Annotated in this window: 49 protein-coding genes and 2 pseudogenes; 23 read left to right on the top strand and 28 right to left on the bottom strand. The window is 72.2% G+C overall.

The genetic code is table 11. From position 1 onward, the window contains the following. Positions 1–247 precede the first annotated feature (247 nt). Positions 248–583 (top strand): hypothetical protein, encoded by a 336-nt coding sequence (locus SLP03_RS20755; protein ID WP_319462276.1) that lies wholly within the window; start codon positions 248–250, stop codon positions 581–583. 57 nt (positions 584–640) lie between these two features. After that, positions 641–1,057 carry a DUF6896 domain-containing protein gene (locus tag SLP03_RS20750; protein WP_319462275.1) on the top strand — a complete coding sequence of 139 codons (417 nt, stop codon included), beginning with the start codon at positions 641–643 and terminating at the stop codon, positions 1,055–1,057. A 121-nt stretch (positions 1,058–1,178) separates the two neighbouring features. Here SLP03_RS20750 and SLP03_RS20745 read toward each other — a convergent pair whose 3' ends face one another. Then, positions 1,179–1,640, bottom strand: coding sequence for a hypothetical protein (locus SLP03_RS20745; RefSeq protein WP_319462274.1), 462 nt, complete (start codon positions 1,638–1,640; stop codon positions 1,179–1,181). Between the two features lie 406 nt (positions 1,641–2,046). On the opposite strand from SLP03_RS20745, the gene SLP03_RS20740 reads away from it, so the two are divergent. After that, entirely contained in the window at positions 2,047–2,910 is an 864-nt protein-coding gene (locus SLP03_RS20740; protein ID WP_319462273.1) for an IS5 family transposase, read from the top strand. Between the two features lie 74 nt (positions 2,911–2,984). On the opposite strand, the gene SLP03_RS20735 is transcribed toward SLP03_RS20740, so the two are convergent. Further along, complete coding sequence (locus SLP03_RS20735) at positions 2,985–3,677, bottom strand: hypothetical protein (protein ID WP_319462272.1); 693 nt, start codon at positions 3,675–3,677, stop codon at positions 2,985–2,987. Positions 3,678–3,979: 302 nt separating this feature from the next. Between SLP03_RS20735 and SLP03_RS20730 the strand changes: the two genes are divergently transcribed. From SLP03_RS20730 to SLP03_RS20720, 3 genes are all read left to right on the top strand, one after another. Next, positions 3,980–4,363 carry a hypothetical protein gene (locus tag SLP03_RS20730; protein ID WP_319462271.1) on the top strand — a complete coding sequence of 128 codons (384 nt, stop codon included), beginning with the start codon at positions 3,980–3,982 and terminating at the stop codon, positions 4,361–4,363. A 256-nt stretch (positions 4,364–4,619) separates the two neighbouring features. Then, positions 4,620–5,897 (top strand): IS701 family transposase, encoded by a 1,278-nt coding sequence (locus SLP03_RS20725; RefSeq protein ID WP_319462280.1) that lies wholly within the window; start codon positions 4,620–4,622, stop codon positions 5,895–5,897. 136 nt (positions 5,898–6,033) lie between these two features. Further along, positions 6,034–6,573 (top strand): GNAT family N-acetyltransferase, encoded by a 540-nt coding sequence (locus tag SLP03_RS20720; RefSeq protein ID WP_319462270.1) that lies wholly within the window; start codon positions 6,034–6,036, stop codon positions 6,571–6,573. 153 nt (positions 6,574–6,726) lie between these two features. Here SLP03_RS20720 and SLP03_RS20715 read toward each other — a convergent pair. Together SLP03_RS20715 and SLP03_RS20710 are read right to left on the bottom strand one after the other, a co-directional pair. Then, a pseudogene (locus SLP03_RS20715) lies at positions 6,727–7,126 on the bottom strand (transposase); the annotation flags it as partial. Between the two features lie 112 nt (positions 7,127–7,238). After that, positions 7,239–8,171: a hypothetical protein gene (locus SLP03_RS20710; protein WP_319462269.1), complete on the bottom strand. Its 933-nt coding sequence runs from the start codon at positions 8,169–8,171 to the stop codon at positions 7,239–7,241. 206 nt (positions 8,172–8,377) lie between these two features. Between SLP03_RS20710 and SLP03_RS20705 the strand changes: the two genes are divergently transcribed. After that, a complete protein-coding gene (locus SLP03_RS20705; RefSeq protein WP_319462268.1) occupies positions 8,378–8,893 on the top strand; it encodes an SRPBCC family protein in 516 nt (171 codons plus the stop codon). A 19-nt stretch (positions 8,894–8,912) separates the two neighbouring features. Here SLP03_RS20705 and SLP03_RS20700 read toward each other — a convergent pair whose 3' ends face one another. Beyond that, entirely contained in the window at positions 8,913–9,629 is a 717-nt protein-coding gene (locus tag SLP03_RS20700; protein WP_319462267.1) for a DUF2786 domain-containing protein, read from the bottom strand. A gap of 135 nt (positions 9,630–9,764) precedes the next feature. Beyond that, entirely contained in the window at positions 9,765–10,157 is a 393-nt protein-coding gene (locus tag SLP03_RS20695; protein ID WP_319462266.1) for a hypothetical protein, read from the bottom strand. A gap of 166 nt (positions 10,158–10,323) precedes the next feature. Here SLP03_RS20695 and SLP03_RS20690 point away from each other — a divergent pair, with 166 nt between their 5' ends. Further along, a complete protein-coding gene (locus SLP03_RS20690; protein WP_319462265.1) occupies positions 10,324–11,676 on the top strand; it encodes an ABC transporter substrate-binding protein in 1,353 nt (450 codons plus the stop codon). Positions 11,677–11,729: 53 nt separating this feature from the next. Here SLP03_RS20690 and SLP03_RS20685 read toward each other — a convergent pair whose 3' ends face one another. Both SLP03_RS20685 and SLP03_RS20680 read right to left on the bottom strand, forming a co-directional pair. Continuing rightward, a complete protein-coding gene (locus SLP03_RS20685; RefSeq protein WP_319462264.1) occupies positions 11,730–12,473 on the bottom strand; it encodes an enoyl-CoA hydratase/isomerase family protein in 744 nt (247 codons plus the stop codon). A gap of 52 nt (positions 12,474–12,525) precedes the next feature. Further along, on the bottom strand, positions 12,526–13,383 hold the full coding sequence (locus SLP03_RS20680) for a 3-hydroxyacyl-CoA dehydrogenase family protein (RefSeq protein ID WP_319462263.1): 858 nt from the start codon (positions 13,381–13,383) through the stop codon (positions 12,526–12,528). A gap of 167 nt (positions 13,384–13,550) precedes the next feature. Between SLP03_RS20680 and SLP03_RS20675 the strand changes: the two genes are divergently transcribed. Continuing rightward, complete coding sequence (locus tag SLP03_RS20675; RefSeq protein ID WP_319462262.1) at positions 13,551–13,856, top strand: hypothetical protein; 306 nt, start codon at positions 13,551–13,553, stop codon at positions 13,854–13,856. Between the two features lie 39 nt (positions 13,857–13,895). Here the strand turns inward: SLP03_RS20675 and SLP03_RS20670 are convergent, their stop codons facing one another. After that, positions 13,896–14,678: a class I SAM-dependent methyltransferase gene (locus SLP03_RS20670; protein ID WP_319462261.1), complete on the bottom strand. Its 783-nt coding sequence runs from the start codon at positions 14,676–14,678 to the stop codon at positions 13,896–13,898. 54 nt (positions 14,679–14,732) lie between these two features. Between SLP03_RS20670 and SLP03_RS20665 the strand changes: the two genes are divergently transcribed. After that, positions 14,733–15,113, top strand: coding sequence for a PPOX class F420-dependent oxidoreductase (locus tag SLP03_RS20665; protein ID WP_319462260.1), 381 nt, complete (start codon positions 14,733–14,735; stop codon positions 15,111–15,113). 90 nt (positions 15,114–15,203) lie between these two features. Here SLP03_RS20665 and SLP03_RS20660 read toward each other — a convergent pair whose 3' ends face one another. Both SLP03_RS20660 and SLP03_RS20655 read right to left on the bottom strand, forming a co-directional pair. Further along, positions 15,204–15,413: a BldC family transcriptional regulator gene (locus tag SLP03_RS20660; protein ID WP_007073996.1), complete on the bottom strand. Its 210-nt coding sequence runs from the start codon at positions 15,411–15,413 to the stop codon at positions 15,204–15,206. Between the two features lie 252 nt (positions 15,414–15,665). Then, positions 15,666–16,505, bottom strand: coding sequence for a hypothetical protein (locus SLP03_RS20655; protein WP_319462259.1), 840 nt, complete (start codon positions 16,503–16,505; stop codon positions 15,666–15,668). Positions 16,506–16,677: 172 nt separating this feature from the next. On the opposite strand from SLP03_RS20655, the gene SLP03_RS20650 reads away from it, so the two are divergent. Together SLP03_RS20650 and SLP03_RS20645 are read left to right on the top strand one after the other, a co-directional pair. Continuing rightward, entirely contained in the window at positions 16,678–17,760 is a 1,083-nt protein-coding gene (locus SLP03_RS20650) for a Glu/Leu/Phe/Val family dehydrogenase (RefSeq protein WP_319462258.1), read from the top strand. A 302-nt stretch (positions 17,761–18,062) separates the two neighbouring features. Further along, entirely contained in the window at positions 18,063–18,275 is a 213-nt protein-coding gene (locus tag SLP03_RS20645; protein WP_319462257.1) for a DUF3073 domain-containing protein, read from the top strand. A 145-nt stretch (positions 18,276–18,420) separates the two neighbouring features. Here SLP03_RS20645 and amcA read toward each other — a convergent pair whose 3' ends face one another. The 5 genes from amcA to SLP03_RS20620 form a co-directional block, all read right to left on the bottom strand. Next, a complete protein-coding gene (amcA, locus tag SLP03_RS20640; RefSeq protein WP_319462256.1) occupies positions 18,421–18,657 on the bottom strand; it encodes a multiple cyclophane-containing RiPP AmcA in 237 nt (78 codons plus the stop codon). Continuing rightward, entirely contained in the window at positions 18,626–19,729 is a 1,104-nt protein-coding gene (gene amcB / locus SLP03_RS20635) for a cyclophane-forming radical SAM peptide maturase AmcB (protein ID WP_319462279.1), read from the bottom strand. Before amcB ends, amcA begins: the two co-directional genes overlap by 32 nt. Positions 19,730–19,853: 124 nt before the next feature. Continuing rightward, on the bottom strand, positions 19,854–21,008 hold the full coding sequence (gene purM, locus SLP03_RS20630; protein ID WP_319462255.1) for a phosphoribosylformylglycinamidine cyclo-ligase: 1,155 nt from the start codon (positions 21,006–21,008) through the stop codon (positions 19,854–19,856). 64 nt (positions 21,009–21,072) lie between these two features. Next, positions 21,073–22,596, bottom strand: a complete 1,524-nt coding sequence (gene purF / locus SLP03_RS20625; RefSeq protein ID WP_319462254.1) for an amidophosphoribosyltransferase — start codon at positions 22,594–22,596, stop codon at positions 21,073–21,075. Positions 22,597–22,758: 162 nt separating this feature from the next. Continuing rightward, the gene (locus SLP03_RS20620; RefSeq protein WP_413644595.1) at positions 22,759–23,070 is read right to left on the bottom strand and encodes a sterol carrier family protein; all 312 of its coding nucleotides are present in this window, start codon (positions 23,068–23,070) and stop codon (positions 22,759–22,761) included. Positions 23,071–23,270: 200 nt separating this feature from the next. Between SLP03_RS20620 and SLP03_RS20615 the strand changes: the two genes are divergently transcribed. After that, positions 23,271–25,205, top strand: a complete 1,935-nt coding sequence (locus SLP03_RS20615; RefSeq protein ID WP_319462252.1) for a carboxypeptidase regulatory-like domain-containing protein — start codon at positions 23,271–23,273, stop codon at positions 25,203–25,205. Positions 25,206–25,650: 445 nt separating this feature from the next. Here SLP03_RS20615 and SLP03_RS20610 read toward each other — a convergent pair whose 3' ends face one another. The 4 genes from SLP03_RS20610 to purS form a co-directional block, all read right to left on the bottom strand. Continuing rightward, the gene (locus tag SLP03_RS20610) at positions 25,651–26,406 is read right to left on the bottom strand and encodes a 2-phosphosulfolactate phosphatase (protein WP_319462278.1); all 756 of its coding nucleotides are present in this window, start codon (positions 26,404–26,406) and stop codon (positions 25,651–25,653) included. A 4-nt stretch (positions 26,407–26,410) separates the two neighbouring features. Next, positions 26,411–29,140, bottom strand: coding sequence for a phosphoribosylformylglycinamidine synthase subunit PurL (purL, locus tag SLP03_RS20605; protein WP_319462251.1), 2,730 nt, complete (start codon positions 29,138–29,140; stop codon positions 26,411–26,413). Between the two features lie 64 nt (positions 29,141–29,204). Further along, the gene (purQ, locus tag SLP03_RS20600; protein ID WP_319462250.1) at positions 29,205–29,888 is read right to left on the bottom strand and encodes a phosphoribosylformylglycinamidine synthase subunit PurQ; all 684 of its coding nucleotides are present in this window, start codon (positions 29,886–29,888) and stop codon (positions 29,205–29,207) included. Next, positions 29,885–30,148, bottom strand: coding sequence for a phosphoribosylformylglycinamidine synthase subunit PurS (gene purS / locus SLP03_RS20595; RefSeq protein WP_319462249.1), 264 nt, complete (start codon positions 30,146–30,148; stop codon positions 29,885–29,887). The genes purQ and purS overlap by 4 nt, the downstream gene beginning before the upstream one ends. Before the next feature lie 578 nt (positions 30,149–30,726). Between purS and SLP03_RS20590 the strand changes: the two genes are divergently transcribed. Next, on the top strand, positions 30,727–31,188 hold the full coding sequence (locus tag SLP03_RS20590; RefSeq protein WP_319462248.1) for a YbjQ family protein: 462 nt from the start codon (positions 30,727–30,729) through the stop codon (positions 31,186–31,188). 40 nt (positions 31,189–31,228) lie between these two features. On the opposite strand, the gene purB is transcribed toward SLP03_RS20590, so the two are convergent. Beyond that, a complete protein-coding gene (gene purB / locus SLP03_RS20585) occupies positions 31,229–32,653 on the bottom strand; it encodes an adenylosuccinate lyase (protein ID WP_319462247.1) in 1,425 nt (474 codons plus the stop codon). A 345-nt stretch (positions 32,654–32,998) separates the two neighbouring features. On the opposite strand from purB, the gene SLP03_RS20580 reads away from it, so the two are divergent. Then, complete coding sequence (locus SLP03_RS20580) at positions 32,999–35,338, top strand: PKD domain-containing protein (RefSeq protein ID WP_319462246.1); 2,340 nt, start codon at positions 32,999–33,001, stop codon at positions 35,336–35,338. Positions 35,339–35,405: 67 nt separating this feature from the next. On the opposite strand, the gene SLP03_RS20575 is transcribed toward SLP03_RS20580, so the two are convergent. Further along, positions 35,406–36,698, bottom strand: coding sequence for an acetyl-CoA C-acetyltransferase (locus SLP03_RS20575; protein ID WP_319462245.1), 1,293 nt, complete (start codon positions 36,696–36,698; stop codon positions 35,406–35,408). Positions 36,699–36,752: 54 nt separating this feature from the next. Here SLP03_RS20575 and SLP03_RS20570 point away from each other — a divergent pair, with 54 nt between their 5' ends. Both SLP03_RS20570 and SLP03_RS20565 read left to right on the top strand, forming a co-directional pair. Next, positions 36,753–38,111 carry a 3-oxoacyl-ACP reductase gene (locus SLP03_RS20570; RefSeq protein WP_319462244.1) on the top strand — a complete coding sequence of 453 codons (1,359 nt, stop codon included), beginning with the start codon at positions 36,753–36,755 and terminating at the stop codon, positions 38,109–38,111. A gap of 164 nt (positions 38,112–38,275) precedes the next feature. After that, positions 38,276–39,118 (top strand): MaoC/PaaZ C-terminal domain-containing protein, encoded by an 843-nt coding sequence (locus tag SLP03_RS20565; RefSeq protein WP_319462277.1) that lies wholly within the window; start codon positions 38,276–38,278, stop codon positions 39,116–39,118. 143 nt (positions 39,119–39,261) lie between these two features. Here the strand turns inward: SLP03_RS20565 and SLP03_RS20560 are convergent, their stop codons facing one another. Next, positions 39,262–39,900: a TetR/AcrR family transcriptional regulator gene (locus tag SLP03_RS20560; protein ID WP_319462243.1), complete on the bottom strand. Its 639-nt coding sequence runs from the start codon at positions 39,898–39,900 to the stop codon at positions 39,262–39,264. 78 nt (positions 39,901–39,978) lie between these two features. Between SLP03_RS20560 and SLP03_RS20555 the strand changes: the two genes are divergently transcribed. From SLP03_RS20555 to SLP03_RS20540, 4 genes are all read left to right on the top strand, one after another. Continuing rightward, the gene (locus tag SLP03_RS20555; RefSeq protein ID WP_319462242.1) at positions 39,979–40,431 is read left to right on the top strand and encodes an SCP2 sterol-binding domain-containing protein; all 453 of its coding nucleotides are present in this window, start codon (positions 39,979–39,981) and stop codon (positions 40,429–40,431) included. A gap of 1 nt (position 40,432) precedes the next feature. Beyond that, the gene (locus tag SLP03_RS20550) at positions 40,433–41,647 is read left to right on the top strand and encodes an acyl-CoA dehydrogenase family protein (protein ID WP_319462241.1); all 1,215 of its coding nucleotides are present in this window, start codon (positions 40,433–40,435) and stop codon (positions 41,645–41,647) included. A 149-nt stretch (positions 41,648–41,796) separates the two neighbouring features. After that, positions 41,797–43,362, top strand: coding sequence for an AMP-binding protein (locus SLP03_RS20545; protein ID WP_319462240.1), 1,566 nt, complete (start codon positions 41,797–41,799; stop codon positions 43,360–43,362). A gap of 102 nt (positions 43,363–43,464) precedes the next feature. Then, on the top strand, positions 43,465–44,994 hold the full coding sequence (locus tag SLP03_RS20540) for a N,N-dimethylformamidase beta subunit family domain-containing protein (protein WP_319462239.1): 1,530 nt from the start codon (positions 43,465–43,467) through the stop codon (positions 44,992–44,994). A gap of 54 nt (positions 44,995–45,048) precedes the next feature. Here SLP03_RS20540 and SLP03_RS20535 read toward each other — a convergent pair whose 3' ends face one another. The 5 genes from SLP03_RS20535 to SLP03_RS20515 form a co-directional block, all read right to left on the bottom strand. Then, a complete protein-coding gene (locus SLP03_RS20535) occupies positions 45,049–50,133 on the bottom strand; it encodes a DNA repair ATPase (RefSeq protein WP_319462238.1) in 5,085 nt (1,694 codons plus the stop codon). Beyond that, on the bottom strand, positions 50,126–52,147 hold the full coding sequence (locus tag SLP03_RS20530; protein ID WP_319462237.1) for a flotillin family protein: 2,022 nt from the start codon (positions 52,145–52,147) through the stop codon (positions 50,126–50,128). Before SLP03_RS20530 ends, SLP03_RS20535 begins: the two co-directional genes overlap by 8 nt. Before the next feature lie 169 nt (positions 52,148–52,316). Continuing rightward, positions 52,317–52,955, bottom strand: a complete 639-nt coding sequence (locus SLP03_RS20525; RefSeq protein WP_319462236.1) for a hypothetical protein — start codon at positions 52,953–52,955, stop codon at positions 52,317–52,319. 163 nt (positions 52,956–53,118) lie between these two features. Next, positions 53,119–54,369 (bottom strand): phosphoribosylamine--glycine ligase, encoded by a 1,251-nt coding sequence (gene purD / locus SLP03_RS20520; RefSeq protein ID WP_319462235.1) that lies wholly within the window; start codon positions 54,367–54,369, stop codon positions 53,119–53,121. A gap of 118 nt (positions 54,370–54,487) precedes the next feature. Next, positions 54,488–55,777: an adenylosuccinate synthase gene (locus tag SLP03_RS20515; protein ID WP_319462234.1), complete on the bottom strand. Its 1,290-nt coding sequence runs from the start codon at positions 55,775–55,777 to the stop codon at positions 54,488–54,490. Between the two features lie 124 nt (positions 55,778–55,901). Between SLP03_RS20515 and SLP03_RS20510 the strand changes: the two genes are divergently transcribed. Together SLP03_RS20510 and SLP03_RS20505 are read left to right on the top strand one after the other, a co-directional pair. Then, entirely contained in the window at positions 55,902–56,900 is a 999-nt protein-coding gene (locus SLP03_RS20510) for a hypothetical protein (protein WP_319462233.1), read from the top strand. Positions 56,901–56,974: 74 nt separating this feature from the next. Then, positions 56,975–57,671: pseudogene (locus SLP03_RS20505) on the top strand (hypothetical protein); the annotation flags it as partial.

Below are 57,671 nucleotides of genomic sequence, written 5' to 3'. Positions count from 1 at the left end.
GCAACGCCTTCAGCGAGTTACGAGACGTCCCTTAGCCAGGGTCTGCCCCCGGCCAGCCCGGGGCTTCCTGCGGAGTCGGGGCCAGGTAGCCCGCCAGCGGCACCGTATCCGTCGTAGTTGCTTTACAGGCCATCGGCTTACCAGTCACTATCACCCCGCACCTTCTGGCCCAGGGCCCCGCCAACCATGACCCGTTTACCAACGCTGTCGGTTCTGTCATGGACTGACCGGCTTCTGGAGGTAGAGCATGCTCATCGTCACGGTGCTGATGATTATTGCGGGGCTGGCTGCAATAGTCTGGGTTGCCAACTGGCCCTTCAACACGCCATGGGAGAAGGAGCTCAGTCCCGAAGAACGTCGGATTAAGGCCGCGCACAATCGGCGCCATCACCGCACTGTGGCACGCGGAATATTGCCCATTCTTGCCATCGTGTTCGGGATTGCATCGGTGAGCCTTTTGTCAGGCCCGAAAAGTGATCCGTTCGCGGCGGTAGTCATGGGCGTGTGTTCGGTTGTGTGCGTAGGCGTATTCGGTGCGCTGATCGAGAGGGGACGCAGGCGGCGCTCTTCGACACGGCGATGAACTCCCTAGACGGCGACGGGCACGGGTGCGGGACTGTCAGACGGGCATACTGATCATGTGAACGAGGATGCCGAGTTAGCGATCGAGGCAGTACGACGCTACGCCGCCGCTCTGGAGCGCATTCGGTCGCGCTTGCTCGATGCCTACCCAGATTTCGGTTGCATCTTGGATCTGATGGTGGCAGTGAGGCATACGCAAGTGCTGGCTCGGGAGGGCAAGTCGAGCACGGGTATCGAGTACTCGGTTCACGGCGCTGGCTGTCGGATGACGGATGAGCAAGGCCGGGAGGTCGACGTCGACCTGGTCGACGGTATCGAGGCATTCGACGCCTGGCGAATCAAGTGGTTCCTAGACGAGCAGTCGGACGCCCGCCCCTCAGTCGAGGAGCTGGGTAGGGCATGCTCCTACCTTTCGAGGCTGGGCGAACTGCGAGAGGTGCGGGTCGGCCGCTGGCACGGCCTGCCGGAACGCTGATTCGAGCCACTCACCGTCAGTTTGGAAGAACGTGCTCAACAGGTTGTGATGCCCGAAAGGCCTGCTCGTGGCGGCCCCCCGCTTATCTCTCGTGCCCGCCCGTGACCGCTCGGCCCTGTGGCTACAGGCCTGTGGACGGCCCGTGATGGGAAGAGGGATCAAGCGGGTTCTCCGGCGTTCCCCCCACCAGTGCAGTTGGTGTCGACTGAGACGTAGCGGCCTCGGGAGGATCGAGGAACCACCGACGCGAGCACCCCGGCAAGAGGAGCAGGCCGACGAGCGCCAGCGGCAGGCCGACCGAGAAAGTCCGGCCGGCGACGCTCAGGCCTGGGTGCGTCGCCCCGGTGTAGAGATTCACGACCGCAAGGATCACGACTAGCCACCGAGCGAGCGAGTTCCCACGGAGTAGTCCGTAAGCCAGAACCAGCATCAACCCGCCGACTAGAACGCTAGCGAGGACCTGGGCGAGCACGTCGCCGCGGGTTCCCGGTATCGGGATAGCGGCCACAACGGCCCGGATGACCATGGCGATGGAAGCCGCCAGAATCGGTGCGGGAGGTCGACCCTTCGCTGTGTTGATCACTCGGTCATGTTAGAGGCGGATCTCCTCGTCGGGCAGTCGCCAGACCGTCCAGCCTCCCCGGACGGGGACAAGGTGGAGCGCCCTACGTCCGAACGACCTTGGCCCCGTCCGGGGAGGCTGGTAGCCCTTGTGGTGCCCGGCGAGGTGATCCGCCCGGCCGATCTCTGAGGAGGGCCGGGGTTCGGGGCAGAGCCCCGAGGTCTTCCAGCTCCTGGTCGTCTCCAAGCGTGGCCGGCCGGCCCGGCCGATGCCGGCCGGAGGTCGCCAGCAGGCCGGGGCCGGGCCGGCGCGGCCCGCTTGCGGGCCGCCTTGATCCTCTAAGAGGGCGTCTTGGTCGGGTTGGATCTAATACACGCCGGTTGATGCCTTGCTGGGCTCGAGCGGAGCGGTTCGCGATGATCGATGTATGACGACTCCTCGCCGTCCGTATCGCACTGATCTGTCCGATGCCCGGTGGGCGTTGATCGAACCGACCATGACCGCCTGGCGGGCGGCTCAGGGCGGCTTGGGTCTCAAGAAACCGGTGCATGACCTGCGGGAGATCGTGAATGCGATCCTGTACGTCAACCGCACCGGGATCGCGTGGGAGTACCTGCCGCACGACTTCCCGCCGTACAAGACCGTGCACTCGTACTTCACCCGGTGGGCCGCCGACGGCACTACCGAGACGATCCACAACCTGCTGCGCGGCAAGGTCCGCCAGGCCGCGGGCCGCTCCACCGAGCCGACAGCGGCGATCATCGACTCGCAGAGTGTCAAGACCAGCAACAACGTGCCCGAAAACTCGCAAGGCATCGACGCCGGCAAGAAGATCAAGGGCCGCAAGCGGCATCTGGCCACCGACGTCCTCGGCCTGCTGCTGGTCGTCATCGTCACCGCCGCCAGCGTTTCGGACACCGCCGCCGGCCGCGACGTCATCGACCACCTCGCCGCCACCCACCGTCACATCAGCACGGTATGGGTCGACGCCGGCTACCGCGCCACCGTCATCGAACGCGGCGCCGCCCACCACATCGACGTCCAGGTCGTGGCGAAAACCCCAGGCCAAAAGGGCTTCCAACCGCTACCCAAACGATGGGCCATAGAACGTACCAACGGCTGGATCATGCTTCATCGCCGACTCGTCCGCGACTACGAAACGTCACCTGAACACTCCCGCGCCCACATCCACTGGGCCATGATCGACAACATGAGCCGTCAACTGACCCACGAATCGACCCCATCCTGGCGCGATGACCACCCCGAAACAGACACATCCCTACACACCTAGACGGGATGCCCTCTAAGAGGTCTATTCGGCAATTGGGGCAGGACCCCGCTATCCCGTCACGGCAGATGCCACGCTCAGGCATCCCCTGCTCCGCTTGTATGAGGAGTAGGAGTAGGACCCAGCGTCCTCTCGCTGCTCAACTCTCGGTAGGCGGCAAGGATGGCCTCGGCTCGCTCGGTGAAGTCAGCGGCTGGGTCGGTGCGAGTTGCCGAGATGGCGGCCTCGGCAATGCCCGTGTCTACCCGGGCGAGAGTACGCCGTGCCCGTTCGGCAGCCGCGCGACTGCGCCGTCTCTTCGCCTCTTCGGTGGCGATCGCGCTGCTGTGCAGCGCGAGGCTGTTCAGGCGCCCTAGCCGCTGCTCGACTTCGGTCTGGATGGCTTGCAGCTGTTCGGCCAACAGGGCGTGTCGAACATCGAGTTCACCGTGCAGAGGATCACCCTCGGCCAGGCCCACTGTGGAGCGGTGAGCTGCCCGTTGCAGATCCATCAGGCGACCTTGATCGCGCATGAGGCAGGCCAAGTCCCAACGGGCCGTCTGAATGACGAACCGCACCTCATTGCGGCTAAGCGTGCTCGCGTTGGGTAGATGCCTGACGATGGCGTCACAGGCTTGGTCTACCTGCTGCCAGCGATAACGATCAGCGATGAGCACGTAGCGCGCAGTTGATCTCGCTATCCACCCGGCCACCCAGACGACAGCAACTACAACCGCTAGCGCGATGGCCGCCTTGATATTGAAATTGACGAGGACTCCGTATACGAGCAAAGCGCACACTGTGATCAGTTGGAGGCATAGGGTTGCGGACGGTCGGAGCAGTGGCGCCAGGATTCGCGTCCTCGGTGAGCCGTAGACTCGGATCGGGCCCGTGTGCGCACCCATCTGCTTAGCTCCTCGGCACTCCTGCAGTCTGCGCCAGCTGCCAATCCGTAGGCGCTATTCGCCAACGAACGATACCGCGACCGTGCCAGCTCCTCCGGCACCGAGGCTGCGGCTTGGAGGTCGGTCCCGATCGTCAAGATCTTGAGCCCAGGGTGGAGTGTCGGAAGGTGAGGATAGAAGGTCCGCAAATGCGCCTCGGCAACGATCTTGCGCGGCTGGACATGGCTCGGACCGGTGAAGACACCTGGCGGGTCACCACGGACTGGTGCTCTCGGCTGACGGCCGACTTCACCGCGTACCTCACCGACGCTGAGGTGGTGGACTTCGCGGAGGAGATGCTCTCCCGCTTGGGCGCGGCGTCGGGTGCGAGCTTCTCGGCGGCAGTGACCCCCGGCCGCAACAATCCCCTGGTGTTGAAGGCAGAGCCCGTCGAGGACGGTTTCGCCTTCTTCGTTCGCTTGACTCGCAATGGTGGCGACGGCGCCTGTCACCTGCAGATGGAATTCGATCCGATCCCGATCGAGGACCTGCGTGAGGCGTTCCACGCGCTGCACGCGGCTCTGGTGGTCTGACGGTTGGTTCTATTCACGAATCCCGACAGCAGATGTACGGCACTTCGGGAGGCGGCCCGCCGCTGCCGAAGTCGATGTTCACGAGAACGGGAGGCATCCCGTTCCTAGTACGGCAGCCGCCGTTTGAGATGTCGCTGGCGGGGGCCGGGTAGACGAGGTGCGGCCACCGCGTGATCGTCTGTCTGCTGTGGACATAACTTCAGATCTGGCGGTGGCCGCGTGCCACAGCGTAAACCCTGCCCGCTGGCGGCAGGTCCTGGCCGGGGTGTGCGATGCGTTCGCGGGCCGGTTCGGGCGGGTCGAGCCGCGGCGGTCGGCGGCGGCGTTCGTGACGGGGCTGCTGGCCGATATCGAGGTCAAGACGTGCTGGCAGTTGGCGGAGCAGGCCGGGCACGACCGGCCGGATGCGATGCAACGGTTGTTGTATCGGGCGGTGTGGGACGCCGACGCCGTCCGCGACGATCTGCGGGCGGTGGTCGTCGGCCGGTTCGGTGACCCGGACGCGGTCCTGGTCGTCGACGAGACCGGAGACCTGAAGAAGGGCGTGCACACGGTCGGGGTGCAACGCCAGTACACCGGCACCGCCGGCCGGATCGAGAACGCGCAGGTGGGAGTGTTCTGCGGCTATGCCAGCCGGCATGGACACACGCTGATCGACCGCAGGGTCTACCTGCCGGTGTCCTGGACTGATGACCGGGACCGCTGCCAGGCCGCCGGGGTCCCCGACGAGGTCGAGTTCGCGACGAAGCCCGAGCTGGCCGCCGACATGATCACCGCAGCCCTCAACGCCGGCGTCCCGGCCGGATGGGCGGCCGCGGACGAGGCCTACGGCAACAGCAGCGCCTTCCGCGCCCACCTGCGCGAACACCGGCTGGGCTATGTCCTGGCTGTGTCCCGCAGCCACCTGGTCCCCCTCGACGGCGGCAAGACCCGGGTTCGGGCTGACCGAGTCGCCGCCGAGCTACCGGCCTCGGCGTGGCAGCGCCGCAGCGCGGGAGTCGGGTCGAAAGGGCCACGCTTCTACGACTGGGCCTGGCTCGACGACGTCTGCACCGACGTCGACCCCGACGACGGCGGCCACCACAGCATGCTGATCCGCCGCAACACCACCACCGGTGAACTGGCCTTCTACCGCTGCTGGACCCCGCAACCGGCCACCCTGGCCCAACTCGTGCGGGTCGCCGGCATCCGTTGGACGGTCGAGGAAAGGTTCCAGGCCGCCAAGGGCCAGGTCGGCCTCGACCAGCACCAGGTCCGCCGCTGGGACTCCTGGCACCGCTTCACCACCCTCGCCCTGGCCGCCCTCGCCGTCCTGGCGATCTGCGCCGCCGCCGCCGCCGACCACGACCCCACCGACACAGGACTGATCAAGCTCACCGTCAACGAGATCCGCCGGCTGATCAACACCCTCGTACTCCGGCCAACCCGCAACCTCGCCCACCGTCTGCGCTGGTCACAGTGGCGGCGCCGCCATCAAGCCCGAGCCCGACAATCCCACTACACCCGACGCCTCAACCTCGAACTCCAGCCATGATCCCGAACGGCGGCTGCCGTACTAGCAGGCGTGGCTTGTAGGGCCCGGCCCCGTAGGTGAGGGTGGGGCCCGGGCCGGTGGGTTGATCGGTCCGCGAGTCTTCATCGCTGCCGAGTCTGCTGATTAGCTGGCCGACATGACTGAGCTCGGACCCGTCGCCTGGCCGACTGAGCCGATCCGGACCGAGAGGCTCGTGCTCCGTGAGTCCGAGGCCCGGGACCGTTCGGCGTTCATCGAATTGCTGGCGTCGCCAGAGGTGCACACCTACCTCGGCGGCCCCCGGCCCCGTGACGAGCTTGAGCGCGAGATGCCCGGGGCGCCCGAGCGGTGGCCCGGGAGTTTCGTCGTTGATCTCGACGGGGCGATGATCGGCCAGATCCTGCTCAGGAGAGCAACGGGGCACCGTCGGCCGGCTGCCGCGGGGAAGGCCGATCTCGGCTACCTGTTCCTGCCGCGGGCGTGGGGATTCGGGTACGCCGCCGAGGCGTGCGCGGCGGCACTCGACTGGTTCGACGGCGTCCTTCCCGGCGAGCCGGTGGTGCTCACCACCCAAACCGCCAACGTCGGCTCGATGCGCCTCGCGGCAAAGCTGGGGTTCACCGAGGTAGAGCGGTTCCAGGCCTGGGACGCCGAGCAGTGGCTCGGCCTGCGGTCCCCGGTCACGCCGTCTGCTTGAGCTCGTGCTCGACGGCACTGCTAGGACGGAGCCCAGCGCTGTTGAAACTCATGAACATCTCACCAGGCGGACACGGCCGAACGCCTCCCGAAACGCTGTCGAAGCGCTGTCCGTTCTCGTGGACGAAGCCAGACGGTCTGGGGCGCGGTGTGGTCAGACTGCCATTGTGAGTGGGCGTCCGCCCCAGCGGATGCCTTTCTCGCTGCGGATGCGGGCGCGTTCGCGGCGCTGGGCTGCGAGAACGTCGGGGTGACGGGCGTTGGCGTTGCGCCAGCGCAGGTAGGCGTGCAGGGCCCGGGTCTGGACGGTGTGGTTGCGGTGGTGGGGAGTTGGCGATCGTGAGCTGCCGCAGTGGCCCGAAGTGGGCCTCGATCGGGTTGGCCCAGGACGCGTAGGTCGGGGTGAAGCACAACTCGACCCGCGTCTTCTTCGCCCAACGCCGGATCATCTCGCCCTTGTGGGCGGACAGGTTGTCCAGGATCACGTAGATGGGAGCGCCGTCCGGGCGGGCCGCGCGGATCGACCCCAGCGCGGACAGCGTGTTCGGATGGCCACCGCCTCCGAGGAACCGCACGGCGAGGGCGAAGAGGTCGTGGGCTCAACCCTTGGTGCTTGGGCGGATCCCTGCGGGAGAGTTGGCCGTTCGCCGTCGCGCCGGCGCGGCGCTATCGCTTCGGGCGTTGCTGCCGGTTCTGACCCATCCCGCCCTGGATCGCCTCCCAGACGCTCCGGCCCGCCTGGCGCAACGTCTCGCTGGCCTGGCCGGCCACCTGAGCCGCCCCGGAGGCTCCCGGCGGCCGGGCGCCGGCCTGCCCGCCCGTGGGGCGTTCACCCTCGCCGCGACCCGGTCGTTCCCCGGTCTCCGCCCCACCGGTACCGGGGGACGGCGTCCCGGCCCTGGAATCCGGCTTCCCGGTCTCCGCCTCAGCCACGGGTGACCCGGCCCGGTCGCCGCCGGACGGTCGGTCGGTCGGGGCCGGGGGTCCCTGCCCGGCGGACCCGGTCGGCGGCTGCGGGGGCCGGGCGCCAGACGGCGGCCCGGGCGCATTGGGCGTCGGCTCGCCGGCCCGCTCCCGCAGCGACCGGTCCGCCACCGCACCCACCGCACCGACCTGCTGACCCGCCTGGCCAGGCTGCTGCACTGCCTGGCCGGCCTGCTGCACCGCCTGGCCGACCAGCGGGCCCGCGACCCCGGCCAATTGCTGGGCGGACCGGCTGACGTCGTCGACGCTGGTCTCCACCGTCCGCGCCAGTGCCTCGATGACCTGCGGATTGCGGTCGATCGTGCTGAGCGCCCGGTCCAGGATCGTCACCAGCTTCTCCAGCCGCACCTTGAGCAGCGCCTCGGCGTGCACGCCGGTGATGTCCAGTTCCACGCCCTCCAGGTGCACCCGCACCCCGGCATCGAGCTGGAGCAGGTTGGCCAGCCGGGCGCGCAGCGACAGGTCCGCGTCGAGCCCGTCGACCGCCAGCCGGATCGAGTCGACCGACACCGCCGGGACGTCGAGCAGGACGTCCGGCTCGGTCGACCCGGACTGGCGGGCCAGCCGCTCGCTGGTCGGATCCGGTTCCCGTTCAGTCGCTCCGCTCTCGCTCATGCTCTCCGCTCCCAGCTGGCCCGATGCGTCTGGCCGGATCAGCCGCGGTTACCCGCTTTCCCGCCGGCCACCCGTGGCGGCGGCGGGCCGGCCGTACGCCCGGAACGGCCCGGACGCCGCGACCGCGGAGTGCGGTCTCCCGCTGTCCGGAAGCGGGCACACCGCGAAGCTGCACACGGAGGCATCAGCCGGTATGGTCCGGGCCTATGGGACAGGAGATGGCCGATCCGGATGAGGTCCGTCAGGATGTCGCCCGGTTCTCGCTACGCAGCAGCCTCCTCGCCCCAGCCTCCGCAGAGCGGGCGTTCGAGGTGTTCACCGGGGCGCTGACCGACTGGTGGGTACGCGAGTACACCTGGTCCGGCCCGGAAGCGCTGGCCGAGCTGGGAATCGAACCACGCGCCGGCGGCATGCTCTACGAGATCGGCCCGTACGGCTTCCGGGGCGACTGGGGTCGGGTGCTCACCTGGGACCCGCCGCGCCGGCTGGTCTTCACCTGGCAGCTCGGCCCGGACCGGGTGCCGGTACCCGATCCGGCGCGGGCCAGCGAGGTCGAGGTCCTCTTCGCCCCCGAGGGCGACGGGCTGACCCAGGTGGAGGTCGAGCACCGGCACTTCGACCGGCACGGCACGGCGGCCGAGGGCTACCGCGAGGCGCTGACGGCCGGCTGGCACGAGCTGCTCTGCCGCTATCTGGCGACGGTGGCCCGGAGCGGGACCTGACCGGACCGCCCGCCGGGGCTCAGCCCAGGTGGGCGGCGATGCCTCGTGCCGTCGCCGGGCCAGTGGTCACGCCGGTGCCCCCCAGGTGGGCCCGGCGACCCGCCTCGAGGCCGGGGCCGAAGCCGGTGCCGGCCAGCCGGCGGGGCGCCGCGGTCCGTAGCCGCGGGTAGACCTCGGCGAGCCGGTGCCGCACCCGGTCGGAGCGGTCGGCCAGCACCAGCGCCGTCGAGGGCGCGCCGGACCCGGCGACCGCGTCGGCCTCGGCGGCCCGCAGCCGGTCGCCGACCACGTGGGCGAAGCCGGCCAGCCAGGTACGCCGGAAGGCGGCCGGATGCTCACCGGCCGGTACGACGGCGCCGGCCAGGCCGTGCGCGGCCTGTACCAGCAGCGAGGTGAAGAGCAGCTCGACCCGTTCCAGGTCGCTGGCGAAGCCGAACAGGTGCATGGCGAAGCCGTTGCCCTGCCGGCGGCGTACGCAGCGGCAGCGGAGCGGTTCGGCGACGGCGGCGAGCAGGCCGGCCTTGTCCCGGGCGTACGGGGCGACCAGGTCGACCACCCGGTCGCCGACCGGGTCGGTGGCCGGGTCGCGGGCGGCGAGCAGCGCCCGGTCCACCCCGTAGCGGGCGATCAGCTCGGTGGCCTTGGCGGTGAAGGCCGCCGACTCGGCGGGCGTGCAGGCCGGATCCTCGGCCTGGGCGAGCAGCTTGCGGACCTTGCTGAGCATCGCCTCGGACATACCATCACAGATACCACAGCGGTAGGACGCGGACGGGATGAGGCAGCGCGGAGATCGACGGTTACCCTCTTCACGCTCACGCGTTCTGAGCCCGCGGCGAGTGGCGCCCGTCCCCCCGGCGGGCGCCGCGCGCGGTCAGCCGGCCCGGCTGCGCAGCGTCGCCACGGTCGAGCCGGCGAGGGTGAGCAGGCAGTCCGGCAGCAGCCCGTCGGCCATCGCCGCGCCGAAGAGCGCCTCGCCGGTGTCGGCGTCGGCGTTGGCGTACGCGCTGACGAACCGGGCCACCCAGCGGGTGTCGTAGTCGGCTTGGTCGATGCCGGGGAAGTCGAGCGCGCAGGAGGCCCCCGCGGGGGCGGTGTCGCCGACCATGGTGCCGGCCAGGCACCAGGCCACCCCGTACGCCCCGGCCAGACCGGCCCGGTCGACCACCGCGTCGAAGGTGCCCACCACCGCGTCGCCGTCCCCGGCCAGCGCCGAGCGGAGCACGGCGGTCGCATCGTCCAGCGTCTGCTGTGCTTCGTCGGTCACGTGCGGCACAGTAGGACGGCCGGTCAAGCGGTGACCAGGGCACGGTCCCGTCGTCACTCTCCGTACGGTGATCGGTCGGCCTCCCGACCGCACCGGCCTCCACGGTCCCGCCGTCCGCGCCGGCACGCTAATGTGCCTGCGGACCGTTGGCGGAGGAAGGACGACCATGCTCGTATCACGCGGTTCGCGCGCGGCCGTGATCACAGCCTGTGCGGGGCTACTGCTCGCCACCAGCGCCTGCGGCAGCGACAAGAGCGAAGGGGGCGCCACCACCACCCAGGTGCGCCTCTACGGCTCCGACGGCAACATGCTCAACTCGTACGCGGATGGACTGAAGGACCGCGCCGACCTTGTGAACGGGATGAAGGGCACCACCCCGCTGACCCCGTTGCCGGAAAGCTTCAAGGAACGGCTACTCGCCGTAGACCCGAAGCTGACCGACTACCTCTACTCCGCGGAGACGTACGACGCGGTGGTGATCAGCGCTCTGGCCGCCCAACTCGCCGGCAGCACCGACCCGGCGGCGATCGCGAAGCAGATCGTGGGGGTGACCACCGGCGGTCAGCTGTGCGAGGACCCGGCGACCTGCCTGGGGCTGGCCCGGCAGGGGCGGGACATCGAGTACCGGGGGGTGTCGCTCACCCGGGCGGGCTTCACCGACGCCGGCGAGCCGGCCACGGCCAGCTACGCCACCCTGCACTTCGACGACCAGAAGATCGACGACGGCAAGACCGAGTTCGTCGGCGCGGGCGACGAGTCGGGGGCGAGCACCAAGGCACCGCCCCGGGCGAAGAAGCAGCACGGTGGCAAGTCGGACAAGAGTGACGGCTCCCCGCTGGTCCTCGGCGGGCTGCTGCCGAAGACCGGTGACCTGGCACTGGCCTACCCGCCGATGGCGGCCGGCGCGGCGCTGGCCGTCAAGGAGGTCAACGCGGCCGGCGGGGTGCTCGGCGAGCCGATGGTCTGGATCGACGGCGACGACGGCACCAACCCCGATGTCGCGAAGGCCACCGTCGCGTCGCACATCGCCGCGGGCGTGCAGGTGATCATCGGCGCGGGCGCCTCGGGCATCTCCCGCGCGGTCCTGCCGGACGTGGTCGCCGCCGGGCGGGTGCTCTTCTCGCCGTCGAACACCGACGCCGGTCTGACCACGGTGGACGACAAGGGGCTGTACTTCCGCACCGCCCCGTCGGACAGCCTGCAGGGCCGGGCGCTGGCCGACGTGATCCTGCGCGACGGGCCGCACAAGATCGTGCTGCTCGCCCGGAAGGACTCCTACGGCGAGGGCCTCCAGGGCAACGTCCGCACCGAGCTGGAACGGGCCGGCCTCGGCGCCGACCGGGTCAAGCTGCTGACGTACGAGCCGCCGGCCGACGCGAAGGCGCCGCCGGTCGACTTCACCGGCATCGCCAAGGAGATCAAGGACTTCGGGGCGGACGCCGTGCTGGTCATCGGCTTCGGCGAGTCGGCGGGGGCGATCACCGCGCTGGCCGATGCCGGGGTGCAGATCCGGCACTGACCGACGACGAAGGCCGCACCGGGCGAACCGGTGCGGCCTTCGTCGTGTCCGGGTCAGCGCGGCCGGCGCCGCTCCAGGAACTCGGTCATCCGCCGGTGCTTCTCCTCGTCCTCGAAGAGCACCGCCTGGCTGACCAGGTCGAGCTGCGGGTGGGCGGCCGGCGGGGCGTCCACGGCCAGCTTGGTCAGCCGCAGCGCCAGCGCCGAACCCTTGGCCATCTCGTCGAGCAGCCCGTGCGCGGTGGGCAGCAGCTCGGCGGGCTCGGCCACCACCCGGTTGACCAGCCCGATCCGCAGCGCCTCGTCGGCGTCCACCCGCCGGCCGGTGAAGAGCAGCTCCTTGGCCCGGGCCTCGCCGATCAGCGCCGGCAGGCGGTGCGTCGCGCCCGCGCCGGCCAGGATGCCCAACCGCACCTCGGGTTGGCCGAAGACCGCCCGGGCCGTGCATACCCGCAGGTCGCAGGCGTACGCCAGCTCGGCGCCGCCGCCCAGCGCCGGACCGTCCACGGCCGCCACGGTCGGCATCGGCAGCGCCCGGATCCGGGCGAAGGCGGCCGAGTTGATGGCGGCGAGGGCGTCGAGCCGGCCGCGCTCGCGGAGCTGGCCGATGTCCGCCCCGCCGGCGAAGATGCCGTCGGCCCCGCCGGTGAGCAGCAGCAGCCGGGGCCGGGCCTCCAGTTCGGCGCAGACCGCGTGCAGCTCGCCGATCAGGTCGGCGTCGATGGCGTTGCGCTTCTCCGGCCGGTCGAGCGTCACCACCAGCCTGTCGGGCAGTTCCTCGACGCGTAGGCCGGTCACCGTGCCTGCCTTTCGTTCGCGACTGCGGGGCTCGCAAGCTCACTCCTCGCGCTCACCGCTTCACCCCGTTCTCCCAGCGGTAGAAGCCCTGGCCGGACTTCCTGCCCAGCTTCCCGGCGGCCACCATCTCCTCGAGCAGCGGCGGCGGCGCGAACCGGTCACCGTACGCTGCCTGGAGCGTACGGGCGATGTCGAGCCGGACGTCGAGTCCGACCAGGTCGGTCAGCTCCAGCGGGCCGACCGGGTGCCGGTAGCCGAGCACCATCGCCTTGTCGATGTCGGCGGGGCTGGCCACCCCGTCGGCGACCATCCGGATCGCCTCCAGCCCGAGGGTGACCCCGAGCCGCGAGGTGGCGAAGCCGGGCATGTCGCGTACGACGACGGGGTCCTTGCCCAGCCGGCCGGCGAGCGCGACGGCCGCGTCGGTGGTCTCCGGCGCGGTGGCCGGGCCGACCACGATCTCCAGCAGCGCCATCGCCCAGACCGGGTTGAAGAAGTGCAGGCCGAGGAACGCCTCCGGCCGGTCCAGCCCGGTGGCGAGGTCGGCGATCGGGATGCTGGAGGTGTTGCTGCCCAGCAGGACGGGTCGCCGGGCGGCGGCGTCGCGGAGCACCGACCGCTTGAGGTCGAGCCGCTCCGGTACCGCCTCCACGATCACGTCCGGCTCCGGCGCCACCTCGCCCAGCGCCGGGCGCAGGACGACCCGCTGCCGGTGCCCGGCGGCCTCCTCGGCACCGAGCTTGCCGCGCTGCACCGCCCGCTCCCAGAGCGCGGCGAGCCGGACCGACGCGTCGGCCGCCCGACCAGGGTCCACCTCGACCAGCTCGACCGCGTAGCCCGCGCCGGCCGCCACGTAGGCGATGCCGAGCCCCATCGTGCCGGCTCCGACGACCACAAAACGACCACTCATGACGTCCCCTCGCCGCGTGCGGCGACGCGCGGGGTCTCCGCCGCGCCCGACCGCTCGCTCCGCTCGTTCATGGGTGCGACCCTAGGCGGCGCCGGTCCGTCGGGCATGCGTGGGGGCGCGCCGGATCGGGTACAGACGGCTGTCAACCGAGGGAAGGACCAGCCGACATGAGCCAGGCACCGGAGAACGCCGCCAGCACCGGCACCGTCGAGGAGACGGAGACGGTGCAGACCCGCGGCGACGAGCGGGTGGACCTGCTGCGCGCGGACACCAACAACGACGGGAAGACCGACGTGTGGGTGGTGGACACCGACGGCGACGGCAAGGCTGACCTGTTCCAGTTCGACACCGACGGTGACGGCAAGGTGGACATCACCATGGTCGACATCGACGAGGACGGCACCCCCGACGAGGTGGTCGACGGCGACGGCGGCCTCCCCCCGCAGGAGCACTCCCCGACCGTCCAGGTCTGAGGCGCCGACGTCGACCCCCGGGTACGCCCGGGGGCCTCGTCACGCCCCGGTCAGCTCGAGGGTGGCCAGGTAGTAGGGGCGGTCGGCGTCGTCCACGTCGAGCAGTCGCCACGGCGAGCCGTGGAGCAGCTCAGCCAGCTCGTCGACCGAGCACACCAGATAGTCGAACCACACGGTGCCGAGTTCGCGGTAGCGCAGCCGCAGCCGCAGCTGGCCGCCGAGCCGGCCGCGGCGCCGGTTGAGCTCGTGGTAGCCGGTGTGCACCGGGTCCCTGGTGCCGTACGGGTCGGTGCCGTGCGCGATGATCCGCGCGCCGGGTCGGGCCAGCGCGGCGAGCGCGGCGAGGAATCCGGGGGCCCGCTCCCGCCCCTCGATCAGACCGAGGTTGTTGCCGAGCAGCAGGAAGGTGTCGTACCGGTGGCCGTCGGCGACGTGCTCGTCCACGGTGCCGAGCACCAGGTCCCGTACGCCCCGGTGCCGGCACACCCGCAGCGCCCCCGCCGAGGTGTCCAGTCCGGTGACCGGCACCCCCCGCTCCTGGAGGTGCAGCGCGATCCGGCCGGCCCCGACGCCGACGTCGAGCACCCGGCCGTGGACCCGGTCCACCGCCCGGTGGTCGTGCGGCTGCCAGGCCTGCGGCGGGTCCAGGTAGTGGGCGGCGGGCGCGCCGTTGACCAGCCCGTCGTCCCGCTCGATGATCTCGATGACCGGCCGGGGCAGGCGCCCACCGGCCAGCGGCCGGGGTCCGACCCCGGTGGCGACCGCGTACGCGTCGCGGATCATCTCGCCGAACACGTCGCCGATCGTCGGTTCCCCCGTCACGGCGCTCACGCTATCCGGGCTGCGATGCGTTGTCGCGGTCGTATCCTGGGCGACGTGACCGATCTGGACCGCCTGGCGGCGGAGAAGTACGTCCTGCTGACCACCTTCCGCAAGGACGGCCGACCGGTGCCGACCCCGGTGTGGGTGGTCCGGGACGGCGACGCGCTGGCGGTGTGGACGGTGTCCGACTCCGGCAAGGTGAAGCGGATCCGGCGCGACGGCCGGGTGACGGTGGCCCCGTGCGACGTGCGCGGCCACCCGCACGGCGAGGCGGTGCCGGGGCACGCGACGATCTGCGACCTCGCCGGCACCCGCCGGGTACGCGATCTGATGAAGCAGAAGTACCGGCTGCTCGGGCGGCTCAGCCTGCTCGCCAGCCGGCTGCGGCGGGGCGAGCGGGGCACGGTCGGGCTCCGGGTCACCCTCGACGACTGACCTCCGGACGCGATTCAGGGGCGGCGGACCGTCGCTGTCGCGTACGTCCGGCCGCCCCTGAATCGGAACGCCTGGTGAAACGTCGGGTCGTCAGTCCCCCTGACGCTGCTGCGGGATCTGCCCCTGCAGCAGGGCCCTGACCTCCGACTCGCGGTAGCGGCGGTGGCCGCCCAGGGTCCGGATGGCGCTGAGCTTGCCAGCCTTGGCCCACCGGGTCACCGTCTTCGGGTCGACACGGAACATCGACGCCACCTCGGCCGGCGTGAGTAGCGGCTCTGGTTCGTGCGTTCGCGATGCCATCGGGTCACTCCTCCACATGTATAGACATCGGCCGGGGTCCCGCCGGTCGACGCGTCTCCCATGGTCCGGCTAGTCCCCGATGTCCGACATGGGCCGAACGGCTGAAGGTCCCTAGACGGACGGATGAACCATGCCCGATTTTTACTACTTTTACACCGCAGAAAGTACCTTATTCGGACTCATGATCACGGTTCGTGATGCGTCAACTACGAGCCACCCTCGAATTGGGAGCGCTCCATGGCCGATTTGCGGTTAGTTGCACCGCTCCAACAGCTGCACTGCGCGCCACCGGGCGACGAGCTTGTCGTACGCCGCCGAAGCCTCCTCGGCCTCGCCCCGGGAGAGCCCGGCCAGGCCGTTCGCCACCAACTCGGTCGAGTCGTCGGCCACCAGGGTCTCGTCCGGCAGCAGCTGCACCAGGCCGCCGTAGTCCAGCTCCACCACCGAGCGCGGATGGAACTCCTCGAGCCACCGGGCGGCCTCCTCGACCGCCTCGGTGATCGGCGCCTCGCCGACCGACTTGCGCAGCACTGACAACGCCCGGGACGAGCGGCGGCGGGCCTTGGAGATCTCGGTCCGGTAACGCAGCGCGCGGCGGCCCGGGTCGGTCACCAGGTGCCGCTCCGCCGACTCGAAGAGCACGAACCAGCGCAGCGGCACCCCCCAGGTGGCGATCTGCTCGTGCACCCGGGGCACCCCGTGCTCCAGCACCCGCGCGCCGCTGCGCCAGTCCTCCACCACCGCCTTGGCCTGCCCGGCCAGGATCGGCGGGACGAACGCGTCGGCCAGTACCGACGGCACCCCGTCCCGGGCGCTCAGCGCCGCCTCGGCCACCCGGATCCGCAGGTTCCAGGGGCAGACCAGCAGGCTGTCGTCGGTCTCCAGCACGTACGCCTCGTCGGGCAGGTCGGGCAGCCGGGTCCAGCCCGCGCCGAGCGCCTCGATCACCGCCGTCCGCTGCCGGACCGGCCCCTCCAGCGGGGCCACCGCCCGGCCCTCGTTGACGTATCGGCGCCAGAACGACTGGCGATCCCGGTCGAAAGCGGTCAGCGGCTCGTACACGCGCAGGTAAGAAGCGAAGAGCGACGGCACGGCGCGATCCTCCCACGAAACGGAACCCGCACGCCGCCGGCGTGGCGCGGACACTGACGCGGGCGACAGTACGGCTTCGGCCGATATTAGGCTCAGCAGGACCGGCAGCATCCCGCCGGCGTGCCACAAGGTCCGCGCCCCACAAGGGCGCCCACCGTCACAGGAGTCAGCCATGGGCGTATTCGCCAGCACCGAAGACCCGGGATCGACAGGTCACGAACAGGTCGTGTTCTGCCAGGACAAGCAGTCCGGCCTCAAGGCGATCATCGGGATCTACTCCACCGCGCTGGGCCCCGCGCTCGGCGGCACCCGGTTCTACCCGTACGCAAGCGAGGACGACGCCCTCGCCGACGTGCTCGACCTCTCCCGCGGGATGGCGTACAAGAACGCTCTGGCCGGCCTGGACCTGGGCGGCGGCAAGGCGGTCATCTGGGGCGACCCGGAGCAGATCAAGAGCGAAGCGCTGCTGCGCGCCTACGGCCGCTTCGTGGAGTCGCTGGCCGGGCGCTACTACACCGCCTGCGACGTCGGCACCTACGTCGCCGACATGGACGTGATCGCCCGGGAGACGAGCTACGTCACCGGCCGCAGCGTCGAGCACGGCGGGGCGGGCGACTCCTCGATCCTCACCGCCTGGGGCGTCTTCCAGGGCATGCGGGCCGCCGCCGAGCAGGTCTGGGGCACCCCCTCGGTCGCCGGCAAGCGGGTCGGCGTGGCCGGCCTGGGCAAGGTCGGCAAGTACCTCACCGGGCACCTGCTGGACGACGGCGCCGAGGTGGTGGCCACCGACGTCAACCCGAAGGCCCTGGAGTGGGTCCGCGCCAACCACCCCCAGGTCGCGCTTGTCGACGACGCCGCGGCGCTCGTCGCCGCCGACATCGACGTGTACGCCCCGTGCGCGCTGGGCGGCGCCCTCAACGACGACACCGTGCCGGCGCTGCGGGCCAAGGTCGTCGCCGGCGCGGCGAACAACCAGCTCGCCCACCCGGGCATCGAGAAGTTCCTCGCCGACCGGGGCATCCTCTACGTGCCCGACTACGTGGTGAACGCGGGCGGCGTGATCCAGGTCGCCGACGAGATCGAGGGCTTCAACTTCGACCGGGCCAAGCTGCGGGCCACGCGGATCTACGACACCACTCGGGAGATCCTCCGGCTCGCCGACGACGAGGGCGTCCCGCCGGCGGTCGCCGCGGACCGGCTCGCCGAGCGGCGGATGGCCGAGGTCGGCCGGCTGCGCACGATCCACCTGCGCTGAACGTCACCCGGGGGCGGGCGGTCGGGTCCGCCCCCGGGCCACGGACGGAGCGGCGGCGGCGTTAAGCTGAAGATTGGGCAGCTTCATGTCGGTTTGACCGCTGTCATGGCCGGTCCCGGGGATCGGTCCTTACCGGGTACAATTTGTGACGGCCGGATCACTGCGACGCGCAGGGCCGGCTGGCGGTAACCCGAGGTGCCGAACGGCGGCATCCCCATGTACCGTAAGAGCCACGAGAGATGCCTGACGTCATCGGGGCCCGCCTTCGGGCTGCCCCGCATTCTGTGCGAGGGGGTCGAGCCATGGGGCGCGGCCGTGCTAAGGCCAAGCAGACAAAGGTGGCCCGGGAGTTGAAGTACCACTCCCCGAACACCGACCTCACCGCCTTGCAGCGCGAACTGGCGGGTGCTGGTAAGTCTGAGCACCACTTCGACGACGACTCGAAAGAGTATGTCGACGACGATGATGAGGATCACGCGGACGAGGACCCGGACACCTGGGCCCCGACCCGCTGACCTCTGGACGCAGCTGAGCACGCGGTAACTGCCCGCGTGCTCACGCATGTGCCCATCCGAAGCGGCGTACCGACGATCAGGGTCCTCGCCATGCCGGTGACATCTTCCGGCTGATCGGCGGGCCCCTGATCTCGGACGCGTACCCTCAGCGGGGCCGGTTGTTCCAGTTGTAGAACGTCGGGATGTTCTCGAAGTGGTTCCAGGCGCAGACCGCGCTGGCACCGTCGCCGCCCGCCACCTCCGCCCGCAGCCGCCGCGCGGCCTCGGCCTCGTGGAGCAGTGCGGTCAACCCCACGGCGGCTTCCCGCACCCGGTCGACGACCGGATCCGGGTCAGCACCCCCGGCGCTCTCAGGCTGCCGGCGACTCGTGGTCTCGGGCATGCTCCAACACTCCCTCCAATAGGCGGATCTTGCTGTTGCGGCAGTGCTCGGTCTCCGTACCGTCGAAACGCCCCAGCTCGAAGTAACGGTTGGCGGCGTGGCCGCCCCCGCAGAACCCGAAGTAGGGGCAGGACGACCGGCACGCCTCCACCCCGGCGAGGAACTCACCCACCCAGGGCGTCCGCCCGGCGTCGACCAGGATCTCGGCCAACGGCGTGGCCAGCACGTTGCCGCTGCTGAAGTCGCCGTACCGCGGATCGGTGAAGCCGGCCAGCTCCGGGGAGAGCACGACCACCGAGCCGTCGTGGGCGACGGTGGGGATCGGGTCCAGCCGCCGGGGCAGCAGGTCGTCCGCCGCGCCGGCCAGGACCGCCCCGGCGTACCGGAGCGACCACTCCACCTCCCGCAGGTGGATCCGGGGGTCCCGGCGCCAGGCGCCGACCAGCTCCGCCCAGAACGCCGTGACCGCGGCGGGATCCCGTGCGTTCGTCCGCGTGTTGACCCCCTCGGTCTCCTCGATGTTGACGCCCAGCACGTCACAGCCGAGGTCGAGGAAGTAGTCGTACAGCTCGGTGGCCAGCCCGGGGGCGGGCCGGGAAACCACCGCGAGCGCCGAGAAGGCCACCCCGTGCCGACGCAGCACCGCCACCCCGGCCAGGATCCGGTCGTACGCCGGCCGGCCGCCCCGGGTGACCCGCTCGGCGTTGCGCTCCCGCGGCCCGTCCACGCTGACGCTCACCCGGATGCCGTGCTCGGCGAAGAACGCGCACCAGGCGTCGTCGATCAGCGTGGCATTGGTCTGGACGTGGTGTTCCACCTCCGGCCCGAACGGCGCCAGCAGCGCCGCCAGATGCTTCCGACCGGCCGCCAGGGGCTCACCGCCGTGCCAGACCACCGAGAATCGACCGGCCGCCGCCCACGGGTTGACCGCCGCCGCCACCGCCTCGGCCACCGCCACCGGCATCCGCTGGTCCGCCGCTCGCATCGGCAGGTAGCAGTAGGCGCAGTCCAGGTTGCAGAGCGTGGTCGGCTGCATCACGACGTATGAGGGAACCGCGGCGATGCCACGCATCCCGTTGGGCGTACGAGCAGCCATCAACCCTCCTCGGCCGAGTCTGAAGTGCCCTTCAGGCTAGGCGGCGGTGGCCACTCGGGTGAACCCCCGATCAGGTGCGCGGATGATCACCAGAGCGTTATCAGCCCCGGGTGTGCTGCCCGATCATCTGCACGTTGCCCGAACCCTCGATGATCTCGCCGGCCTGCCAGGCGTCCACGCCCCGGCCGGTCAGGGTGGCCAGCGCGCGATCGGCGTCCTCGGCCGAAACGATCGCGAACATGCCGACGCCCATGTTGAACGTCGCCTCCATGTCCGGGTCCTCGATCCGGCCCTTGGACTGGATCAGGTCGAAGATGGGCTGCGGCTTCCAGGTGGAGCGGTTCACCACCGCGTCGACGTGCTCCGGCAGCACGCGGACCAGGTTTCCCGGGATGCCACCGCCGGTGACGTGCGCCAGCACCCGCACGTCGGCCTCGGCGATCAGCTTGAGGCAGTCCTGCGCGTAGATCTTGGTCGGGGTGAGCAGCTCCTCGCCGAGGGTCCGCTGCCGGCCGAAGTCGTCGATCACCACGTCCAGCCGCATCCGGCCCGCGCCCAGCAGCACGTGCCGGACCAGCGAGTAGCCGTTGGAGTGCAGACCCGAGGAGCGCATGGCGATGACCACGTCACCCACCTCGACCCGCTCCGGGCTGAGGATCTCGCTCTCCTCGACCACGCCGACACCGGTGGCGGAGATGTCGTACTCGTCGGGGCGCAGCACGCCGGGGTGCTCGGCGGTCTCCCCGCCCAGCAGCGCGCAGCCCGCGTACCGGCAGCCGTCGGCGATGCCGGCGCCGATCTCGGCGACCTTGTCCGGCACCACCTCGCCGGTGGCGATGTAGTCCAGCAGGAAGAGCGGCTCGGCGCCGCAGGCCACCAGGTCGTCGACGACCATCGCGACCAGGTCGATGCCGACCGTGTCGTGGATGTCGAGCTGCTGGGCGATGACCAGCTTGGTGCCGACCCCGTCGGTGGAGGAGGCCAGGATCGGGCTCTTGTACTTCTTCGTGTCCAGCCGGAACAGGCCGGCGAAGCCGCCCAGGTCGCCCATGACCTCCGGGCGCCGGGTCTGCTTGACCTTGGACTTCAGCAGCTCGACCGCGCGGTCACCCGCCTCGATCGACACACCGGCGTCCGCGTACGAGACCGAGCGTTTGCGCGTCGTGCGGCCGGCGCCGGCCGTCCAGGGCTGGCGATCGCCGCCGGCGCCCGTCGGGCTGCTTCCTGCGCCGCTGCGCTCGGACACGTGCGTCACGGTTCTCCCCTTTGTGTTTCTCGCGGGGCCGCCGTTGCGGTGGCCGGTTCCGCGTCGGGTGGTGCTACGGGCGGTGGGTGGCGACGAGCGGAGGGGTGGCGTGCCCGGCGGCGTCGGACGCCTCGGAGGCGACCCGGCGGCCGACTCCTTCGAGCACGTGCTTGCCGATCAGGTTCCCGGCCGGCAGCTCGATCGGATACTCCCCGTCGAAGCACGCCCGGCAAAGCCGGGTCTTCGGCTGCTCGGTCGCGGCGATGAGGCCGGGGAGCGAGACGTAGCCCAGCGTGTCGGCGCCGATCGAACGCCGGATGCCCTCGTTGTCCAGCCCGTTGGCCAACAGCTCGGCCCGGGTGGCGAAGTCGATGCCGTAGAAACAGGGCCAGTTGACCGGCGGCGAGGAGATCCGGACGTGCACCTCCAGCGCCCCGGCCTCGCGCAGCATCCGGACGATGGCCCGCTGGGTGTTGCCGCGGACGATCGAGTCGTCCACGACCACCAGCCGCTTGCCCCGGACGTTCTCCCGCAGCGGGTTCAGCTTGAGCCGGATGCCGAGCTGGCGCAGGGTCTGCGACGGCTGGATGAAGGTCCGCCCGACGTACGGGTTCTTCATCAGGCCGGCGCCGTAGGTGATGCCCGACTCCTCGGCGTACCCGATCGCGGCCGGCGTGCCGGACTCCGGCACCGGGATCACCAGGTCGGCCTCGACCGGGTGCTCCTTGGCCAGTTGGCGGCCGATCTGCACCCGCGCGGCGTGCACGTTGCGGCCGGCGATGGTGGCGTCCGGGCGGGCGATGTAGACGTACTCGAAGAGGCAGCCCTTGGGCTCCGGCGCGGCGAACCGGCTGGAGCGCAGGCCGTCCTCGTCGATCGCGATCAGCTCGCCCGGCTCGACCTCACGGACCACGCTGGCGCCGACGATGTCCAGCGCTGCGGTCTCGCTGGCCACCACCCAGCCGCGCTCCAGCCGGCCGAGCACCAGCGGCCGCACGCCGTGCGGGTCGCGGGCCGCGTACAGCGTCGACTCGTCCATGAAGACGAAGCTGAACGCGCCGCGGAGCTGCGGCAGCACCTCCAGGGCGGCCGCCTCGACCGAGAGATCCGGCCGGCTGGCCAGCAGCATGGTGACCAGCGAGGTGTCGTTCGTCGAGCCGTCCGCGAGGAGCCCGCGCTCGGCCACCTCGCGCTCCAGCTCGGCGGTGTTGACCAGGTTGCCGTTGTGGGCCAGCGCGATGGTCGTGCCGGAACTGGTGGAGCGGATTGTCGGCTGGGCGTTCTCCCAGGTCGAGCCGCCGGTGGTGGAGTAGCGCGCGTGGCCGATCGCGAGGTGGCCGCGCAGGCTGGCCAAGGTCGGCTCGTCGAAGACCTGGGCCACCAGGCCGAGGTCCTTGTAGACCACCACGCGGGATCCGTCGCTCACCGCGATGCCGGCCGCCTCCTGGCCGCGGTGCTGAAGGGCGTAGAGCCCGAAGTAGGTGAGGTTGGCGACCTCCTCACCCGGCGCCCAGACCCCGAAGACGCCGCAGGCGTCCTGCGGGCCGGGTCGCTGGGGGTCAAGGTCGTGGCTCAGCCGGCCATCGCCTCGGGGCACGTGCCGCTCCCTCATGCTGGTCTGAACTGGCCTGGCGGAGCCGGGGGGCAGCTCCGCACGGTCGGCCGGGACCTCGTCGCCTGACAGTGTACGCGAATCGCCGTCGATACTGATAGTCACGATCCGCCTGCGCATCGTGATCGGCGTCGAAGGTCAGACCAGCTAGAGGGGAAGATGTTCGGAAAGATCCGCGCGGATACCGCTGGTGCGCACGCGACCCTCGGTGACCGCCTCCGACCATCCGAGACGGCCGGTGGCCAGCGCGAGCCAGGTCGCCGGGTCCATTTCCACCACATTCGGTGGCGTGCCGCGGGTGTGTCGCGGGCCGGCCACGCACTGGACGGCACCGTAGGGTGGGACACGCACCTCCACCGATCGGCCGGGGGCGCGCTCCGCGAGGACGGTCAAGAGGGTACGGACCGCTTCCCGGTACACCGGCCGTTCGGGCGTACGCCCCTCGTCCAGCGCCTTCATTGCCGCGGCCACTGCGGCGGACTTAATGTGCGGAGAGGACACGACGGGACGATACGACCCGGAATCGGCGCCCGCGACGCCGGCCCTGGGTCGCGCATGGCCCGTCAGACAAGGCATAGTTGCCGACGGCGTATTCGTACCGTGATGATCCCCGGCCCCGCGCCCGCCGGCCGGGGAAGTCAGACCGGAAGGCGGTGGACGTGTCAACACACCGACGTGCCTGGAAGTATCGGGCCGGTGTGGTCGTAGCGCTGGTTGCCGGCGCGCTGCTCACCGTCCCCGCCACATCAGCCTCAGCCGCCAAGATCACGTCCTCCTCCGGCGACTCGGTCACCATTGAGGCAGGCAAGGGCGGCGGCTCGGTGACTGTGGAGGTCACCCCGGACGCCGCCGAGACGTCCGCCAACATCAAGGTCACCGGTCTTCCGGACGGCGTCGCCTGCGGCGGCTGTGGAGATGTCCAGTTCAACGGGCCGCCCGGCATGTCGAAGCCGAAGCAGGTGACCTTGACCCTGACGGCGGCCGCCAACGCGCCGGCGGCCAACGGGACCCGGGCGACGATCCGGGTCGAGGGCATCGCCGGCTCGGATACCCGTCCCCTCAGCGTGACCGTGAAGGCGACTGCCCCGCCTCCGCCGCCGCAGGAGACCCAGACCGTCAAGTCGATCTCCGGCAAGGTGGTCATCAGCGCCAACGGCGACCCGGTGGCGAACGCCACGGTGATGCTCCTCGACTCGCAGCAGCACCAATACACGACCAACAGCGACGGCAGCGGCAACTACCGCTTCACCGGCTCGACCAGCAACCCCATCACCCCGGGCCGGATCGAGCTCGGCGCCATCAAGGACGCCATCAAGGCCACCAGGACGGTCAACGCGACCGCCGGGCAGAGCATGACCGGCCAGCGGATCGCCCTGCCGGTCAAGGTCGAGGTGAGCCCGAGCGCCACCCCCTCGGCGAGCGAGGCCGCGCCGACGGACGAGGCGACCGACGGCGCCGCCACCGACGAGGCCGCCAGCGACGCTCCCGCCGGCCAGCAGCAGGCCGCCGCCAACCAGGACTCCGGCGCCTCCTGGCTGCTGATCCTGCTCGGCGGTCTCTTCGTGGCAGTGGGCGTCGGCACCATCGTGCTGCTCTACATGCGGCGCAAGAACGACGACGGTGACGGTGACGGGGACGGACCGGGTGGACCGGGTGGACCGGGTCCCGTGGCCGGCGCCGGCGCGGTGCCGGGCTACCGGGGCGCCGACGACCACACCCGGGTGGTGAACGGGATGGGCGCCGGTCCGGCCCCGACCATGGTCGGTGGCACCTCGCTCAGCGACGCGCCCACGATGATGCACCGACCGGTCGTCGACGACGTCCCGCCGGACCCGTACGGCGCTCCGCCGCCCGCGTACGGCCCGGGTGGGCAGCCCAGCTGGGCCGGCAACGGCTACGGCGAGGAGTCCCCCAGCCAGGGCGGCTACGGCAACGCACCCTCCTCGGGGGGCGGCTACGGCAACTCGCCGTCCTCCGGCGGCGGCTACGGCAGCCGGGACTACGGCGCCGGAGCGGCCGGCTACCCGCCGGCCCAGGGCGGCGGCCACGGCGAACGGTACGACGAGCCGACCGGCCGCTACACCGGTGACGGCACGCAATCGTACGCACCGCCGGCCGACCCGTACCCGACCAGCACCTACCAGCCGCCGGCGGACCAGGGGCGGGGCTACGGCCAGCCGGACCCGGCCCAGTACGGCCGTGAGCCGGAGCCGACCAACGGCTACGGCGGCGGGTACGGCGCCCCGGCGGTCGGCGGCTACGACAGCGGCCCTGCCCACCACGGCTACGACAACGGGCCGGCCGGTGGCGGGTACGGCAACAGCCCTGCCGGCGGGTATGACAACGGCCAGCAGCAGGGCTACGACCAGCGCGGCGGCTACGGCGGCGGCGACGGCTACGGGCAGCCCCCGCAAGGCGGGTACGACCAGCAGGGCGGGTACGGCCAGGAACCGCCGCAGCCGCGCACCGGCGGCTATGACAGCCAGGGCTACGACCAGGCTGGCCACTACGGCGACCCGGCGCAGGCCGGCCGGGGCCGCCCGGAGGCCCCGCAGGAGCGCGGCGGGCGCCGACTGGACTGGCTCGACGACTGACCCGGTCGGGGCGTCACCCGCCCCGCCGACTCCGACGGCGGCCGTCCGGAACTTCCGGACGGCCGCCGTCGTCGTGCGGTGATCGCGGTGGTCATCGGGTGGCCGGCCTCAGCACGGGCGGCAGGCGGAACCGCGGGCGGTGATGCCTGCGGGCCGCTATGAAGCTGATGTCGTAGGTGAATCGCGAGCCGCGCGTACTGCCGCCGCTGCCCGCGAAGAGCGACCCGGCTTTCGGTACGACCCGACTCGGCGGGCGGGCGACCCTGCGCGGGAAGGACCTGTGGGCGCGAGCGTAGCGTCGACAGGGGCGGCCCAGCGCACGCGGATGCCGGACCGAAGGGGCCGGCGCGTGGCATGGCCTGAATCGTTGACGTCATCAGGTTCGTAGCGTCCGGCCACCCACACCTCGGGCGGACAGGGGCTGCCGTTGAGAGGCGGGACCAGGTCAGGCGGCGGCGAAGAAGCCCTGCCGCAGCATCGGCACCACGTCCGAGACGTCGACCTGGACGGCGACCTCCACGTCGGCGGCAAAGCCGCCCTCGACGAGTTCCCGGCCGGAGACGCAGCCCCGGACCGCCGCCGGCACGTCCGGCGTGCTGGCCAGCGCGGCCAGCGCCATCGCCGCCTCCACCGAGAACCCTCCCGGCACGCCGACGAGGGCGTCCAGCACGCTGGCCGCCCCGAGCTGGTCCTCCACCGAGGGGCGCAGCGAACCGTCCGGCCACCGTTCACCGGCGGCGATCACGCCGACCGGGGCGTCCGTCGAGCCGTACCCCTGGGCCCGCAGCCATTGCCCGACGGCGCGCGCGTTACGCAGGCACGCCGCGACCACCGGCAGGCCGGTGGCGCTGGCGGCGGCGCTGATCGCCGAGCCGTTCGGCGAGGGCAGCACCAGGTCGCTGACGACCGGCGCGGTGCGCAGCGCGGCCGGCGAGAGCGACCACGGATGCTCCGCGGTCATCCGCCGGCGGCCGACGGCCGCGACGGCACCCACCCGGCGCGCGTACTCGGCCGCCTGCTCCCCCCACGGGAACGGGTACACCCGCATGCCGCGGCCGACGGCCACCTCCACGGCGGTGGTGAACGAGAGGACGTCCACCACCACCAGGGCGGCACACACCCGGCCGAGTTCCGCCGCCCCGGTCAGCCCCCAGTCGAACCGGGCGCCGGAACCGGGCTGCGTGTAGACGGCCGCGGCCAACGCCTCAGCGCTGATCGGGCGCGGCGGGCTGGTCCGGGTCACCGGAGGAAGCCGTCGCGGACCCTTCCGGGGCGGTCCCGGCCGGCTCGGTCGCGGCGGGGCCGGCGTCGGTCGTCGTCGCGTCGGAGCCGTCGGTCACCTCGGCCTGCGGCACGGTGGCCTCCGCCGGCTGGAAGTCGGTGGCCGGGTCCTCGGCCGGCTCGGCCTCGACCGCCGGCTCGGCGGACTCGGCCTCGGTGGTCGTCCCGGTCCGGGCCGCCTCCACCTCCACCTGGGCCGCCTCCGCGCCGCCGAAGAGCCGGGGCAGGGTCTCCGTGTGGGCCGCGCGCAGCTCGTCGAGGCCGATCCGGAACTGGCCGTGCACCTCGAGGGCACCGCCGGCCGGGTCGGTGACGCCGATGAACTCCCACGGCACCCCGCGCTCGGCGCAGAGGGCGGTGAACGCCTTCTCGTGCCCGCGCGGCACCGACACCAGGACCCGCCCGGCGGACTCGCTGAACAGGAAGACGAACGGCATCGAGCCGCCGCCGAAGTGCTCCGGCACCGCGATCCGGGCACCGACGCTCCGCCGCAGGCAGGACTCGACCAGGCTCTGGGCCAGACCGCCGTCGGAGAGGTCATGCGCGGAGCTGAGGTGCCCCACCCGGGCCGCCTCGGCCAGCAGCTCGGCGAGCTGCCGCTCGCGGGCCAGGTCGACCTGCGGCGGGATGCCACCGAGGTGCTCGTGGGTCACCCAGGCCCATTCCGAGCCGGAGAGCTCCACGTGCGTCTCACCGAGCAGGAAGAGCTGTTCGTGGTCGCCGCCCGGCCGCGGCACGAAGCCCATCGGCACCCGGTCCGCGACGTTGTCCAGCACGCCCAGCACACCGACCACCGGGGTCGGGTGGATGGCCGCCGCGCCGGTCTGGTTGTAGAAGCTGACGTTGCCGCCGGTCACCGGGATGCCCAGCTCCAGGCAGCCGTCCGCCAGGCCGCGAACGGCCTCGGCGAACTGCCACATCACGCCCGGGTCCTCCGGCGAGCCGAAGTTCAGGCAGTTCGTCACGGCGATCGGCTTCGCGCCGGTCACCGCCACGTTCCGGTACGCCTCGGCGAGCGCCAGCTTGGTGCCGTGGTACGGGTCGAGGCGGGCGTACCGGCCGTTGCCGTCGACGGAGAGCGCCACACCGAGGCCGGTCCGCTCGTCGATCCGGATCACGCCGGAGTCCTCCGGCTGGGCCAGCACGGTGTTGCCCAGCACGTACCGGTCGTACTGCTCGGTGACCCACGTCTTGTCGGCCAGGTTCGGCGACGCGATCATCCGCAGCACTGTCTCCCGCAGCGCCTCCGGGCTGTTCGGCCGGGGCAGGGTCTCGGCCCGGTCCGCCTGAAGCAGGATCAGGTCGGCCGGCTCGCGCATCGGGCGGGCGTAGACCGGCCCGTCGTCGACCAGCGAAGCCGGCGGGACGTCGACCACGAGATGGTCGCGCCAGGTGATCAGCAATCGGCCCGGCTGGCCGTCCGGCGCCGGCGGCGTGACCTCACCGATCGCGGTGGCGAGCACGCCCCACTTGTCGGCGGTCTTGAGCACCGCCTCCAGCTTGTCCGGGGCGACGACCAGCAGCATCCGCTCCTGGGACTCGCTGGCCAGGATCTCGTGCGGCTCCATCGAGGGCTCGCGCAGCGGCACCCGCTCCAGCCAGACCCGCATGCCGGTACCGGCCGAGGCGGCGGTCTCGGTGAGCGCGCAGGTCAGCCCGGCGCCGCCGAGGTCCTGGATGCCGACGACCAGCTCGGCGTCGTACAGCTCGAGGCAGGCCTCGATCAGCAGCTTCTCGGTGAACGGGTCGCCCACCTGGACCGACGGGCGGCGCTGCTCGCTGCCCTCGTCGAAGGTGGCGCTGGCCAGCACCGACACGCCGCCGATGCCGTCCCGGCCGGTCTTGGCGCCCATCAGCACCACGATGTTGCCGGGGCCGGTCGCGTCCTTCTTCTGCAGCCGGGTGACCGGCAGCACGCCGAGGCAGAGCGCGTTGACCAGCGGGTTGCCCTGATAGCAGGGGTCGAAGACGACCTCGCCGCCGATGTTCGGCAGGCCGAGGCAGTTGCCGTAGCCACCGATGCCGGCGACCACGCCGGGCAGCACCCGGGCGGTGTCCGGGTGGTCGGCCGCGCCGAAGCGCAGCGGGTCCATCACCGCGACCGGGCGGGCGCCCATGGCGAGGATGTCCCGGACGATGCCGCCGACGCCGGTCGCCGCGCCCTGGTACGGCTCGACGAAGCTCGGGTGGTTGTGCGACTCGACCTTGAAGGTCACCGCCAGCTCGTCGGAGACCTGCACCACGCCGGCGTTCTCACCGATGCCGGCGAGCAGCCGGTCGCTCGGCGGGGCCTTCTCGCCGAACTGGCGCAGGTGAACCTTGCTGGACTTGTAGGAGCAGTGCTCGCTCCACATGATCGAGTACATGGCCAGCTCGGCCTGGGTGGGCCGGCGGCCGAGGACGTGCCGGATCCGGTCGTACTCGTCGTCGCGCAGGCCCAGCTCGGTGTACGGCTGGAGCTCCTCCGGGGTGCCGGAGGCGCGGGGCACGGTGTCCACGCCGAGATCCCAGTCGCCGGCCGGGGAAGGGCCGGCGGTGCGGCCGGCGTCGGCCGGGCGGCCCTGCGGCACCACGGCGGCCGCACGCGGCTCTGCCGGGGCGGCCGGGAAGGCGCCCGGTGTCTCCCGTACGGCCGGGTCCGGATGGGTGGTCATGACCTCTCCTCGCTGCGCTCGCCGCCGTACCGGCGGGTGAGCCGACCGATGAACCCGCGCACGGTCACGCCGGCGCCCCCACCAGGTGCTTGAGCACCGAGGTGAAGAAGCCGAGACCGTCGAGGGAGGGGCCGGTGAGCGCCTCCACCGCGTGCTCGGGATGCGGCATGATGCCGACCACGTTGCCGGCCTGGTTGGTGATCGCGGCGATGTCGCGCTGCGAACCGTTGGGGTTGCCGCCGAGGTAGCGGGCGACGACCCGACCCTCGGCCTCGAGCTGGTCCAGCGTCGCGGTGTCGGCGACGTAGCGGCCCTCGCCGTTCTTGACCGGGATCAGCACCTCCTGGCCCGGCTGGAAGGCGTTGGTCCAGGCGGTGCCGGCGGACTCGATCCGCAGGATCTGGTCGCGGTTGCGGAAGTGCAGGTGCTGGTTGCGGGTGAGCGCGCCGGGGAGCAGGTGGGCCTCGCAGAGGATCTGGAAGCCGTTGCAGATGCCGAGCACCGGCAGGCCGCCCCGGGCCGCCTCCACGATCGTCTCCATCACCGGGGCGAACCGGGCGATGGCACCGCAGCGCAGGTAGTCACCGTAGGAGAAGCCGCCGGGGAGGACGACCGCGTCCACCCCGTGCAGCTCCGGGTCGCCGTGCCAGAGACGCACCGGCTCGGCGCCGGCGATCCGGACGGCACGGGCCGCGTCCCCGTCGTCGAGCGAGCCGGGAAACGTCACCACACCGACCCGGGCGGTCACTGGTGCGCGTCCGCGGTCTCGTCGGTCTCGACCAGGCGGACGGTGAAGTCCTCGATGACCGGGTTGGCGAGGAGGTTGTCGGCGATCTCCCGGGCCCGGTCCAGGTCCGGCTCACCGGTGAACTCGATCTCGATCCGCCTGCCGATCCGGACCGAGGCGACGTCGCTGACGCCGAGCCGGGGCAGCGCGTTTGCGACGGCCTGGCCCTGCGGATCGAGGATCTCGGGCTTGAGCATGACGTCGACGACGACGCGAGGCACTGGGCACTCCTGACTGTGTACGCAGTTTGGGTGCCGACCCACAATCGGGCGAGCGCAGCCAGCCTACCTGGCAGATACCGTCCCGGCCGCACCGGCCGGGCGCAGTCCAGACACTGATCAACATAACCGGCGGAGAGCGGGCCGACGCACTGTCCGGGCGGCCGCGAAACCTGCCCGCACCAGGCGATTCACAGCGCAACAGGTGGCCAGATTGTTACATCGGCAGTGGTCGCGCCACCGCATGTCGCACGCCCCGCAGGCCCCGGAGGACATCGGTGGGGTTCCATGCGGCCGGCTCCGTCGGGGAGATCGGGGCGACGACCGGGCGGACCGGGCCACGCACCCGCTCCGGCGAGGCATGTCCCGCGGTGTCGACTCCCGCCGCTTTCGGGACCGATCATGCCTTCTCGGACATCCGGCACGGCCGTGGCAGGGGACCGCCCGACTGGCCGATGTCCGACAGTTCCCGCCGTACGGGCATCCCACAGCCCACCCGACCCCGGCGCGACGTTTTGCAGCATCCGATCAGGTGAACAACCCTCACGAACGGCCCGCTCCCCACCTGACAGCATCGGAACGTGCTGGTCGTGACGACGGATCAACTGCCCGGCTACGAGATCCGCCAGATCCTCGGCGAAGTGGTGTCCTCGATGGCAAGGACCCGGAACCCCTACCGCGAGGGCGTCAAGAACCTGCGCGGTGGCGCGTACGACCCGATGGCGCCGGACAACCTCACCCGCTGGCGTACCGACTCGGTGGCCCGGCTCGGCGAGGAGGCCCAGCGGCTCGGCGCCAACGCGGTGATCGGCATGCGCTTCGACAGCCGGGACTGCGGCGAGATGTGGATGGAGATCTGCGCGTACGGCACGGCGGTGATCGTCGTACCCAAGATGCCGGACGTCATGCCGGCCGACCAGCCCATGGTGGCGGCGGAGACGGCCCACGAGCCGGAGATCGCGTCGGCCCCCGGCGGCATCGCCGAACCCGCGAGCGCCCCCAACCTCAGCTCCGCCGCCGAAACCCCCACCCGCGACTCCTGACCCCGCCCTCGCGCCGCACGCCCGCACCCAGCCGCGTGGGTCAGAGGATGGGGGGTGGGGAGTAGACGGCGGCGTCGGGGTGGGCGGCGACGACGTCGGCGATGCGGGCGGTGATGCGGTCGACCTGACTGGCGGCGGCACCGACGAAGGCGTTGCGGTCGGCGACCAGGACGTCGATGTCGGCGCGGCTGAGACCCAGGCGCCCGTCGGCCGCCAGGCGGTCGAAGAGGTCGTTGTCGGGGGCGCCCTTCTCCCGCATGGCGAGGGCGACGGCGACCGCGTGCTCCTTGATCACCTCGTGCGCCACCTCCCGGCCGACGCCGCGCCGGACCGCCGCCACCAGGATCTTGGTGGTGGCCAGGAACGGCAGGAAGCGCTCCAGCTCCCGGTTGATCACCGCCGGGTACGGCCCGAACTCGTCCAGCACGGTGAGGAAGGTCTGGAACAGCCCGTCGGCGGCGAAGAACGCGTCCGGCAGGGCCACCCGGCGGACCACCGAGCAGGAGACGTCCCCCTCGTTCCACTGGTCGCCGGCCAGCTCACCGACCATCGACAGGTAACCCCGGATGATCACCGCGAAGCCGTTGACCCGCTCGGAGGAGCGGGTGTTCATCTTGTGCGGCATCGCGCTGGACCCGACCTGACCCGGCTTGAAGCCCTCGGTGACCAGCTCCTGGCCGACCATCAGCCGGATCGTGGTGGCCAGGCTGCTCGGCGCCGCCGCGGTCTGCGCCAGCGCGGAGAGCACGTCGAAGTCCAGCGACCGGGGGTAGACCTGGCCGACGCTGTCCAGCACCCGGCTGAACCCGAGGTGCTCGGCGACCCGGCGCTCCAGCTCCGCCACCTTGCCGGCGTCGCCGTCGAAGAGGTCGAGCTGGTCGGCGGCGGTGCCGACCGGGCCCTTGATGCCGCGCAGCGGGTAGCGGCCGATCAGATCCTCCAGCCGCTCGTACGCGATCAGCAGCTCCTCCGCCGCCGACGCGAAGCGCTTGCCGAGCGTGGTGGCCTGCGCGGCCACGTTGTGCGACCGGCCGGTCAGCACCAGGCCGGAGTACTCGTGGGCGTGCCAGGCGAGCCGGGCCAGGGTGGCCACCACCCGATCCCGGATCAGCTCCAGCGAGGCCCGCACCTGCAGCTGCTCGACGTTCTCGGTGAGGTCCCGGGAGGTCATCCCCTTGTGCACGTGCTCGTGCCCGGCGAGCGCGCTGAACTCCTCGATCCGGGCCTTCACGTCGTGCCGGGTGACCCGCTCACGCGCCGCGATGGAGGCCAGGTCGACGTCATCGACCACCCGCTCGTACGCCCCGACCACCCCGTCCGGCACCGGCACGCCCAGGTCCCGCTGGGCCTTCAGTACGGCGAGCCAGAGTCGCCGCTCCATGTGCACCTTCTGCTCCGGCGACCAGAGCGCGACCAGTTCGGGCGAGGCGTACCGGTTGGCGAGCACGTTCGGGATCGTCGTCACGCGCCTCATTCTCCCGTACACGACGTCCGCCCCTGGACAGGGTCACCAACGGATACTGCGGGTGCTCGCCACGAGATGGGAGACGTGGATGGGAAAGATCATGGTGGACGTCGCCCGACGGCCGGATCCCACCGCCCACCGACGCCCGCCGGAGATCCGTCCCCGGCGGGCGTCGGCGTTTCCACGTGCCGGTCGAGCCGAGTAGTGACGAGTGCTCCGTCTGTCCGTTATGCCGGCCGGGGCCGTGGGACACCCGCTGCCCGGGCATGATGCCGGTCAACTGGCTCTCGGCCTACGCCGATCCTTCCTCCTCCACGGAGGACCCTCCTCCCTTCAGGGGACCACATGCGTACTCCCTTCCTCGCCGGGTTCGCCGCCCTCGCAGTCACCGGCGGCTCCCTGCTCTCCATCGCGGCTCCCGCGCAGGCCGCCGACGCGGCCGTGCTCTACGTCCGCCAGTTCTCGACGGCCTGCTCGAACACCGGGCCGGGCACCCTCGCGGAGCCGTTCTGCGCGGTCGCACCGGCCGCTGCGATCGTCACCGCCGGCCAGACCATCGACGTCGGTCCGGGCACGTACCGGGAACGCGTCATCGTCGCCAGCTCCGGCACGCCGGAACAGCCGATCGTGTTCCGCAGCAGCTCCTCGACCGGCGACGCCTATCTGGTCGGCCCGACGGCGGGCCTCACCATCGACGGCCAGCACGACATCACCATCCAGCGGTTCCAGGCCACCGGCGCGACTGAGTTGCCCGCGCTCGACCTGCGCAACGCCTCGGGCGTCACCGTCGACGGCGGTGGCTTCAGCGTGGCTGACGGTTCCACCGCACCGGTGATCCGGCTCACCGGTGTCACCCAGTCGTCGATCACCCGCAGCTACGTCGGCGGGCCGAGGATCAGCGACGGTGTCGTCCTGGACGAGGCCACCAGCGGAGTCAGTCTGGCCGCCATGACGGTCAACGGCGCTCCGTCCACCTCGATCGCCGTGCGGAGCGTCGGGATCCGGATCGCCGGGCACGACAACATGGTCCGCAACAACACCATCGAGGGCTTCACCGGTGCGGCCATCTCCGTCGAGTCCGGGTCGAGCGGCACGGTGGTGGTCAACAACCTGGTGAACGACGGCTTCGGCGGCGGGATCCACCACCACGGGGGCACCGGTACGGCGATCACCAACAACACGGTCCGGGGCCGCTGCCTCGACAGCATCCGGGTCGACGGGGCGTCCAGCGGCGTCTCCGTGCAGAACAACCTGCTCCGGTACGACACCGTCCTCGGGAACAAGAGCTGCCCGGGGGCGCCCGCGGACGCGGTGGAGATCGGCGTGTACGGGGACGCCACCCGGGACACGGTGGTCGACTACAACAACGCCGACCACTACGTCGCGTCCTCCCCGACGATCTACGCCTGGAACGCGCCGATGAGCATGGCGGCGTTCCGTGCCGCTTCCGGCCAGGCCGCGCACGACCGGGAGACCGCCGACCCGAGGGCCGGATACGACTCGGCGAACTCGGCCGCGCCCGGCTACCCGGAGAAGGACCGGTCCGGTACCGCCCGGGTCGACGACCCGGCGATGCCGAACACCGGCGCCGGACCCGTGACGTACGCCGACCGCGGCGCGGTGGAGACGATCCGCGGCCCGCAAGCCCGGCTCGCCGCGACCCTGGACCTCGCGGCCGGGTCGGTGACCGCCGACGCCTCCGCCTCGGAAGCGGGCGTCGCCGCGATCGCCTCCTACCGATTCGACTTCGGGGACGGCACCGTCGTCACCCAGGACACCCCGGTCGCCAGTCACCAGTACGCCACCCGGGGTAGCTTCGGCGTCTCGGTGCAGGTCGTCGGCACCGACGGCCGGAAGAGCAGCGTCAGCCAGCCGGTGAGCGTGCTGCCCCGTACCGGCACCCTCGGGCTGCTCACCCTCTCCGGCCTGCGGTACGTCGGCCCGATGGCCGCCGTTCCCTGGCCGTCGCTGGCTGCGGACCACCCGTCGCTGGACGCGACCAGCCAGTTCGACCTCGCGGACGCGGGCAACGGTCAGGTCGCGCTCCTCGCCCGCACGAGCGGGCAGTACGTCACGGCCGACACCGCCGGCGTCGCCGCGCTGAACTGGCAGGGCACCGCGGTCACGATCAACCAGCGGTTCACCCTGGTCAGCAACGCGGACGGCACAATCAGCCTCAAGTCCGCGGCCAGCGGCCGGTACGTGACCGCCACGGCGAACATCACCACGCCGCTGATCGCCAACGCCACCACGATCGGGGCCAACCAGAAGTTCTACCGGGTCAACGTCGCGGACGCCGGTCGATCGTTCAAGGCGCGGGCCAACAACCGCTACGTGACCGCCGAGAGCGCCGGCGTCAAGCCACTGATCGCCAACCGCACCAGCGTCGGCCCCTGGGAGCGGTTCGACCTGGTCGACCTCGGCAACGGGCAGATCGCCCTGTTCGCCCGCGCGGACAACCGCTTCGTCACCGCCGAGAGCGCCGGCGCCAAGCCACTGATCGCCAACCGGGCCAGCGTCGGCGCCTGGGAACGGTTCACCCTGGTCCGCAACGCCGACGGCACGGCCAGCCTCAAGGCGGGCGTCAACAAGCGCTACGTCACCGCGGAAAGCGCCGGCACCAAGCCGCTCATCGCCAACCGCACCTCGATCGGACTCTGGGAGAAGTTCACCCTCGGCGCCTGATCCTCACCGCAACGACCGACGCCCGTCCGGGTACGACCCGGGCGGGCGTCGCCGTTTCCGCGAAGGCTCAGCGCTCCAGGATCGCCGTCACACCCTGCCCGCCCGCGGCGCAGATGGAGATCAGGCCGCGCCCGCTCCCCTTCTGGTCGAGCAGCTTCGCCAGGGTGGCGACGATCCGGCCGCCGGTGGCGGCGAACGGGTGCCCGGCGGCCAGCGAGGAGCCGTTGACGTTGAGCTTGTCCCGGTCGATCGGCCCGAGCGGCGCGTCCAGACCCAGCCGTTCCTTGCAGAACTCCGCCGACTCCCACGCGGCCAGGGTGGCCAGCACCTGCGAGGCGAACGCCTCGTGGATCTCGTAGTAGTCGAAGTCCTGCAGCGTCAGCCCGGCGCGGGCCAGCATCCGGGGCACCGCGTACGCGGGGGCCATCAGCAGCCCCTCGTCGCCGTGCACGAAGTCGACCGCGGCGGTCTCGGACCAGCTGAACCAGGCCAGCACCGGCAGGCTGTGCTCCCGCGCCCACTCCTCCGAGGCCAGCAGCACAGTGGAGGCGCCGTCGGTGAGCGGTGACGAGTTGCCCGCGGTCATGGTGGCCCGCTCGGCGTCCGGGCCGCGGTGGCCGAAGACCGGCTTGAGCGAGCCGAGCTTCTCCAGGCTGGTGTCGGCGCGGAGGTTCTGGTCCCGGGTCAGCCCCAGGTAGGGCGTCATCAGGTCGTCGAAGAAACCCTTGTCGTACGCGGCGGCGAGCCGCTGGTGCGAGCGGAACGCCAGCTCGTCCTGGGACTGCCGGTCGACGTTCCAGCGCAGCGCGGTCCGGGCCGCGTGCTCCCCCATCGACAGCCCGGTACGCGGCTCCGCGTTGCGCGGGATCTCCGGCTTGAACGGCTGGTGCGGGCGGAGCTTCGCGGCGACCTTCAGCCGTTCGCCGACGGTCCGGGCGGAGTTGAGCTGGATCAGGGTGCGGCGCATCTCCTCGTTGACTGCCAGCGGCGCGTCCGAGGTGGTGTCCACGCCACCGGCGATGCCCACGTCGAGCTGCCCGAGGGCGATCTTGTTGGCGACCAGGATGGCCGCTTCCAGGCCGGTGCCGCAGGCCTGCTGAATGTCGTACGCGGGGGTGCGCGGGTCGAGCCGGGAGCCGAGCACCACCTCGCGGGTGAGGTTGAAGTCCTTCGAGTGCTTGAGCACCGCGCCGGCGACCACCTCGCCGACCCGCTGGCCGGCCAGTCCGAACCGGGCCACCAGGCCGTCCAGGGCCGCGCCGAGCAGGTCCGCGTTGGACGCGTGCGCGTACCGGGAGTTGGACCGGGCGAAGGGGATGCGGTTGCCGCCGATGACCGCGACCCGCCGGACACTTTGCACGATCGGCCTCCTCGAAACTGTTGCCCGAACCCTACTCGCCAGTAGGCTACGCCCATGACCGACAGGTACGCGAGCTTCGTCCAATCGGGGGCCGGTCGCGCGCTGGTCAAGCGCCTCGGGCTGCCCGACCCGCCTCGACTGCGCCGGCACACGCCGGGCGACCCGCTCGTCCCCGGGCCGGTCCTGCTCGGCGCCTCGGCCGGTGGCCGGCTCGCCGAGCCGGCCACCAAGATCCTGGCCTTCGCCGGGGTCGAGCTGCGCGACCCGGCCGCCGCCACGGACGCCACCGCGCGCTACGCCGCCCTAATGTACGACGCCACCGGCATCACCGACTCCACCGAGCTGCGGCAGCTCTACGACTTCTTCCACCCGCAGGCGCGGGCGCTGCTGCCCAGCGGTCGGGTGATCGTGCTCGGCACCCCGCCCGGCGAGTGCGGCTCGCCGCGCGAGGCGACCGCCCAGCGCGCCCTGGAGGGGCTGACCCGCAGCATCGGCAAGGAGTTCGGCCGGGGCGTCACCGCCCAACTGGTGTACGTGACGGAGGCCGCCGATCCCGGCACCCTGACCAGCCTGGAGTCGACGCTCCGCTTCCTGCTGTCCGGGCGCTCCGCGTACGTCTCGGGCCAGGTCATCCGGGTCGGCGCCGGCACCGCACAGCCGCCGGCCGACTGGGACCGCCCGCTGGACGGGCAGGTCGTGCTGGTCACCGGGGCGGCCCGGGGCATCGGCGCCGCGCTGGCCCGGGTGCTCGCCCGGGACGGCGCCCAGGTCGTCGCGCTGGACGTCCCGGCCGCCGGCGACGAGTTGGCCGCGGTGGCGAACGAGATCGCCGGCAGCGCCGTCCAGCTCGACCTGACCACCCCGGACGCCCCGGCCCGCCTCGCTCGGCACCTCGCCGACCGGCACGGCCGGGTAGACGTGGTGGTGCACAACGCCGGCATCACCCGGGACAAGACGTTGGGCCGGATGGACGCCGACCGCTGGGACTCCGTCATCGACGTGAACCTCTCCAGCCAGGAGCGGATCAACGACGTGCTGCTGGAACGCGCCCTGATCCCGACCGGCGGCCGGATCGTCTCCGTCTCCTCGATCGCCGGCATCGCCGGCAACCGCGGCCAGACCAACTACGCCACCAGCAAGGCCGGTGTGATCGGGCTGGTCGACTCGCTGGCCCCGGCGCTGCGGGAACGTGGCATCAGCGTCAACGCGGTCGCCCCCGGTTTCATCGAGACCCGGCTGACCGCGCGCATCCCGCTGATGCTGCGCGAGGCGGGCCGGCGGATGAACAGCCTGTCCCAGGGCGGCCTGCCGGTGGACGTCGCCGAGACGATCGGTTGGCTGGCCTGGCCGGCGACCGGCGCGGTCAGCGGCAACGTCGTCCGGGTCTGCGGCCAGAGTCTGCTGGGGGCGTGATGGCAAGGCGGAAGGACCGGCCGGCCGACGGCCCGGCCGAGGACCTGTCGGTCCGCGAACTGATCGACGGCCCCACCCGGGACCTGTCGGGGCTCGTCGTCCCCCCCGACGCGACCCAGGACCTCGCCGCGCACGGGCCGGCCAGCGGATCGGCCGGCCGGGCCATGGTCGAGCTGCCCCGGATGCCGGCGGCCGGGGCGCTCTACCGACGCGCCCTGCTCGGCGCGCTGCCGGGCCTGGGCGGCCGGCGGAGCGACACGCTGCCCGCGGTCGAGCTGACCGTGGCCGGCGTCGCCGTGGACCGGGCGCACCTCGCCGACTACGACCGGGTCTGCGGCTTCCGGCTCGCCGACCGGCTGCCGGCGACGTACCCGCACGTCATGGGGTTTCCGCTGGCGTTGCGGCTGATGACCGCGCCGGACTTCCCCATCCCGCTGACCGGGGTGGTGCACGTGGCCAACCGGATCACCGTGCACCGGCCGGTCGAGGCCGGCGAACGGCTGGACTTCCGGACGTACGCGGAGAACCTGCGCCCGCACGACCGGGGCCGGCAGGCCGACGTGGTCCTCGTCGGGTCGGTCGACGGGGAGGAGGTCTGGCGCGGCGTCTCCACGTACCTCGGCAAGGAGCGCGGGGCCGGCGGTGCTGAGCGGCGCGACCGGGGTGACCGGCCGACCCCGCCGGCGCCCTCCGCGCACTGGCGGCTCACCCCCCGGGTCGGTACGGACTACGCGCGGGTCTCCGGCGACCACAACCCGATCCACACCTCGCGGGTGGGCGCGCGGCTGTTCGGCTTCTCCCGGCCGATCGCGCACGGCATGTGGAGCAAGGCCCACTGCCTGGCCGCGCTGGAGAGTCGACTGCCGGACGGTTACACGGTCGACGTGGCGTTCAAACTGCCGGTGCCGCTGCCCTCGACGGTGGCCTTCAGCGCCACCCCCGGCTGGGACTTCGCGCTGCACGACGCCCGGTCCGGCCGCCCGCACCTGACCGGCACGATCCGCTGACCCGGTGGTGCCGGGGACGCGGGCGTCCCCGGCACCCGCGGCGTCAGGCCGATGAGCACAGCGCGTTCGGTCTGGAGCTGGCGCGCTGGCTGCGCCGCCGCGCCCGCTCCCGCGCCGCCGCCGGCCGCTGATCGGGGGTGCCGTCAGTCGGCGGGCGGGCGCCAGGTGACGCCGTGGACGAGCTGGGCGGCGCCGAGCCAGGCGACATTCATCATCCGGGTGGCGGTCTTCTCCGGGTCGGCCTCGGGGTGGTCGGCGAGCCAGTCGGCGAGCGACTCGGTCGCCCCGACCAGGGCGTACGCGACCACCTCCAGGTCGGTCGGGCCCACCTCGCGCCCCTCGGCGCGCAGCGCGTGGTCCAGCATGCCGGCGACCACCTCGACCAGCCGGCCCCGCATAATGGCCAGCTCCCCGGCGAAGGGCTGCTCGCCGCGGGCCTGGCGGTAGAGCACGGCCCATCCGTCCCGGTGGGCGCCGACGAAGCCGAAGAAGGCGCGCAGGCCGCGCCAGAGCCGCTCGTCGGCGGGCAGGTCGGGGGCGGCGGCCCCGGCGATCGCCTCCATCATCCGGGTGCCCTCGCGGTGCAGGCAGGCGACGAAGAGCTCCTCCTTGCTGCCGAGGTAGGCGTAGACCATCGGCTTGGAGATGCCGGCGTCCTCGGCGATCTCGTCCATGCTGGCGGCGTGGAAGCCGCGGCGGGAGAAGACCTTGACCGCGGCGTCGAGCATCTGTTGCTCCCGGACGGCCCGGGGCAGGCGCTTGAAGGAGGGAGTGGTGGACACCCTTGCGAGCATACCTACTCGTGCGTAAGGTTACGCGAGAGTAACCAAAGTCGGCCCGCCCGAGAGGTGTTTCCCCCCATGACTGACTTCGACCCGGCCAACTTCGCGAACGTCGGCCCCAAGGAGTTCGCCCAGCTGGTCAAGTCCACCCCCGACGACAAGATCGCCGAGGTGATGTCCGGCGACTCGCGCGGCAAGATCCTCAGCGAGGTCTTCGGCCGGATGCCGTCGCTGTTCCGCCCGGAGAAGGCCGGCGCCACCAACGCGGTCATCCACTGGAACATCACCGGCCGCCCCGACGGTGGCACCGACACCTACGAGGTGGTCATCGACAACGGCACCTGCACCGTCAACGAGGGCGCCACCCGGGACCCGAAGCTCAGCCTCACCATGGGCCCCGTCGAGTTCCTCAAGATCGTCTCCGGCGGCGCCAACCCGGTGATGATGTTCATGACCGGCAAGCTGAAGGCCAAGGGCGACCTGGGCCTCGCGGCCAACATCGCCAACCTGTTCAACATCCCCAAGGCCTGACATGGCCGAGTTCTCGCTCGACCTGAACGAGGAACAGCGGGATCTACGCGACTGGGTGCACGGCTTCGCCGCCGAGGTCGTGCGCCCGGCCGCGGCCGAGTGGGACGCCCGGGAGGAGACCCCCTGGCCGGTCATCCAGGAGGCGGCGAAGGTCGGGCTCTACGGCTTCGAGTTCCTCGCCACCTGCTGGGCCGATCCCACCGGCCTCTCCCTCCCCATCGCCAGCGAGGAGCTCTTCTGGGGCGACGCCGGCATCGGCCTGAGCATCTTCGGCACCTCGCTCGCGGTGGCCGCCATCTTCGGCGCCGGCACCCCCGACCAGCTCGTCGAATGGGTCCCGCAGTGCTTCGGCACCGTGGACGAGCCCGCCGTCGCCGCGTTCTGCACCAGCGAACCCGAGGCCGGCTCCGACGTCGGAGCCATGCGCAGCCGGGCGGTCTACGACGAGGCCACCGACGAGTGGGTACTCAACGGTCAGAAGGCGTACGCCACCAACGGCGGGATCGCCGGGGTGCACGTGGTCACCGCCTCGATCGACCCGTCGCTCGGCTCCCGTGGGCAGGCCGCGTTCGTCGTACCGCCGGGCACGGCGGGGCTGGCCGCGACCCGCAAGCTGCGCAAGCTGGGGCTGCGCGCATCGCACACCGCCGACGTCTTCCTCGACGACGTACGGGTGCCCGGGCGCTGCCTGCTCGGCGGCCGGGACGCCCTGCTGGAACGCCTCGACCGGGCCCGCTCCGGCCAGCGCGCCTCCGGCCAGGCCGCGATGCGGACGTTCGAGCTGTCCCGGCCGACGGTCGGCGCGCAGGCCCTTGGCGTGGCCCGGGCGGCGTACGAGTACGCCCTCGACTACGCCAAGGATCGGGTCCAGTTCGGACGGCTGATCATCGCCAACCAGGCGGTCGCGTTCGCGTTGGCCGACATGAAGATGGAGATCGACGCGGCCCGGCTGCTGGTCTGGCGCGCCTCGTGGATGGGTCGCAACAACCGGCCGTTCACCGCAGGTGAGGGCTCGATGTCCAAGCTCAAGGCCGGCGAGGTGGCCGTGTCGGTCACCGAGAAGGCGGTCCAGCTGCTCGGCGGCGCCGGTTTCCTGCGCGACCACCCGGTCGAGCGCTGGTACCGGGACGCCAAGATCTACACCATCTTCGAAGGCACCTCCGAGATCCAGCGCCTGGTCATCTCCCGAGCCATCTCCGGGATGCAGATCCGCTGACCGCGGGCCCGACCCGGGTGTCCGACGGGTGGGCAGGGCGAACGCCGGCTGGGCTCCCCGCCGCCGCAGGTGCATGATCGAGGCGACACGCTCGGCACGGAAGGGCTCCCCGGGGAGCCCTTCCGTGCTCCCCGAAGGAGGGTTGCGGCTTGGACCTGCCGTTCATCGTCGCCACGCTGACCCGTCGCGGCCTGCTCACTCCCGGCCGCCCGATCCGGGTCGCCTCCCAGCTGGGCGCGCTGCGCACGTGGGGCTGGAGCCTCGCCGGGGAACTGCGCCAGGCCGCCGCCCGCGACCCCGGCCGGACCGCCGTCGTCGACGAGCAGGGCATCGAACTGACCTACCAGGAGCTGCAGGACCGGGCCGAACGGCTGGCCCGGTCGATGCGCGCCGGGCTCGGCGTCCAGGCCGGGGACCGGATCGGGGTGCTCTGCCGCAACCACCACGGGCTGATCGAGGCGGTCGTCGCGGCGATGCTGCTCGGCGCGGACGCCGTGCTGGTCAACACCGGGCTCTCCGCGGCGCAGCTGGCCACCGTCGCGGAGGAGCAGGCACTGCGGGTGCTGGTGCACGACGGCGAGTTCGCCGAGCGGCTCCTCGGCCTCCCCGCCGACGTGCAGCGGGTCGACGAGCACGGCCAGGAGGACCTGATCGCCGGGGCGCTCCCCGGTGACCAGCTCCGGCCGCCGGAGCGGGACGGCCGGACCATCGTGCTCACCTCCGGCACCACCGGGACGCCGAAGGGCGCCCGCCGGCCCACCCCGCACGGCTTCGGGCCGCTGGTCTCCATCATCGACCGGATCCCACTGCACGTCCGCGACACGGTGCTGATCGCCGCGCCGCTCTTCCACACCTGGGGATACGCGGCCCTCCAGGTGGCCTTCGCGCTGCGCTCCACGATCGTGCTGCACCGCCGCTTCGACCCGGCCGCCACGGTGGCCGCGCTGGCCGCCCAGCCGTGCGACGCGCTCTTCGCCGTGCCGGTGATGCTGCAACGGTTGCTGGAGGTACCGCCGCCGAGCCCCCGACCACCGCTGAAGGTGGTCGCGGTCAGCGGCTCGGCCCTGCCCGGCGGGCTGGCCCGGAAGTTCATGGACGTCTACGGGGACGTGCTCTACAACCTGTACGGCTCGACCGAGGTCTCCTGGGCCTCCATCGCCGGCCCGCCCGACCTGCGCGAGGCCCCGACCACCGCCGGCCGCCCGCCGCACGGCACCCGGCTGGAGATCCTGGACGACGCCGGTGAGCCGGTCCGGGACGGGCGGGTCGGGCGGATCTTCGTCGGCAACGAGATGCTCTTCGAGGGGTACACCTCGGGGGCCCGCCGGGAGACCCACGACGGCCTGCTGGACACCGGCGACCTGGGCCGGGTCAACGCCGAGGGCCTGCTCTTCGTCGACGGCCGGGCCGACGACATGATCGTCTCCGGGGGCGAGAACGTCTTCCCCTCCGAGGTGGAGGACCTGCTCGCCCAACTGCCGCAGGTCCGCGAGGCCGCTGTGATCGGGGTACCCGACCCCGAGTACGGCCAGCGCCTCGCCGCGTTCCTCGCCCTGCACCCCGGCGAGACGCTCGACCCGGAGGCGGTCCGCGAGTACGTCCGGCACTACCTGGCCCGTTTCTCCGTGCCGCGGGACGTGATCTTCGTGAAGTACCTGCCGCGCAACGCCACCGGCAAGGTGCTCAGTCGCGAGCTGCGCCGCTACTACGGCTGAGGCGGGACACACGAGGGAGGGACACGTCGGGCGGCCGGTGGTAACTTCTCATCCGCCGCCGATCCCGGCAGGTCCTTGCTCACTCGTTCCAGGAGCTGCTCGATGGTCCGTCTCCGCCGGCGCTGGGCACTCGGTCTCCTCGCCGGCGGCGTCTCCGCCGCAGCGCTCGGCACCACCCCACCGGTCCTCGGCCGTCGCCGCACCGGGACGCTGGTCCGGCGGCAGCCGCCCCCGGTCGAGGTGGAGAACCGCACGGCCGGCACGCCCTGGTGGCCGGAGGACGGCCACCGGGCCGTGGACGACCGGCACCGTCAGATCCAGGGGTACGCCTCGACCACCAGCGTCGCCCCCGGCGAGTCGATCGACTTCCACGTCGCGGTCAACCCGGCCGGCCGGTACCGGATCTCCATCCACCGGCTCGGCTGGTACGACGGCGCGGGCGCCCGTACGGTGCTGACCAGCCCGGAGTTCGACGGCGTGCCGCAGCCGGTGCCGCCCGCCGACCCGGTGACCGGGGCGATCATCTGCCGCTGGCCGGTCTCCTGGACGGTCCGGGTGCCGGACGACTGGGCCTCCGGCCTCTACCAGGCGGTCTTCACCTCGGCGGACGGCTGGCGGGCCTGCACCCCGTTCGTGGTCCGGGACGACCGGCGGGCCGCCACCCTCTGCGTGGTCCTGCCGGTCACCACCTGGCAGGCGTACAACCAGTGGCCGCGGGACCTGCGGGCCGGCAAGAGCCTCTACAACGGCTACGCGGCCACGGGCCGGCGCGATCCCCGGCTCCGGGCGCTGGAGGTCTCCTTCGACCGGCCGTACGCCGAACACGGCATCCCGATCCAGCTCACCCGGGACCACGACGCCATCCAGTGGCTGGAACGCAACGGGTACGACGTCAGCTACGCGACCAGCTTCGACCTCCACTCGGGACGGCTCGACCCGAGCCGGCACCGGGGGATCGTGTTCTGCGGGCACGACGAGTACTGGTCGCGGGAGATGCGCCGGACGGCGGAACGGGCCGTGGCCGGCGGGACCAGCCTCGCCTTCCTCGGCGCCAACAGCATCTACTGGCACGTCCGGGTGCGTCCCGCCGACGACGGCCGGCCCGAGCGGCTGGTGGCCTGCGCCAAGACCACGCCGGACCCCGGCGAGGACGCCGCCGGCCCGACCCTCACCTGGCGCGTCGTCCGCCCGCCCGAGCAGGCGCTGCTGGGAGTGCAGTACAACGGCATCGTCGGCACCCCACAGCCGCTGGTGGTCCGGGCGGCGGACCACTGGTTCTGGGCGGGCTCGGGGGTGGCCGACGGCGACCGGATCCCCGGTCTGGTCGGCGGCGAGGCCGACGGCGTGGCCCTCGACGTGCCCCGGCCGTCCGGGGTGGACGCCACCGTCCTCAGCGCGTCACCCTATCGGCGGCGCGACGGCGGCCACCGGGTGCAGAACACCCACCTGTACGAGACACCACAGGGTGCGCTGGTCTTCGCCTCGGGCACCCTGTGCTGGACGATGGCGCTGAACCGCCAGGGGAACCGGGACGAGCGGATCGAGCGGGCCACCGCCAACCTGCTGGACCGGATCACCGGCCGGGCCGGCAGGTCGGCGGGCCCGGCGGGTCCGGTGGAGGGCCAGGGCTGACAGGTCGGCGGGCGGGGCGGCCCGGTGTACCGGAAAGCCGCCCTGCCGCCGGCCTCAGCCCCGGTCGGTGGCCCGGCCGATCGCCGCCGCCACCCCGCCGACCTGGTCGGCGAGCAGGCCGAGCGCGCCCACCGCCCGGTCCACCGGGTCGTCGGAGGCGCCACCGAGCGCGCTGGCCCGCAGGTGGCCGGCCTTCACCTCGGCCCACCGTCGGGCCTGCTCGGGAGTGAGCCGGCCACGCAGCTCGGCCAGCTTCAGCAGGTTCGCCTCGGCGCCCGCGGCGAGCGTCTGCGCCTCGCCGACGTAATGGTCGTCGACGACCGCCTCCAGCTCCTCGTCGCTGAGCACCGGGACGATCCGCTCGGCCAGTTTGTTCATGTTCCGGTACGACCCCTGGAGCTGGAACGGCGGCTCCGTGCGGGACGCGTCGGACTGCGCCGCCGAGGCGATGTACGCCTGGTTGTTGGCGAGCACGATCTGCTGCACCCGCAGCAGCTTGCGCAGCACCGAGACGATCTGTTCCAACTCCACCGGCGAGTACGGGTGGGAGAGCTGATCGGCCCGCACCGAGTCGTCGCCCCGGGCCATCCGGACCAGCAGTTCGACGTCGCCGCGGTCGCGGCCGGAGAGCGGCGCCAGCACCGGGTTCGAGGTGAGCGCGTTCTCGATGTAGCTCAGCGCGAACACCTCCTCCCGGCCGGACAGCACGTCGCCGAGGTTCCACACGTCGGCCCGGTTGGCCAGCATGTCCGGCACCCGGAACCGCTGCCCCGACTCGGTGTACGGGTTGCCCGCCATGCACACCGCGAACCGCTTGCCCCGCAGGTCGTAGGTGCGGGTCCGGCCCTCCCAGACGCCCTCCATCCGGCGCTGCCCGTCGCAGAGCGAGATGAACTTCTGCAGCAGCTCCGGCGAGGTGTGCTGGATGTCGTCGAGGTAGAGCAGGACGTTGTTGCCCAACTCCAGGGCGAAGGAGATCTTCTCCACCTCCTGCCGGGCGGTCGCGTCGGGCGCGTCCGCCGGGTCGAGCGAGGTCACCCCCGAGCCCAGGGCCGGCCCGTTGACCTTGACGAAGACCAGGCCGAGCCGGCTGGCCACGTACTCCATCAGGGTGGTCTTCCCGTAGCCGGGCGGGGAGATCAGCAGCAGCAGGCCGGACTGGTCGACCCGCTTGGCGTCGCCGGTCGCGCCGAGCTGGCGGGCCAGGTTGTCCCCGATCAACGGCAGGTAGACCTCGTCGAGCAGCCGGTTGCGGACGAACGCGCTCATCACCCGCGGCCGGTACTCCTCCAGCCGCAGCCGGTCCCGCTCGGCGGCCACCAGCGCGTTGCGCCGGCGCTGGTAGTCCCGGTACGCGGGCACCAGCTCGGTGCGGAACCGGCGGGTACGGGCCAGCGTCTCGTCCAGCCGCAGCGTGAGCGCCGAGCCGACGACCCGGGAATGCGCGCCGAGCAGCCCGCCGACGGTCTCCGACATCGTCGCCGCCGCCTCGTGGCGTGGCAGGTCGACGCCGCACAGCTCCACCGCGACCGCCTCCGGCAGGTCGTACCCGGACAGCGTGCCGTCATCGGTCGCGAGGAACGCGGTCAGCCACGCCTCGACCAGCTGGTGGCGGCTGGTCAGGTCGCCGTCGAGGGCCCGCAGGTCGCCGTCGAACTCCCGGGCGGACCGGGACTGCGGGCCGCCGAGGGCGCGGCGGAACCGGTCGAGCATGGCCCGCGCCCCGGCACCGGTGACGAAGCCCGCGGGCGGTCGGGCCAGCTCCTCGAACAGGTACTCCCCGGCCAGGGCGGCCTCCCCGGCCGGCCCGGTCAGCCCGGCGTCGGCCAGGAAGCGGCCGACCTCGGCAGCCAGCTCGGCGTGCAGCCGGTCGATCGCGTCCCCCGCCTCGACCCGGTCGCCGGGCGGCGCGGCACCACTGTCGGGGCGGCCGAAGCGGTCCCGGGCCCGGGCCAGCGAGGTGGCCCGGGCGGTCCAGCCGGCCCGGGCCGGCTCGGCCGTGCCGAACCGCCAGAAGAGCTGCCCGGCGGCCCGGGCGGCCGGCGGGTAGCGGAGCAGGCCCGCCCCGGCGTGCAGGCGCAGCAACGCCCGCAGGATCTCGGTGGCGTCGTGGTCGTGCACGCCGCGCTCGTAGCCCTCGTCGTAGCGGGCCTCGGCGAACCGCCGGACCAGGTCGCGCAGGTCGCCTGCGTCGGCCGCCGCCGCCCGCAGCCCGTCCAGGGTCAGCCCCTCCCGGCCCGCCTCGGCGGCGGTCAGGATCGACGTGGCCAGGTACTCCGCGCGGTACACCTCCGGCGACTCGGAGACCAGCGGCTGGTCCCAGAACCGGCGGGTGCGGACGAACTCCTCGTCCCGGACCGGGGCCCGGTAGTCGGTGCCGGTCACCGCCACCGCCAGCCGTCCGTCGTGCGGCACCACGGTCACGTCGATCGGCTGGGTGTTCACCGCGAACCGGTGCCGACCCAACCGGATCGTCTCGCCGCCGTCCGCGTACAGGTCGAGGCGGTCGCGCAGGCCGCGACCGGCCTCCTGGCGCGCGGCCCGGATCCGGCCGTCCAGCTCCTCGGCCCGGACCTGGTCGCCGAGGGTACGCAGCTCGTCCACGATTGCGCGCAGCTTGCCCACCATCGGGTCCGCCGCGAAGTACGTGTTGATCTCGTCCAGCGAGCCGAGCGTGCCGATCCGGCGCCGCACGCTGACCAGGATGCGCTCCGCCGACGAGACGACCCGGTCGGCCCGCCGGGCCCGCTCGTCGAGCAGCGCCTGCTTGCGGGAGGAGAACGCCTCGTAGATCTCGGTCCGCCGGGTGGCCAGCTCGGCGAGGAAGTCGTCGAACTCCCCGAACCGGGATTCCAGGTCCTCGACCCGCAGCAGCAGCCGGCCGAGCTGCTCGTCGCAGCGCTCGGCGGTGTCCGCCGCCGCCAGCGCCCCGGTCACCGCCTGCCCGAGCAGCGCGAACTCGGCCGCGAAGCCGGCCCGCCCCTCCACCTCCAGCAGCTCCCGGCGGCGGTTGTCCAGCACCGCCCGGGCCCGGTTGACCGCGCCGAGCACCTCGCCGACCCGGGTCAGGATTCCGGTGCGTACGGTCGCGTCGGCGATGTCCAGCCCGCCCACCACGTCAGTGATGGTCTGCAGGCCCTCGGCGCGCCCGGCCAGCTCGTCACGGACCGCCCCGGCCTCGGCCACCGTGCCGATCGCGGCACCCTGCCCGGCCAGCCGGTCCACCTCGGACTGGTAGCCGGTGAACGCGTCGTCCCGGCGCAGGAAGTCCACCGCCCGCCGGCCGGCGGCCGTCAACTCCTCGTCCAGCCGCTCCGCCAGCTCGTCGATCCGCCGGTGGTCGACGTAGCGCAGCTCCCGCAGGGTCTCCAGGTGGCCGCGCGCCTGGCGCAGCCCGGCGAGCTGCCGCACCCAGTCGTCGGCGGTGAGCGGGGCCTCGCCGCGCGCCCGCCGGGCCAGCGAGGCGATCCGCTCCGCGCTCTCGTCCAGCGCGGTCCGCGCCTGGCCGGTGAGGGCGCGGACCTTCTCGTACTCGTCGAGGACCGCGACGGCGGTGCGCCGCAGGTCGGCCAGCGGCGCCAGCAGCTCACCGAGGTCGGCGTCGCCGAGCCAGTGGTAGTGGTCGACGATCCGGGCGCAGGCGGCGATCAGCGCCTCGTAGCCCGTAGTGGTGGCCGCGGCCCCGTCGACCATCCGGGCCACCGACAGGCAGTCGGAGATGCCCCGGACCAGGTCGGCGTTGCCGATCCGCTCCAGCGGGCCGGTGCCCGCCGGCTGGGCCGCCGCGTACGCGTCGGAGACGTACGGCGTCTGCCAGATCTGCATCGGGTGGACCCGGGTCGGCTCGTCGGAGGTCGCCCGGAACACCACCAGCGTGCCGTCGTCGAAGAGCGAGAAGCCGTGGCACAGGATCGGCGCGGCCACCTCCTTGCGGATGGCGTTGTACGGCAGCAGCAGCGAGCGGCCCTCCGCCCGGGCGTGGAAGACGTAGAGGACGTCCTCCCCGTTCGGGGAGCGGACCACCCGCTCGAACTCCAGCCCGGACACGTCGGTGTCGAAGGTGCGGGTGACCCCCGTGGCCAGGTGGTACCCGCCCGCGAAGATGATGCCGTGGTCCTCGGGCAGCCGCTGGCAGGCCGACCCGATGCCGTCGAGCCGGACCACCTCGCGGGTCAACGTGTTGAAGACCAGGTGCCGCCACTCGGTCTCCTTGTACGGCCGGATCCGCAGCAGGATCAGCGGGCCGACCCGCGCCCAGCTCACGTCGGCGTCGGCCAGGCTCTGCAGCGGCTCGTCCACCGGCTCGTCGTAGATGCCCTCGCCGACCTCGGTGTTGTTCTCCAGCTTGACGGTGAGGGTGCCGCCGACCGTCTCGACGAAGACCTCGTTCTGGATCGAGATGTGCGGGTGCCGGCCGAGGACGTGGTCCTCCCGGGTCGTCTCGATCCACTCGAAGTCGTGCGAGGGCGGGAAGACGTGGTCCCGCTCGCCCCGGTTGTCCAGGTACCCGACGCCGCCGTCGGTGTCGAGCCGCCAGCGCAGCACCCGGATGTCGTCGGTCCGCGGGCCGGTCTGGAACACCGCCAGCAGCCGCCCGTCGAGCCGGCGCAGTTGCAGCAGCCGGGTCTGCCGGTAGTAGCGGTACAGCTCCCCGAAGTCGCGCTGGAATGCCGCGTCGCGCAGCAGACCGGGCACCTCGTCGGTCCCGGCCCGGTCGAACCGGAAGGTGTCGCCGGCGACGTCGGTGGCACCGGTGCCGCCGTCGGTGGTGCCGGCGGCGCCGTCCCGCGCGAAGCGGTGCAGCGAGAAGACGTCGTCGACCGTCGTCTCCGGCTTGAGGCCGATGAAGACGTTGTAGCCGAAGAGCATCAGCCCGCCGACCGACACGATGTCCCGGGGCACGCAGTTGTGCTCGGTGCGGATCCGCTCGGTGCTGAGCAGGCACAGCTCGGTGCTGCCGAAGACCTCCAGCCGCCGGGCGTTGAGCCGCTCCGCCCGCCGGGCCAGCTCGGTGGCCTGCCCGGCGAGCCGGTTCCGCAGCACCTCGTAGCTGCCCGCGTCCAGCCCGGCCGGACCGCCATCCACTCCGGTCGGCCCGGCCGCGTCCCCGCCGGTCGGACCGGGCACCGGCTCACTCACCGGCGCGCTGCCGCGGGCCGGCCAGGGCAGCCACCGGGGTCTCGGCCACGCCCAGGCGCTGCGCGGCGTTCAGCAGTTCCTGGAGCTTGCCCTTGTCCGCGCCGCCGGCCCGCATCTGCTGCAACAGGAAGGCGGAGAGGGTCAGGTTCTGCACGTCGCCGCTGTTCACCGCGCCGAGCATCCGGGTCAGGTCCTCGGTGAAGCTGGCCGTGCCGTCCAGCCACGGCTGGGTGAGGCCACGGGCCACATCGGAATGGGCGACGAAGCCGTCCACGCTCTTGCCGAACGAAATCGAGCTGAGCAGCCGGTCGAAGAAGACGCTGTCCCCGCCGACGATGTCGATGTTCGCCTTCTCCAGACCGATCGAGACCAGCTTCGCCTGCGCCTCGGCGACCTGCCGCTGCGTGTCCAGCCCGGCGAGGCGGATCTCCCTCTCCAGCTCCAACCGCAGCCGGTACTCCTCGTGCTGGCGGGTGGCGTCATCCAGCGCGGCCATCGCCGCGGCCTTGTCGGTGAGGCCCTCGGCCTCGCCCTTCAGCTTCTCGCGTATCGCCTCCGCGGCGAGCAGGGCCTTGTCGCGCTCGACGGCGACCTCCGCGCGGCCAACCTTCTCGATCGCCTCGGCGCCCCGTTCGCGGACCTGGACCTCGGCCAGCCCGGCCGCCGCCGCCTCGGCCTGCAGGCCCTCGGCCAGCCGGATCTTGGCCCGGGTGTCCAGCTCGGCCGTCTGCTGCCGGGCCTCCGCGAGGACCAGCTCCTCACGCGCCTTGAACTTGGCCGCCGCCTCGGCCGCCTCCGCCGCCTTGATGTCCTTGACCAGGTGCTCCTGGGCCTCGGCCTCGGCCTGGATGACCACCGCCTGACGGGTCCGCTCGGCCTCCTCGACCACCCGCAGGCGCTTGATGTTCTCCTCCTGCTCGGCGACGGTCTTCTCGACCGCGATCCGCTCCCGGACGACCTCGGCGATGGCCCGCTTCTCCGCCTCGACCTCCTTGTCCTTGGAGATCGTGCTGAGCTCGGTCTCCCGCTGTCGGCCGATGACCTCCAGCATGCGGTCCTTCTCGATCCGCTCGGTCTCGATCGCGATGACCCGCTCCCGGTTCTTCTCGGCGACCGCGATCTCCCTGGACCGGTTCTCGTGCTGGATGCCCAACTGCTCGTCGGTGCGGATGTTGGCCGACTCAGCCCGCAGCCGCTCCTCCGCCCGTACCCGGGTGACCTCGGCCTCCTCGCGGGCCCGCACCGTCTCGATCTCGCGCCGCTGCTTGGCCTCGGCGTCCGCCTGCCGCCGCTCCAGCTCGAGGATCGCCTCGCGGGCGTCGACGTTCTGCCGGGTGATCTCCTTTTCCTCGCTGCGCTGGAACTCGTTGGTCTTAACGTGCTCGATCGCGGTCAGCTCGGTGATCTTCCGGATGCCCTGGGCGTCGAGGATGTTCTTGGCGTCCAGTTGGGACATCGGGGTCTGCTCGAGGAAGTCGATCGCCGCGTCCTCCAGGCTGTACCCGTTGAGGTCGGTGCCGATCACCCGGATGATCTGGTCGCGGAACTCGTCGCGCTTGGTGTAGAGGTCGACGAAGTCGAGCTGCTTGCCGACCGTCTTCAACGCCTCCGAGAACTTGGCATTGAAGAGCTCCTGGAGCGTCTCCCGGTCGCTGGCCCGGGCGGTGCCGATGGCCTGCGCCACCTTGATGACGTCCTCGGTGGTCTTGTTGACCCGGACGAAGAAGGTGATCCGGATGTCGGCGCGGATGTTGTCCCGACAGATCAGACCCTCGTTGCCGGTCCGCTCGATGTCGATGGTCTTCACCGAGATGTCCATGATCTCGGCCTTGTGCAGCACCGGCATGACGACCGCCCCGGTGAACGTGACGTCGACCCGGCGGACCTTGGAGACGATCAACGCCTTGCCCTGTTCCACCTTGCGGAACAGGCGGCTGACCAGGAAGACCACGCCGATGGCGACGAGCAGGAGGACGGCGAGCAGTACGCCGATCCCGGTGGTGAGGACATCCATGGCTGAGCGCGCGGTGCCGGCCCGGTGGTGCGGGCGGACCGGTAGGTGCCGCGCATCCTCCTTTCGATAAGGGTGTGCGGGGCAGCGTGGGACGGACCAGCGGCGGGGTGACCGGGCGGTCGAGGCTGAAAGGTGACCCGCCGTCGCGGCCGAGGGTCACCGACGGCGGTTACATCGGTGCGTGACGCGAAGGATCGGGGTCGAAGGCGATGTCGGCGGGCATGACCCAGAAGAACTCGCCCTCGACGTCGTAGTCGTAGATCAGCGCGGAGCTGCCGGCGCGCAGTGGCTCGGCGCCGGGCTGACGGACCTGGACGATCGCGGAGGAGCCGTCCGCCGCCGTCACCTCCGCCTGCCCGAAGTCGGCGGTCACCCGGCCGGTGCGGATGGTGCAGAGGCTGCCGACGAAGGCGTGCCGGCTGGCCTCCGTACCGGTGGGGAAGAGGCGGCTCAGCGGCACGGCCACCAGCCGGGTCACCAGCCCGGCGCCGAGCAGGGCCACCAGCAGCACCCCCACCGACAGGGCGACCCGGGCGGCGACGCCGAGGCCGAGCCCGTCGAGCAGCACGGTGCCGGCCAGGCTGACGAACCAGGCCACCGCGACGAGCAGGGAGAACACGATCGCGGAGGGCAGCCCGCCCAGCCCCAGGCCGGCCAGGAAGCCACTCGGCGCACCGTCGACGTCGAGGTCGTCGCCGAGGTCCAGCACGCCCGTCAGCACCAGCAGCCAGTAGCCGACGACCACCAGCAGCAGGAAGCTGAACAGCACGGTGGGGAAGCTGAGCGCCGTATCCAGAAACCCGGCCACCGCGAACCCCCTCCCCGTCACCGGCGAGGCCTCACCCCTACCGGCAGGGTTGATCGTGACACGGGGTGTCAACGCCGGACGGCCGCCGAACGGTTGGTTTCGCGGCAGCCCGACCGGCCGGCCCGACCTGCGGAACCGATCGGCCCGGCGGGCAGCGGCGGGGTCAGCCCGGTAGGGCGATCCGACCCGCCACCACGGCGGCGGCGATGTCGGTGCGGTGGTGCGAGCCGGCCAGCTCGATGCCGCGTACCAGGGCGTACGCGGCCTCCCGCGCGGCGGCCAGGTCGGGGCCGGTGGCCGTACCGCAGAGGACCCGGCCGCCGGCGGATAGCAACGCGCCGTCGGAGGCCCGGCGGGCGGTGCCGGCGTGGATGACCCCCGGGCGGTCCGCGCCGGTGATCACGTCGCCGGTACGCGGCGCGGCCGGGTAGCCGTCGGCCGCCACGACCACGGTGACCGCCGCGCCGTCCCGCCAGCCCAGCGGCGGATGCGCGGCCAGCGTGCCGGTGGCTGCGGCGTGCAGCAGCCCGGCGAGCGGCGTCTCCAGCAGCGCCAGCACGACCTGGGTCTCCGGGTCGCCGAACCGGGCGTTGAACTCGATCACCCGCGGCCCGGCGGCGGTGATCGCCAGCCCGACGTAGAGCAGCCCGGCGAAGGGCGTGCCCCGCCGGCGCATCTCCGCCAGCGTCGGGCGCACCACGTCGCGCATCACCTCGTCGACCAGGCCGGGCGGCGCCCAGGGCAGCGGCGCGTACGCCCCCATGCCGCCGGTGTTCGGGCCGGTGTCGCCGTCGCCGGCCCGCTTGAAGTCCTGCGCGGGCAGCAGCGGCAGCGCCGCCTCGCCGTCGGTGACCACGAAGAGCGAGACCTCGGGGCCGGCGAGGTACTCCTCGATCACCACCCGGCCGCACTCCCCGGCGTGCTGGAGCGCCACGGCCCGGTCCTCGGTGACGACGACGCCCTTGCCGGCGGCCAGGCCGTCGTTCTTCACCACGTACGGCGGGCCGAACTCGTCCAGCGCCCGGCCGGTGCTCTCGGCGTCGGCGCAGGTGAAGGCGCTGGCGGTGGGCACACCGGCGGCGAGCATGACGTCCTTCGCGAACGCCTTGGAGCCTTCCAGCCGGGCCGCCTCCGCCGACGGACCGAACACGGCGATGCCCTTGGCGCGTACCGCGTCCGCGACCCCGGCCACCAGCGGCGCCTCCGGCCCGATCACCACCAGATCGGCCCCGATCTCCACCGCGAGCCCCGCGACGCCCGCCGGATCGGTCGCGTCGACCGATCGCAGCTCCGCCACCCCGGCAATCCCCGGATTACCAGGAGCCGCGATCAGCGCCTCGACGGAAGGATCGCCGGCCAACCCGAGCGCGAGCGCATGCTCCCGCCCGCCACCACCCACAAGAAGAACCCGCACGACCCCGCATCCTACTGACCCCACCCGCACCCCCGTTGATCAAGGAGTTTGCATCTCATTTCTGGTCTCCGAAGGACCAGAACTCCTTGATCAACGCGGGGCCCGGGTGGGGTGGGGGTCAGGGGAGGAGGGGGTGACGGACCACGTTTTCTTCGCGGCCGGGGCCTACGCCGACAACGCTGACGCGGGTGCCGGTGAGTTCTTCGATGCGGGCGATGTAGCGTCTCGCGTTCTCCGGGAGCTCTTCCTCGGTTCTGGCCTTGGTGATGTCTTCCCACCAGCCGTCGAGCTCTTCGTAGACGGGCTTGGCGTGGTGGAATTCGGTCTGCGTCATCGGCATGTCGTCGACGCGCTCGCCGTTGATCTCGTACCCGACGCAGATCGGCACCTTGGGCAGGCCGGTGAGCACGTCCAGCTTGGTGACCACCAGGTCGGTGACGCCGTTGAGGCGGGACGCGTACCGGGCGACGACGGCGTCGAACCAGCCGCAGCGGCGCTCCCGGCCGGTGGTGGTGCCGTACTCGTGGCCGACCTTGCGCAGGTGCTGACCGTTGTCGTCGAAGAGCTCGGTCGGGAACGGGCCGGCGCCCACCCGGGTGGTGTACGCCTTGCTGACCGCGATCACCCTGGTGATCGCCGTCGGCGGGATGCCGGCGCCCACGCACGCCCCGCCGGCCGTCGGGTTCGACGAGGTGACGAAGGGGTACGTGCCGTGGTCCATGTCGAGCATGGTGGCCTGGGCGCCCTCGAGCAGCACGGTCTCGCCGCGGTCCAGCGCGTCCCAGAGCATCACCCGGGTCTCCGCGATGTACGGCTTGAGCCGCTCGGCGTACTCCAGGTACTCCTCGATCGTCGCGTCGAGGTCGATCGCCTTACGGTTGTAGACCTTGAACAGCAGCTGGTTCTTCTCGCGCAGCGCCAGCTCCAGCTTCTTGCGCAGGATGCCCGGGTCGAGCAGGTCCTGCAGCCGGATGCCCATCCGGGCGACCTTGTCGCCGTACGCGGGACCGATGCCGCGGCCGGTGGTGCCGATCCGGGAGGAGCCGAGGTAGCGCTCGACCACCCGGTCCAGCGCCCGGTGGTGCGGCATGATCAGGTGCGCGTCGCCGGAGATGCGCAGCCGGGAGACGTCCACGCCCCGCTCGGCGAGCCCGTCGATCTCCTCCAGCAGCACCTTCGGGTCGACCACGACGCCGTTGCCGATGATGATCATGGCGCTGGGCGAGAGCGCGCCCGACGGCATCAGGTGCAACGCGTACCGCTGGCCGTCCGGGGTGATCACCGTGTGCCCGGCGTTGTTGCCGCCGGAGTAGCGCACCACGTAGTCGACCCGCTCACCCAGCAGGTCGGTAACCTTGCCCTTGCCCTCGTCGCCCCACTGAGCGCCGAGAAGCACGATCGCTGGCATCTTTTCCGCCTCCAGAAGGCTCGGGTGCCAGGTGGCGACCGGTTGGCGAGCCCGGGGTGTCAGGCTAACAAGTAGTGACGGCGCGGCTGGCAGGGGTCGCGGCGAGAGGCAGGAGGCTCGGCCGGTGTACGACGTGGTGCTGCTCACCCTCGGCTCGGAGCGGGACGCTCCCGGTGGGGGCTGCGGCAGCGGTGGAGCCTGCTGCGGCGGTGCCGCCGAGGCCGCCGGGGAGAAGGCCGAGGAGCGCTGCGAGACGCCGCGCGTACCCGTGCTGGCCTGCGCGGACGCGCTGACCGCCCGGGGTGCCCGGGTGGAGATGGTGACCGCCCGCTCGGACGCGGAGATCGACGAGGTGCTGGCCCGGCTCGACGGCCCGCCGCGCTCCGACGGCCTGACCTGGCCGGACCCGGATGCCAAGACCCGGCTCGTGGTCGCCACGGCCAGTGACGGACAGTTGCGCGCCGTCGTGCGCCGGCTGGTCCGGCGGTACGCCCCGCCGCCCAGTCGCCGCCCCGCCGACCTGCCTGCGAACCGGACCGTGCCGGACCTGCCGACGGTCGGCGTACTCCCGCTGGACCCGGCCCGGAGCGGGACGCACCGCGACCTGGTCGCGCAGCTCGGGCTGCCGCGCGACCCGGCGGCGGTGGCCGCCGCGGTGGTCGACGGCAGCGCCCGCCGGCTCGACCTGCTCCGCACCGACGGCGGCTCGGTGACCCTGGACGGCGCGCTGCTCGGCGCGGCCGACGACGCGGGCCGGCCGCTGCACTGGCGGGCCCGGGTCGAGGTGGACGACGTCGTCCTCTCCGACGGCGACGAGCCGATCATGGCCTGCGCGGTCGGTAACGCCGGCGGGTACGCCCGCCTCGACGAGGTGGCGCTGCTGGCCGACCCGGACCCGACCGACGGCCGGGTCGAGGTGGCGGTTGCCGTGCCCGTGGTGACCCGGTCGGCGTTGGGCCGGAAGCGGGTACGGCTGGAGGTGCGCCGGGCCCGGGGCCGGGCCGTGGCGGTCGTCCCGCGCGACGGGAAGGTGCCCTTCCTCGACGACGGCGTCGAGGGCGAGCTGAGCCGGAAGCGATCCTGGTGGATTGAGCCGGGCGCCTGGGCGGTCTGGGCGGTCTGACCCCCGTCGATCCGTGGGCGGGCCCCCGGGAAACCCGGACGGCCTATCCTCGGCGGGAGGAATGGGGAGGAACCGTGGTGCACGAGAACGCCGACCGGGCCCACGTGCCGGGCCAACAGCCGGTGCCCGAGCGGGACATCGAACCGCTCTGGCCGCCGGACCCGACGGAGCCGGTCGCCGCCCAGCCGTGGGCGGTGCCGACCCAGCCGGCCGCACCCGCCTGGCCCACCCCACCGCCGGCTCCCGCTCCGGGGCCGGCCGCCGGTGCAGGCGCGCCCGCCGGCTGGGCGATGACCACGCGGCCCGGCGCGGGCACCTGGCCACCGGTGCCGGCCGCGGCGCCGCGACCGCCGGCCGACCAGGGCGACGCGGGTGACGCCGGTGCCACGGCCGACGGCGGGGCACCCGGGCCACGGGCCGCGCAGCCGGCCGTCGACCTGGACCTGCCGTTCACCCTCGACCAGCCCACTGCCACCGGACCGGGCGGCCCGACCGCCGCCGGCCCCTACGCCAGTGCGTCGCCGTGGGAGCAGCCGCCGCAGCGGCTGACCAACGCATCGACCGAGCCGGCAGCCGACGGCACCGGCCCGGCGCAGACCGCGCCGGCCCCGGACGCCGGAACGAACACCGCCCCTCCGTCGGCCGGTCCGCCGCCCCCGACGGCACCGGTCGCCGACGAAGCGCCCGGGCCGCCCCGGCTCGGGCCGTTCCCGCCCGCGCCGGGCGTACCGGTCCACCGCGCCGACCAGCGGCCGCCGATGCCCGGCCCGG

This window comes from Micromonospora sp. RTP1Z1 (assembly GCF_033804685.1).
Lineage (GTDB): Bacteria > Actinomycetota > Actinomycetes > Mycobacteriales > Micromonosporaceae > Micromonospora.
Note: the sequence above shows the minus strand (reverse complement) of the source record. Positions and strands in the feature narration are given on the sequence as shown.

Bases quoted from the DNA above. Each gene is read 5' to 3' on its own strand.
- SLP03_RS20755 (WP_319462276.1), top strand. From the start codon at position 248: ATGCTCATCGTCACGGTGCTGATGATTATTGCGGGGCTGGCTGCAATA.
- SLP03_RS20740 (WP_319462273.1), top strand. From the start codon at position 2,047: ATGACGACTCCTCGCCGTCCGTATCGCACTGATCTGTCCGATGCCCGG.
- SLP03_RS20730 (WP_319462271.1), top strand. From the start codon at position 3,980: ATGCGCCTCGGCAACGATCTTGCGCGGCTGGACATGGCTCGGACCGGT.
- SLP03_RS20720 (WP_319462270.1), top strand. From the start codon at position 6,034: ATGACTGAGCTCGGACCCGTCGCCTGGCCGACTGAGCCGATCCGGACC.
- SLP03_RS20710 (WP_319462269.1), bottom strand. From the start codon at position 8,171: ATGAGCGAGAGCGGAGCGACTGAACGGGAACCGGATCCGACCAGCGAG.
- SLP03_RS20705 (WP_319462268.1), top strand. From the start codon at position 8,378: ATGGGACAGGAGATGGCCGATCCGGATGAGGTCCGTCAGGATGTCGCC.
- SLP03_RS20700 (WP_319462267.1), bottom strand. From the start codon at position 9,629: ATGTCCGAGGCGATGCTCAGCAAGGTCCGCAAGCTGCTCGCCCAGGCC.
- SLP03_RS20690 (WP_319462265.1), top strand. From the start codon at position 10,324: ATGCTCGTATCACGCGGTTCGCGCGCGGCCGTGATCACAGCCTGTGCG.
- SLP03_RS20680 (WP_319462263.1), bottom strand. From the start codon at position 13,383: ATGAGTGGTCGTTTTGTGGTCGTCGGAGCCGGCACGATGGGGCTCGGC.
- SLP03_RS20675 (WP_319462262.1), top strand. From the start codon at position 13,551: ATGAGCCAGGCACCGGAGAACGCCGCCAGCACCGGCACCGTCGAGGAG.
- SLP03_RS20660 (WP_007073996.1), bottom strand. From the start codon at position 15,413: ATGGCATCGCGAACGCACGAACCAGAGCCGCTACTCACGCCGGCCGAG.
- SLP03_RS20650 (WP_319462258.1), top strand. From the start codon at position 16,678: ATGGGCGTATTCGCCAGCACCGAAGACCCGGGATCGACAGGTCACGAA.
- SLP03_RS20645 (WP_319462257.1), top strand. From the start codon at position 18,063: ATGGGGCGCGGCCGTGCTAAGGCCAAGCAGACAAAGGTGGCCCGGGAG.
- amcA (WP_319462256.1), bottom strand. From the start codon at position 18,657: ATGCCCGAGACCACGAGTCGCCGGCAGCCTGAGAGCGCCGGGGGTGCT.
- amcB (WP_319462279.1), bottom strand. From the start codon at position 19,729: ATGCGTGGCATCGCCGCGGTTCCCTCATACGTCGTGATGCAGCCGACC.
- SLP03_RS20620 (WP_413644595.1), bottom strand. From the start codon at position 23,070: ATGAAGGCGCTGGACGAGGGGCGTACGCCCGAACGGCCGGTGTACCGG.
- purL (WP_319462251.1), bottom strand. From the start codon at position 29,140: ATGACCACCCATCCGGACCCGGCCGTACGGGAGACACCGGGCGCCTTC.
- SLP03_RS20580 (WP_319462246.1), top strand. From the start codon at position 32,999: ATGCGTACTCCCTTCCTCGCCGGGTTCGCCGCCCTCGCAGTCACCGGC.
- SLP03_RS20570 (WP_319462244.1), top strand. From the start codon at position 36,753: ATGACCGACAGGTACGCGAGCTTCGTCCAATCGGGGGCCGGTCGCGCG.
- SLP03_RS20565 (WP_319462277.1), top strand. From the start codon at position 38,276: ATGGTCGAGCTGCCCCGGATGCCGGCGGCCGGGGCGCTCTACCGACGC.
- SLP03_RS20555 (WP_319462242.1), top strand. From the start codon at position 39,979: ATGACTGACTTCGACCCGGCCAACTTCGCGAACGTCGGCCCCAAGGAG.
- SLP03_RS20550 (WP_319462241.1), top strand. From the start codon at position 40,433: ATGGCCGAGTTCTCGCTCGACCTGAACGAGGAACAGCGGGATCTACGC.
- SLP03_RS20540 (WP_319462239.1), top strand. From the start codon at position 43,465: ATGGTCCGTCTCCGCCGGCGCTGGGCACTCGGTCTCCTCGCCGGCGGC.
- SLP03_RS20530 (WP_319462237.1), bottom strand. From the start codon at position 52,147: ATGGATGTCCTCACCACCGGGATCGGCGTACTGCTCGCCGTCCTCCTG.
- SLP03_RS20515 (WP_319462234.1), bottom strand. From the start codon at position 55,777: ATGCCAGCGATCGTGCTTCTCGGCGCTCAGTGGGGCGACGAGGGCAAG.